The 57,671-nt window shown below is 37.9% G+C and carries 50 protein-coding genes; 9 read left to right on the top strand and 41 right to left on the bottom strand.

Annotation, left to right across the window (positions count from 1 at the left end; genetic code table 11):
• Positions 1–16: 16 nt before the first annotated feature.
• Positions 17–1,123 carry a tyrosine-type recombinase/integrase gene (locus tag FH508_RS03890; RefSeq protein WP_173478027.1) on the top strand — a complete coding sequence of 369 codons (1,107 nt, stop codon included), beginning with the start codon at positions 17–19 and terminating at the stop codon, positions 1,121–1,123.
• A 75-nt stretch (positions 1,124–1,198) separates the two neighbouring features.
• Here FH508_RS03890 and FH508_RS03885 read toward each other — a convergent pair whose 3' ends face one another.
• From FH508_RS03885 to FH508_RS03860, 6 genes are all read right to left on the bottom strand, one after another.
• Entirely contained in the window at positions 1,199–2,554 is a 1,356-nt protein-coding gene (locus FH508_RS03885; protein ID WP_305068706.1) for a TrkH family potassium uptake protein, read from the bottom strand.
• Between the two features lie 260 nt (positions 2,555–2,814).
• Positions 2,815–3,579 carry a TerC family protein gene (locus FH508_RS03880; RefSeq protein WP_173478029.1) on the bottom strand — a complete coding sequence of 255 codons (765 nt, stop codon included), beginning with the start codon at positions 3,577–3,579 and terminating at the stop codon, positions 2,815–2,817.
• A gap of 333 nt (positions 3,580–3,912) precedes the next feature.
• Positions 3,913–4,998 (bottom strand): SDR family oxidoreductase, encoded by a 1,086-nt coding sequence (locus FH508_RS03875; RefSeq protein WP_173478030.1) that lies wholly within the window; start codon positions 4,996–4,998, stop codon positions 3,913–3,915.
• A gap of 20 nt (positions 4,999–5,018) precedes the next feature.
• Positions 5,019–8,072: an efflux RND transporter permease subunit gene (locus FH508_RS03870; RefSeq protein WP_173478031.1), complete on the bottom strand. Its 3,054-nt coding sequence runs from the start codon at positions 8,070–8,072 to the stop codon at positions 5,019–5,021.
• A gap of 369 nt (positions 8,073–8,441) precedes the next feature.
• Positions 8,442–10,019: a peptide chain release factor 3 gene (locus FH508_RS03865; protein WP_173478032.1), complete on the bottom strand. Its 1,578-nt coding sequence runs from the start codon at positions 10,017–10,019 to the stop codon at positions 8,442–8,444.
• A 216-nt stretch (positions 10,020–10,235) separates the two neighbouring features.
• On the bottom strand, positions 10,236–11,702 hold the full coding sequence (locus FH508_RS03860; protein WP_173478033.1) for a UDP-N-acetylmuramoyl-L-alanyl-D-glutamate--2,6-diaminopimelate ligase: 1,467 nt from the start codon (positions 11,700–11,702) through the stop codon (positions 10,236–10,238).
• A gap of 271 nt (positions 11,703–11,973) precedes the next feature.
• Here FH508_RS03860 and FH508_RS03855 point away from each other — a divergent pair, with 271 nt between their 5' ends.
• Complete coding sequence (locus FH508_RS03855; protein ID WP_173478034.1) at positions 11,974–13,578, top strand: two-component system sensor histidine kinase NtrB; 1,605 nt, start codon at positions 11,974–11,976, stop codon at positions 13,576–13,578.
• A 22-nt stretch (positions 13,579–13,600) separates the two neighbouring features.
• On the opposite strand, the gene FH508_RS03850 is transcribed toward FH508_RS03855, so the two are convergent.
• Positions 13,601–14,989 (bottom strand): aldehyde dehydrogenase, encoded by a 1,389-nt coding sequence (locus FH508_RS03850; RefSeq protein ID WP_173478035.1) that lies wholly within the window; start codon positions 14,987–14,989, stop codon positions 13,601–13,603.
• Positions 14,990–15,208: 219 nt separating this feature from the next.
• On the opposite strand from FH508_RS03850, the gene FH508_RS03845 reads away from it, so the two are divergent.
• Complete coding sequence (locus FH508_RS03845) at positions 15,209–15,373, top strand: hypothetical protein (protein ID WP_173478036.1); 165 nt, start codon at positions 15,209–15,211, stop codon at positions 15,371–15,373.
• 50 nt (positions 15,374–15,423) lie between these two features.
• Here FH508_RS03845 and ssuE read toward each other — a convergent pair whose 3' ends face one another.
• The 6 genes from ssuE to FH508_RS03815 all read right to left on the bottom strand — a co-directional run bounded on the left by ssuE (position 15,424) and on the right by FH508_RS03815 (position 23,253).
• Positions 15,424–15,957: an NADPH-dependent FMN reductase gene (ssuE, locus tag FH508_RS03840; RefSeq protein WP_173478037.1), complete on the bottom strand. Its 534-nt coding sequence runs from the start codon at positions 15,955–15,957 to the stop codon at positions 15,424–15,426.
• 322 nt (positions 15,958–16,279) lie between these two features.
• The gene (gene lpdA, locus FH508_RS03835) at positions 16,280–17,617 is read right to left on the bottom strand and encodes a dihydrolipoyl dehydrogenase (RefSeq protein ID WP_173478038.1); all 1,338 of its coding nucleotides are present in this window, start codon (positions 17,615–17,617) and stop codon (positions 16,280–16,282) included.
• A gap of 313 nt (positions 17,618–17,930) precedes the next feature.
• A complete protein-coding gene (locus FH508_RS03830; protein ID WP_173478039.1) occupies positions 17,931–19,127 on the bottom strand; it encodes a polysaccharide deacetylase family protein in 1,197 nt (398 codons plus the stop codon).
• A 333-nt stretch (positions 19,128–19,460) separates the two neighbouring features.
• Positions 19,461–21,527, bottom strand: a complete 2,067-nt coding sequence (locus tag FH508_RS03825; protein ID WP_173478040.1) for a catalase — start codon at positions 21,525–21,527, stop codon at positions 19,461–19,463.
• A gap of 133 nt (positions 21,528–21,660) precedes the next feature.
• Positions 21,661–22,716, bottom strand: coding sequence for an acyl-CoA dehydrogenase family protein (locus FH508_RS03820; protein WP_173478041.1), 1,056 nt, complete (start codon positions 22,714–22,716; stop codon positions 21,661–21,663).
• Between the two features lie 18 nt (positions 22,717–22,734).
• Positions 22,735–23,253, bottom strand: coding sequence for a DUF4242 domain-containing protein (locus FH508_RS03815; RefSeq protein WP_173478042.1), 519 nt, complete (start codon positions 23,251–23,253; stop codon positions 22,735–22,737).
• 125 nt (positions 23,254–23,378) lie between these two features.
• Between FH508_RS03815 and FH508_RS03810 the strand changes: the two genes are divergently transcribed.
• Positions 23,379–23,819, top strand: coding sequence for a winged helix-turn-helix transcriptional regulator (locus FH508_RS03810; RefSeq protein WP_173478043.1), 441 nt, complete (start codon positions 23,379–23,381; stop codon positions 23,817–23,819).
• Positions 23,820–23,848: 29 nt separating this feature from the next.
• Here the strand turns inward: FH508_RS03810 and FH508_RS03805 are convergent, their stop codons facing one another.
• From FH508_RS03805 to FH508_RS03725, 17 genes are all read right to left on the bottom strand, one after another.
• On the bottom strand, positions 23,849–24,604 hold the full coding sequence (locus FH508_RS03805) for an ABC transporter permease (RefSeq protein ID WP_173478044.1): 756 nt from the start codon (positions 24,602–24,604) through the stop codon (positions 23,849–23,851).
• 14 nt (positions 24,605–24,618) lie between these two features.
• A complete protein-coding gene (locus tag FH508_RS03800; RefSeq protein WP_173478045.1) occupies positions 24,619–25,572 on the bottom strand; it encodes an ABC transporter substrate-binding protein in 954 nt (317 codons plus the stop codon).
• A 15-nt stretch (positions 25,573–25,587) separates the two neighbouring features.
• The gene (locus tag FH508_RS03795) at positions 25,588–26,358 is read right to left on the bottom strand and encodes an ABC transporter ATP-binding protein (protein ID WP_173478128.1); all 771 of its coding nucleotides are present in this window, start codon (positions 26,356–26,358) and stop codon (positions 25,588–25,590) included.
• 245 nt (positions 26,359–26,603) lie between these two features.
• Positions 26,604–27,179, bottom strand: coding sequence for an RloB family protein (locus FH508_RS03790; RefSeq protein ID WP_173478046.1), 576 nt, complete (start codon positions 27,177–27,179; stop codon positions 26,604–26,606).
• Between the two features lie 275 nt (positions 27,180–27,454).
• Positions 27,455–27,751, bottom strand: coding sequence for a putative quinol monooxygenase (locus FH508_RS03785; RefSeq protein WP_173478047.1), 297 nt, complete (start codon positions 27,749–27,751; stop codon positions 27,455–27,457).
• Positions 27,752–27,828: 77 nt separating this feature from the next.
• Complete coding sequence (locus tag FH508_RS03780) at positions 27,829–28,257, bottom strand: MarR family winged helix-turn-helix transcriptional regulator (protein WP_173478048.1); 429 nt, start codon at positions 28,255–28,257, stop codon at positions 27,829–27,831.
• A gap of 235 nt (positions 28,258–28,492) precedes the next feature.
• Positions 28,493–29,419 (bottom strand): NAD-dependent epimerase/dehydratase family protein, encoded by a 927-nt coding sequence (locus FH508_RS03775; RefSeq protein ID WP_173478049.1) that lies wholly within the window; start codon positions 29,417–29,419, stop codon positions 28,493–28,495.
• 274 nt (positions 29,420–29,693) lie between these two features.
• Positions 29,694–30,221, bottom strand: coding sequence for a YceI family protein (locus tag FH508_RS03770; protein WP_173478050.1), 528 nt, complete (start codon positions 30,219–30,221; stop codon positions 29,694–29,696).
• A 399-nt stretch (positions 30,222–30,620) separates the two neighbouring features.
• Positions 30,621–31,397 carry a class B sortase gene (srtB, locus tag FH508_RS03765; RefSeq protein WP_173478051.1) on the bottom strand — a complete coding sequence of 259 codons (777 nt, stop codon included), beginning with the start codon at positions 31,395–31,397 and terminating at the stop codon, positions 30,621–30,623.
• 12 nt (positions 31,398–31,409) lie between these two features.
• On the bottom strand, positions 31,410–32,180 hold the full coding sequence (locus FH508_RS03760) for an ABC transporter ATP-binding protein (RefSeq protein WP_173478052.1): 771 nt from the start codon (positions 32,178–32,180) through the stop codon (positions 31,410–31,412).
• Positions 32,181–32,185: 5 nt separating this feature from the next.
• Positions 32,186–33,151: a FecCD family ABC transporter permease gene (locus tag FH508_RS03755; RefSeq protein ID WP_173478053.1), complete on the bottom strand. Its 966-nt coding sequence runs from the start codon at positions 33,149–33,151 to the stop codon at positions 32,186–32,188.
• 204 nt (positions 33,152–33,355) lie between these two features.
• Positions 33,356–34,270 carry a heme ABC transporter substrate-binding protein IsdE gene (gene isdE / locus FH508_RS03750; RefSeq protein ID WP_173478054.1) on the bottom strand — a complete coding sequence of 305 codons (915 nt, stop codon included), beginning with the start codon at positions 34,268–34,270 and terminating at the stop codon, positions 33,356–33,358.
• Positions 34,271–34,290: 20 nt separating this feature from the next.
• Positions 34,291–35,541, bottom strand: coding sequence for an NEAT domain-containing protein (locus tag FH508_RS03745; RefSeq protein ID WP_173478055.1), 1,251 nt, complete (start codon positions 35,539–35,541; stop codon positions 34,291–34,293).
• 87 nt (positions 35,542–35,628) lie between these two features.
• Positions 35,629–37,152 (bottom strand): NEAT domain-containing protein, encoded by a 1,524-nt coding sequence (locus tag FH508_RS03740; RefSeq protein WP_173478056.1) that lies wholly within the window; start codon positions 37,150–37,152, stop codon positions 35,629–35,631.
• Positions 37,152–37,751 (bottom strand): heme uptake protein IsdC, encoded by a 600-nt coding sequence (gene isdC, locus FH508_RS03735; RefSeq protein ID WP_217270169.1) that lies wholly within the window; start codon positions 37,749–37,751, stop codon positions 37,152–37,154. Before isdC ends, FH508_RS03740 begins: the two co-directional genes overlap by 1 nt.
• 272 nt (positions 37,752–38,023) lie before the next feature.
• Entirely contained in the window at positions 38,024–38,596 is a 573-nt protein-coding gene (locus FH508_RS03730) for a manganese efflux pump (RefSeq protein WP_173478057.1), read from the bottom strand.
• Between the two features lie 311 nt (positions 38,597–38,907).
• Positions 38,908–39,888, bottom strand: a complete 981-nt coding sequence (locus FH508_RS03725) for an ABC transporter substrate-binding protein (protein WP_173478058.1) — start codon at positions 39,886–39,888, stop codon at positions 38,908–38,910.
• A 154-nt stretch (positions 39,889–40,042) separates the two neighbouring features.
• On the opposite strand from FH508_RS03725, the gene FH508_RS03720 reads away from it, so the two are divergent.
• From FH508_RS03720 to FH508_RS03710, 3 genes are read left to right on the top strand one after another with little or no spacing between them, the layout of a single operon-like run.
• Positions 40,043–41,044, top strand: a complete 1,002-nt coding sequence (locus FH508_RS03720; RefSeq protein WP_173478059.1) for a FecCD family ABC transporter permease — start codon at positions 40,043–40,045, stop codon at positions 41,042–41,044.
• A complete protein-coding gene (locus FH508_RS03715; RefSeq protein ID WP_173478060.1) occupies positions 41,044–42,099 on the top strand; it encodes a FecCD family ABC transporter permease in 1,056 nt (351 codons plus the stop codon). The genes FH508_RS03720 and FH508_RS03715 overlap by 1 nt, the downstream gene beginning before the upstream one ends.
• A 14-nt stretch (positions 42,100–42,113) precedes the next feature.
• Positions 42,114–42,908 carry an ABC transporter ATP-binding protein gene (locus FH508_RS03710; RefSeq protein ID WP_173478061.1) on the top strand — a complete coding sequence of 265 codons (795 nt, stop codon included), beginning with the start codon at positions 42,114–42,116 and terminating at the stop codon, positions 42,906–42,908.
• Positions 42,909–43,165: 257 nt separating this feature from the next.
• Here the strand turns inward: FH508_RS03710 and FH508_RS03705 are convergent, their stop codons facing one another.
• The 10 genes from FH508_RS03705 to kynU form a co-directional block, all read right to left on the bottom strand.
• Positions 43,166–43,954, bottom strand: coding sequence for a 2-keto-4-pentenoate hydratase (locus FH508_RS03705; protein ID WP_173478062.1), 789 nt, complete (start codon positions 43,952–43,954; stop codon positions 43,166–43,168).
• Between the two features lie 2 nt (positions 43,955–43,956).
• Positions 43,957–44,985 carry a 4-hydroxy-2-oxovalerate aldolase gene (dmpG, locus tag FH508_RS03700; protein WP_139860645.1) on the bottom strand — a complete coding sequence of 343 codons (1,029 nt, stop codon included), beginning with the start codon at positions 44,983–44,985 and terminating at the stop codon, positions 43,957–43,959.
• 17 nt (positions 44,986–45,002) lie between these two features.
• Positions 45,003–45,893, bottom strand: coding sequence for an acetaldehyde dehydrogenase (acetylating) (locus tag FH508_RS03695; RefSeq protein ID WP_139860642.1), 891 nt, complete (start codon positions 45,891–45,893; stop codon positions 45,003–45,005).
• Positions 45,894–45,912: 19 nt separating this feature from the next.
• Positions 45,913–46,638 (bottom strand): 2-keto-4-pentenoate hydratase, encoded by a 726-nt coding sequence (locus FH508_RS03690; RefSeq protein WP_139860648.1) that lies wholly within the window; start codon positions 46,636–46,638, stop codon positions 45,913–45,915.
• 124 nt (positions 46,639–46,762) lie between these two features.
• Positions 46,763–48,232 (bottom strand): aldehyde dehydrogenase, encoded by a 1,470-nt coding sequence (locus FH508_RS03685; RefSeq protein ID WP_217270171.1) that lies wholly within the window; start codon positions 48,230–48,232, stop codon positions 46,763–46,765.
• An 11-nt stretch (positions 48,233–48,243) separates the two neighbouring features.
• Positions 48,244–48,690: a RidA family protein gene (locus tag FH508_RS03680; protein WP_139859705.1), complete on the bottom strand. Its 447-nt coding sequence runs from the start codon at positions 48,688–48,690 to the stop codon at positions 48,244–48,246.
• Positions 48,687–49,703, bottom strand: a complete 1,017-nt coding sequence (locus FH508_RS03675; protein ID WP_228134376.1) for an amidohydrolase family protein — start codon at positions 49,701–49,703, stop codon at positions 48,687–48,689. Before FH508_RS03675 ends, FH508_RS03680 begins: the two co-directional genes overlap by 4 nt.
• On the bottom strand, positions 49,688–50,221 hold the full coding sequence (locus tag FH508_RS03670; RefSeq protein ID WP_139859707.1) for a 3-hydroxyanthranilate 3,4-dioxygenase: 534 nt from the start codon (positions 50,219–50,221) through the stop codon (positions 49,688–49,690). The genes FH508_RS03675 and FH508_RS03670 overlap by 16 nt, the downstream gene beginning before the upstream one ends.
• 99 nt (positions 50,222–50,320) lie before the next feature.
• On the bottom strand, positions 50,321–51,754 hold the full coding sequence (locus FH508_RS03665) for an amino acid permease (protein ID WP_139859709.1): 1,434 nt from the start codon (positions 51,752–51,754) through the stop codon (positions 50,321–50,323).
• 26 nt (positions 51,755–51,780) lie between these two features.
• A complete protein-coding gene (kynU, locus tag FH508_RS03660) occupies positions 51,781–53,061 on the bottom strand; it encodes a kynureninase (RefSeq protein WP_173478132.1) in 1,281 nt (426 codons plus the stop codon).
• A 215-nt stretch (positions 53,062–53,276) separates the two neighbouring features.
• On the opposite strand from kynU, the gene FH508_RS03655 reads away from it, so the two are divergent.
• Both FH508_RS03655 and FH508_RS03650 read left to right on the top strand, forming a co-directional pair.
• Positions 53,277–53,894, top strand: coding sequence for a TetR/AcrR family transcriptional regulator (locus FH508_RS03655; RefSeq protein WP_173478063.1), 618 nt, complete (start codon positions 53,277–53,279; stop codon positions 53,892–53,894).
• Between the two features lie 450 nt (positions 53,895–54,344).
• Positions 54,345–56,120, top strand: a complete 1,776-nt coding sequence (locus tag FH508_RS03650) for an LVIVD repeat-containing protein (RefSeq protein ID WP_173478064.1) — start codon at positions 54,345–54,347, stop codon at positions 56,118–56,120.
• Positions 56,121–56,395: 275 nt separating this feature from the next.
• Here the strand turns inward: FH508_RS03650 and FH508_RS03645 are convergent, their stop codons facing one another.
• Positions 56,396–57,214 carry a thermonuclease family protein gene (locus FH508_RS03645; protein WP_139860168.1) on the bottom strand — a complete coding sequence of 273 codons (819 nt, stop codon included), beginning with the start codon at positions 57,212–57,214 and terminating at the stop codon, positions 56,396–56,398.
• Between the last annotated feature and the right edge of the window lie 457 nt (positions 57,215–57,671).

Below are 57,671 nucleotides of genomic sequence, written 5' to 3'. Positions count from 1 at the left end.
TAAAGGAGGTAATATAATGGCTTACTTTCGTAAACGTGGCGACCATTGGGAATACCGAATAAAATACAACGATGCTGGTAAGCAAAAAGAAATATCAAAGGGTGGTTTTAGAACTAAAGCCGAGGCACGCACTGCAGCAGTTTTAATTGAAGAAAAACTTGTTGTAGGTGGAATCGAAAAATTAAGAAAAGGTGAGATGCTTTTTGAGGATTGGTTAGAAATACATAACAAAATGCATAACCAACATCGAAGAGAGTCCAGCAATATATCAGCTAGAAACGGACAACTTAAATTGCTTGATAGATTTAAAGGACATAAATTAAATAAGTTAAAGCGTGCAGACTATCAACTATTTATAAACGAGTTGTTATTTGAACATGATTATGCAAAAAACACTGTAGACCGCATCCACGGTGAAATGATGGGAATTATAAATAGCGCAGTTGAACATGATGAATTAGAGAAAAATTTATTAAGAGGTATACAAATTACTAAAGACGATGAAGAAGAAAAAACAATGTTCTTGAACAAATTTGAAGTAAAAAAACTATTGAATGCAATCGAAACTGAAGATATTTACAAACGTGTTATGGTCATAACTTTACTTCATACAGGGCTGCGTAGTGGTGAGCTCCTAGGGTTATTTTGGTCTGATATAGATTTTGTAAATAAAACACTTACAGTTGATCGGCAACGCACTAGAACTGGTTTAGGACCTCCAAAATCAAAATCTAGCCTTCGTACAATAAGTATTGAAGATGATTTGATTAATGAATTGCAATTATATAAATCGTGGCAAGAAGAGAATGAAAAGATAAAACAAGATTACTTTTTATCTGAATATGTATTTGTTGATGAGAATGGAAAAATCTTTTATCAAACAAAGCCACAAGACATGATGCAAAATTTACTTAGGTATGCCAAATTAGAACCTAGAAAATCTACACACTTACTCCGTCATACACACGCAGTAATGATGTTAGAAGCTGGAGTAGATATCAAAACAGTAAGCACAAGATTAGGACACAAAAATATAGACATTACGGCAAACACTTATTTACACATTACCCCTGAGCACGAAAGAAGTGCACTTAAAAAATTCGAAGAATACCTCAAAAATTGACCTTCAGGGGGCAAAAAGGGGGCAAATCATAATTTCGCCCCCATTAAACCCTTATATCTCTATACTTCCAGAAGTTTACCCGATAATCACTCGTTCTTTCGGGTAATGGTATTTGGATTTTTTACCTCTTCCGCCTCCACCAAGTGAATACAGGAAGGAAATTAAACCTACTCGCCCTATGAACATTAAAATAATAATGATGATTTTACCTACAACCGATAAATCGGAGGTAATTCCTAAAGACATACCGCATGTTCCGAACGCAGATGTAATTTCAAAAATGATTTGTATAAGCGTCGCATGTGGCTCTGTAATAAGTAAAATGATTGTCGCAATTAGCACCATAAAACAAGCTACTAAAATAACGACAAATGCTCGGAAGACATCAATTAAATGGATTTCACGCCCAAATATTTGAATATCCTCTCTTCCACGTGCAAATGTGATTAAAAATAATATCGCGATAGCGAAAGTCGTCGTCCGTATACCGCCTCCAACTGAGCTTGGAGATGAACCAATGAACATTAAAAAACTCATAAAAATATCTGTCGCCTCACTGAAGGATGTTACATCATATGTTGTAAGTCCCGCAGAACGTGTAGATACGGAATGGAACATTGCGGAAAAGATCGCTTCATGCCAAGGCATTCCTTTAAATGAATGGAATGACTCAAGCAGTAAAATAACGAGCGCCCCTACTACAAATAAAATGGCATAAGTCGTTGTCGTTATTTTTGTAAATAAGCTAAATCGGAAATTGGCATGTCGATTAAGTAAAAATGTTTTTATCTCGACGAGCACTGGGAAGCCAATTGCGCCTAACACAATCAATACCATGGTGATTAGTTGGACGAAATAATCATTATGAAATGGCAGTAAACTCATTCCTGTAATATCAAAGCCTCCGTTAGTGGTAGCTGATATAGAAGCAAAGACACCATGAATTAGAGCTTGTTCAAATGTATCGAAATAATTCGTAAAATGTGCAGTTAAAATAATAGCTCCTGCTAATTCTATACCGATTAAGATTTTCAAAATTTCTCGAATCAATTGGACAACGCCTGATAAATTATACTGATTATGATCAATCATAATTAGTTGACGTTCACGCATGCCGATTTTTTTTCCTACAAGCAACCATACAAAGGTTCCCAGCGACATTATACCAATCGCGCCGAGCTGTAAAATAACAAGTACCATGACGAGCCCAAATGTTGTATAGGTCTCTGAAATATTAAACGTTGTTAAGCCAGTAACACTAACAGCACTTACGGCAGTAAATAAGCTATCTAATAATGATACCTTTACACCCGTTTGATGAACGCCAGGCAGTCGTAACAATAGGAAGGATATTGCTATTGCTATGAAATAATAAGAAACTAGTGCCTGAAACGGTGTAATTAATTTATTTGATGATTTTTTCCAAGGCACCTCATCAACTCCTTCCATTCATGATGCCAAGATAGATATTAGTATAGAAAAAAACTATAAAAAAAGAAAGAGGCTGTTCTACACAGTATAAAATGAGCAACCTCGAGCTATTTATTCGATATAAAACAAAAATCCGCATTGAGACTTTCGCAGAAAAAGCAAGCACACAAAATCATGCTAGTGGAAGCAAGTAATGCGGCTCTGCCTTGCCCGCAGAAAGCAACGCGGATTTAAAATATATTTATAAAAAATATAAACGGCTATTTTGTTTGTTTTTTATTACGTACTCCTACTAAATAACCGACAAATGCAATGCCTATTAACACAATCCAAAACGTTAATTCCCAGCCTGTTGAATGAGGGAATTCTGTAGGTAATATGCCCACTTTTTCATGTGCTAATGTTAAAACAACAAGTTTTACCCCAACCCATCCAACAATTAAAAAGGCTGCTGTTTCAAGTGAAGGATAGTCGTTTAAAACTTTCACAAACCATTGTGCAGCAAAACGCATCATGATGACGCCTATAAAGCCACCTAATAGCATAATAATAAATTGTCCACCATTAATGCCACCAATATCAAAATTACCTAAGTGTGGAAGCGTCACAGCAATAGCAACTGCAGCAAGCATTGAGTCAATTGCAAATGCTATATCGGCAAGCTCAACTTTTAAGACAGTCATCCAGAAGCCAGAACCCTTTTTCACAGCCGCCTCATCATTTTCTTCTTCTTCATCTTTACCTTTTCTTAAGTCATAAATATTTTTCGCTGACATAAACAATAGGTAGGCAGCTCCAACCGCCTGAATTTGCCAGTAGTTAACTAATACTGTAATAACAAAGAGCGCAGAGAATCGGAATATTAATGCTCCAAATAATCCGTAAAAAAGTGCCTTTTTTTGTAGGTCATGCGGTAAGTGTTTAACCATAACAGCCATTACAACTGCGTTGTCTGCTGCTAGTAATCCTTCTAATACGACGAGTACAATCAGTACCCAGCCATATTGTAATAATATTGCTTCCATCCTCTGTTCCTCCTTTAAACTCTGTATACCCAAAATTGCGGTCATTTACTAGTCAAATGCAAAAGAAAAAACCCCTGCCTGAAAGAAGGCAAAGGTCTTGCTAAGCAAATTTGGATTTGTTACTTCTCTCATTACAAGTCTCAGCTTTGCACCTATTGCAAAGTAACAACATTTGCTATCACACCCGATGGCAAATACCATGTCTTGACGAATGTGAAATCAGATGCATCGCTCGCATCTGCTAGCTACTCCCCTTTAACAAATTGTCTAAGGATATTTCTTTTGTTCGTTTATTATAGCACTATCATTTAAAGCTGACAAAGAAATCCATCATTATTTAATTTGAATTTGGTAGTTTTTATCGTCTTTATGTGCTAGATAAAAATCCACCATCTTCGGCATTGTTTGTATAAAATCAGGACATGTAATATTTCCTTTTTGTAAAATGGCAACCGCTTCTGTTGTATCAAAGACTGCCTGCCATGTTAAATAATCTAAAGATTCTTGCTCCACGCCCAACATCTTCCGAATGAACGGTACTTTTAGCGATTGTTTTGCTAAAGACAAAGGAAAACGTCCTTTTGGATAATGATCCGTTAATAATTTTACCATTGTGCGATATACCTCTTGTACAGGATGTGGATTCGGATCTGTTAAATGTAAAGTTTTCCCTTCCGCACTTTTCTCATCCATTATATAAGTTACTGCATTGATAATATAATCTATCGGCACAACATTAATTGCCGTACTTGACACGCCTATATACGGTATAATCGGTAAACGTTTTAATTTTTCTACCATATTTAAAAAGAAATATGGCCCATCAAATTTAATCGTTTCCCCAGTCTCTGAATGCCCCCGCACAATGCCTGGACGAATTATCGTTATCGGTATCTCCGACTTTAAATCTTCTACACGATGCTCCGCCTCGTATTTTGTCTCCTCATAATAGTTTTTAAAAGCAGGAGGTCGAATCAATTCATTTTCACGTAAAACCCCTTCACGCAGTCCAGCAACATATGCTGTACTGAAATACATATACCGCTTTAAATTCGGTAGTGTTCGTACAAAATCATTTACCATTGCTGTGCCATGGACGTTAACTTTCCAAGCGATATCTCTCGGCACAGCTAAATCATAAATAGCTGCTAAATGCCAAAACACTTCAATTTGATGCTGAATTTCCTGTACGACTTGATTTGTCAGCCCTAAATTAGGTAGTGTAATGTCTCCTTCGACGATTTGTATCGAACAATGAGGGTAGTCTACTTCTATCTTGCTTTTTTCAACAGCTGCTTTTGGTAATTCCCCCGCTAGCACAATTGCGATAACTTGTTGCGTTTTATTTTTGTGAAATAGCTCACGTATTAATTGACTTGAAATGAACCCTGGAAAACCTGTAAAAAAATGAACGCCCATATCTCATTTCCCCCTTATACTTAAGGCAATCTTCTAGTTTCTTTATCCATTAAGCTATAAACAGCTGGCACTATATATAATGTCAGTAAAGTCGAAGTAATAAGCCCACCAATTACAGCGATACCCATTGGCTGGTTCATCTCCGTACCTTCGCCAATACCAAGTGCAAGTGGTAGCAAACCTAATATAGTTGTTAACGCCGTCATTAATATCGGTCGCAGTCGATCTTGAGTAGCAAGTAATATCGCATCATAGGACTTCATGCCATTCATCTTTTGCTGATTAATATAATCGACTAGCACAATACCGTTGTTCACAACAATGCCCACAAGTACCAAAATCCCAATAACAGATGTCACACCTAGTAATGTCTTTGTAGCAAACATTGCAATCGTAACACCAATAATCATAAGCGGTACCGTAAACATAATGACGAAAGGATATTTAAATGACTCAAACTGCGCTGCCATTACAATATAAACAAGCACTACAGCCAACGCTACAGCTAAAAGCATATCATCAATTGCGCTATCATAAAGCTCACGATCGCCACTAAACACCACTTGTGTTTCAGAAGGTAAATTAGCTTTTTCAAGAGCCTTATCGACCTCTTTTGAAATACCCCCTAGTGACTCCTTCGTTGTATAATCAACGAAAAATGCAACTGCAGCAGCCTGATCGGAACGTCTAATCGATACTGGCCCTTCTTGTATAGATACGTGCGCGATTTCATCGAGCTTAACAAATAGACCTGCTGGAGAACGAAGCTCCATTGCCTTTAAGGACTCAATACTTTCATTAAATGACTGACCAAAGCCTGTATACACCGATAACACAGTTCCATCATCATCAATCATTTGCGTCGTCAGTTGCCCCTTTGTCATTTGATTAACCGTTTGGGCTATTTGAGCAGGTAAAAAGCCATAATCCTTAGCTTTTTCACGATCTACTTCAATTTGAATTTCTTGGACTGTATTATCTAAATCTGTCATTACATTTGTGACAATGTTAATGCGCTTTAGTTCTTGCTGTACTTTATCAACTGACTCTTGTAAACGTTGTTCATTTGAATCAGTTAATCGGAATGTCAATGTATTAGGAGATGAACCCGACGATGTTGATACATTAAATGTGATGTCAGCTTGCTCACCTAGCTCATTGTTTAAATCCTTTTCTACCTCTTCTACAAATTCAAAAATTGAACGTTTACGATCTGCAAGTGGTACTAGCTTCACATAGATTTCCGCTCGATTTGCACTTGTTTGTCCACGTGCTTGCGACTGCTGCGTACCGCCAATTAGGCTAACATAGACATCCACATCTTGCTCTTCTTTTAAGCGCTCCTCTATTGCTGTGACAACCTGTTCCGTTTTTGTTACTGCAGCACCTCTATCAAGATCTACACTGATAGAAGCAAATCCTTCATCTGTTGCTGGTAAAAATTCCGTACCGATTCTCGATAAGCCAAACACGGATAAACCGAAGAGGATAACGGCCGATAAAATAACTAAAAAACGATGTTTTAAAACCCAAACAATAGATGCATTGTAGTGCTTATAAAATGCCGATGCCTTTCGCATTTCATTTATGTTTTGGTCTTTCATTTTTAACAGACGGCTTGCCAACATTGGTACAACGGTTAATGCGACTAATAATGAGGCAATTAAACTGAAGGAAATTGTAAGTGCAAATTCCGTAAAGATTTGCCCTATTAAACCTTCTATAAACATTACGGGAATAAACACAGCAATTGTTGTTAATGTAGATGCTGTTATTGCTAGCGCCACTTCCTTTGTGCCTTGCTTTGCTGCTTCGATTGGGTTTTTCCCAAGCCCTAGATGCCGTTCCACATTTTCAATAACAACGATTGCATTGTCAACAAGCATCCCAATGCCTAATGCCAACGCACCTAATGTCATAATATTGAGAGTGAAATGAGCAAAATACATTAATACAAATGTGACGATGACAGAATAAGGTATGGCAATGCCAATAATAATTGGACTTTTCACGCCTCGTAAAAAAACAAATAATACAAGCATTGCAAATAAGCCACCTAATAGTAATGAAGAACCTATGTTACTGATCGCTAAATTCACATAATTCCCTTGATCTACTAATACATCTGCTACTACACCTTTATATTGCTCCTGTGCTAGTAAGTCATTTAAGGATTGTTGGAACGCTTTTGATACTTCGGCAGTATTTGCCCCTGACTCTTGCAAAACGGACATTAATACAGCTGGATGGTCATTAGCACGCGTTTCGGTTAAGGATTTTTGCTCTGCACGCTCGACGGTCGCTACATCTCCTACCGTTAGTGTTTCCCCGTCTATTGGATTGACGGATACAATTAAATCCGCAATATCTTCTGGTTTTGTTAATGTACTAATAATACGTGTCGACAGCATTTGGCCATCAGCGGTCAATACTGGTTCTCCAGGCAGTGACACATTATTCGTTTGAATGATTTGAATAATATCAGCTTGGGTTAAGCCTTTGGCAATTAATTTCGATTCATCTAATGTTACTTGTACTTCTTCTATAAGCTTGCCAGAGACATTTACACTTGCAACTCCTTCTGTACGACGGAGCTCTTTTTCCAATGAATCTGCTAAAATACGCACGTCCACCTGATCATTGTCTGCGCGTAATGAAAGCTGAATAATTGGAAACTGTGATGGGTCAAATTTTAAAAAACTTGGTTTTTGTGCATCACTCGGTAACGGTGTCATATCAATTCGCTGTAAAATGTCGAGTTGAACTTCTTCTATATCCGTTGTCCAATTAAACTCGAGCACAATTAAATTTGAACCTTCCTGTGAGGTAGATTGAAGTTTTTTTATGCCTGGCAAGGTGGCCAATGTCGCCTCTAAAGGTTTTGTTACCTTCTCATTCACTTCCGTTGAGCTCGCACCAGGATAGGAGGTAACAACAACACCTATTGGTGGATTTAATTCAGGAATTAAAGTGATTGGTATTTTTAACAATGATACGCCACCTAAAATAATGATTAGTAGCATCGACACAAGTGTAAAAACAGGCCTTTTTATCGAAAAGTTGCTAATGTTCATTTGTAAATACTCCTTTTCTTTCTCTTCTTTCCTATGATAGCCGAAAAGGGGGATTTTTTATAAATTAATACATTATGTTGAAACAATTTCATAATTCGCATTTTTATCATTTTTTTTTGAGAAATAAAATATTTCAATGGAGCGGAAGGCGGCGACTCCTGCGGGAAAAGCAAGCAAACCGAGACCCTGAACTGAGCGTAGCGAGGGAAGCGGCTCGGTGCTTGCCCGCGGAAGGCGTCCGCCTGTAGCGCAATGATGCCAGTACTCATAATGATTAAACATTTCCTTATATTGTATACATTCTACACCAATCGCTTATTTTCCTTGTAAAAAAACACGAATCGATGAAATGTCGATTCGTGTTTCTTTTTATAGAAGGCTATATAATTTAATATTTTCGTTTTTATCTGAGAACCAGCGCATAGCAAATTCATTTTCAAATAGGAAAACAAGATTGTCAAAGCGGTCTTTTACAAGCATTGAACGACTTGAAGACATTGATTCTTTTACATCTTCTTCATTTTCAATCCAACGTGCCATTTTTGAACCAATTGGCTCCATTCTTACTTCTACATTGTATTCATTTTTCATGCGGTGTTCAAATACTTCAAATTGTAATTGCCCAACTGCACCTAAAATAACTTCTTCTGTATGAAGTGTTTTGTAGTATTGAATGGCTCCCTCTTGCACCAATTGCAAAATCCCTTTATGGAATTGCTTTGATTTCATTACGTTTTTCGCCGTTACTCGCACAAATAGTTCAGGTGTGAACTGCGGTAATTTTTCAAATTGGAACGTTTTCTTGCCACCTACAACAGTATCACCAATTTGGTATGTGCCTGTATCGTACAAGCCAATTATATCTCCAGCTACCGCTTCGTCAACTGTTTCACGGTCGTCAGCTAAAAACTGTGTAGACTGTGTCACTTTAAACGATTTTCCTGTACGAGATAGCGTCATATTCATACCGCGCTCAAATTTACCAGATACAATTCGTACAAAGGCAATACGGTCACGGTGTGCAGGGTTCATATTCGCTTGAATTTTGAAAATAAAGCCAGAAAACTCTGGATGCTCAACAGGGTCAATGAACTGCTCATCTTCTGTAATACGAGGCTGAGGTGTTGGAGCAAATTGTAAATAAGTTTCAAGGAATGTTTGTACCCCAAAGTTTGTTAAGGCAGAACCGAAGAACACAGGTGTTAATTCACCACGACGAATTTTTTCTTCTGAATAAGCATTACCTGCCTCATTTAGTAGCATAATGTCATCCATCGCTTGTGAGTAATAGGAAGTGACTTTCATCGGATTATCAACTGCTAACTCACCGTTCTCATCGATTGGTAGGAAACGTTCTCCCTCTTCAGTACGGAATTGCTCAATACGTTTGTTATAACGGTCATAAATACCTAGGAATTCTTTCCCCATACCAATTGGCCAGTTCATTGGGTAGGCTTGAATACCAAGCACTTCTTCAAGCTCTTCGATTAGCTCAAGAGGCTCTTTCCCTTGACGGTCCAATTTATTGATAAATGTAAAAATCGGAATACCGCGCATTTTACAAACTTTGAATAGTTTTAATGTTTGTGCCTCAATCCCTTTAGCAGCATCTACAACCATGACAGCACTGTCTACTGCCATTAATGTACGATACGTATCCTCAGAGAAATCTTGGTGTCCTGGTGTATCCAAAATATTAACGCGTGAACCACTATAATCAAACTGCATAACAGAAGATGTTACCGAAATACCACGTTGTTTTTCAATTTCCATCCAGTCTGATGTAGCAAATTTCCCTGATTTCTTACCTTTTACTGTACCTGCATCACGAATCGCTCCGCCAAAAAGTAAAAGCTTTTCTGTAATCGTCGTTTTCCCAGCATCCGGGTGACTAATAATAGCGAACGTACGTCTTGCTAATATATCTTTTTCTAAATTTGAAGTCATCTCTTCATTCTCCTTTTTTCATACCTACTAATAATAAAAGAAGTCTAGCCCTTCGTACAACCTTTTTACATGAATTCCCCAAAAAGAAAACCCTTTAGTCACTACTAAAAGGGTTCAGACTGTCGATACGTTTGAATTATTGTACGCATGGAAGCCATCACTACGTTGGCTGCCTTGCAAGTTGGGCTTGCTACTAAAGTTTTTTTCGCAATTAATTTAGACAAATTTTAAGTGTCCAGCCTCTATCGCAATTTCTGCATCACTATGTGGATATTTTGTATTTTCGATAATTTGGTAATCTTCATGACCTTTACCAGCAAAAATAATCATATCCCCTGGTTCAGCAATTTCTATTGCATGACGTACTGCCTCTGCTCGATCTCCAATACATGCATAATTTTTATGCAGCATACCTTTAGCAAGATCACCTGTAATACTATCGTACTCCTCATAGCGAGGGTCATCTGTCGTTAAAATTACATAATCTGCTGCTGATGCTTTTTCAGCCATTGCAGGACGTTTAGATTTATCACGATTGCCCCCTGTGCCAACTAAGAAAATAAGCTTTCCTTTTTTATAAGGCGTAGCTGCTGCGATAGCCTTTTCTATAGCATCTGGTGTATGCGCGTAATCAACAAAGATTTGCACTGGCAAATCAGAGCATACTTTTTCCATACGACCTTTTACTGGTGGTAATTGCTCTATCTGTTCAATAATCGATTCCATAGAATAGCCTCTGCCATAAAAGGCAACCATTGCAGCAAGTACATTATAAATATTGAACTCACCAAGTAAATGCATTTTCACAGGGAATATCCCTTCAGACATCACTACATCAAATGAAGTCATGTAATCATGGTACTCACAGTTAATAGCACGGAAATCGGCTGTCTCATTGTTTAATCCATAAGTCCATACTGGGAATGGCGTCATCGCTGCATAGCGTTCTGACCAAGCATCGTCCGCATTAAGCACTACGAGTTTATTTTTTTCTAAGTCTTGTCCAAGTTGAGAGAATAATAAGCCTTTTGCATTCCCATATTCCTCCATCGTACCATGGAAATCAAGATGATCATGAGTAAGGTTTGTAAAAATAGCAACATCATAATCAACACCTGCTAAACGGCCAAGTGCTAAACCATGAGAAGAAACCTCCATCGTCATTAAACGGCAGCCTTCCATTTTTGCACGGAAAATCATTTGTTGCGTCGATAATGCATCACTTGTGGTATTCGCAGATTCATATAAAATACCATTTAAATTAAAACCAATTGTTCCCGACAATGCAGATTTCTCGCCCATACCGTGCATGATATTTTGAATAATACCTGTTACAGATGTTTTCCCATTCGTCCCTGTTACACCAATCATTGTCATATCTTTTGAAGGATAGTCAAAAAACTTAGCAGCTAACAAACCAACTGCACGATCTGTATCCTTCACAACAACTTGTGCAATCGCATCAGCTAATGGTAGTTCTCGTTCAGTGACAACAATTGTTGCACCACCATCAACAGCTCTTTGCGCGTAATCATGGCCATCCACTGTGTAACCTTTAATACATACAAACATGCTATTCGGTTGCACACTTCGAGAATCAATCACAATATCCGTCACTTGGTCTGGTAACACGCCAATTATTTTTTTCAAAGGTAATGCACTTAACAATTCCTCTGCATACATTTCATAGTCCTCCAATCAATCTCAACATTCATTTCATCATTTCTTGTTTTTCGACAAAAAAAGACAATCTGAATACCCCCACTTACCTAATGAATTTATTTTACTACTTATTCGCCTAGAAATGAAATGCCTCACAAGACGTTTTTTAAATGAAAACGCTACCATTTATAAAATTAAGTCCGATTTTTCCTATCTTATCAAAAATCGGCATTTATCGACAACTGCGAATCATGTATGATGGAAATATTGATTAAAAATTGAGGTGCTAAATATGCAACAATTGGAATTTTTACGTATGCGTAATGAGATTATCTTGCTATTTTATGTGACAGCTATTTTTGCCTATGGAGTGCTTATTATGTTAAATCTCTATAGTAGCCTCGAAGTACTGATCGGTATATTGCTAATATTATTTTTACCTTTACTAGCAGGCAAAATATTTAAAATTAAACCAGTGCCCATGCAATGGGTATTAATTATATCAGGCAATATAGCCATCGTTTACCTTAATATCTTTAGCTTTTCTTTAACTAGTTTTATTTGCTTTATTTTCTATATATTATTAATAACTATCTATCAATCGATAAAAATGAATACCCTTATTAGTATTGTTTCTTTGTTAGAAATTATAGCTCTATCTTATTATCACCATTTTCCCAGTGAATCCTTTGTGAATGCTCAGTATTTCGATACATTTATTTTTGTTGTCCTTTTACTTACTATTATTGGATGGATTCAATCACGCTATTTACAACATTTTTGGTATCGACTAAACGAAATGAATTTAGAGAAGAAACAAGAGCTGCTTTCGCAAGAAGCCTATTTGCATTTGTTTTTTCAACATGCCAATGATTGTATCGCGGTTTTTAGTTTAGATAATCGCATTATTGATGTAAATCCAGCTTTTGAGGAAGTATATGGCTGGACTAGAGCTGAAATTGTTGGCAAAAGCATCCCACTCGTGCCACCAGAAAATGTCTTGGAAGCAGAACAGCGATATGCCAGTTTATTAGAGGGAAAAAGCTTCAAACTATTAGAAACACAAGATATGCGAAAAAATGGTACAGTTTTCGATGTTGAAATTTCACTCTCGCCTATCTATGATCGCACAAACAAAATGATAGCTATTTCTGCTATTACGCGCGACATATCTTATAAAAAAGAAAATGAACAACTTTTACTACAATCAGAAAAACTAAAAATGGCAGGCGAAATTGCAGCTGGTGTAGCACATGAAATTCGTAATCCTATGGCTGTCATATCAGGTTTTGTACAAATGATGAGTATAGAAAAGGATTCATCCTGTTATGCTTATACTGAAATTATTCAATCCGAAATCGAGCGTATTAATTTAATTATTGGTGAATTTTTAGTGCTGTCTAAGCCTCATGTAGAACAATTAAAAATCGTTTCCATAGACGATATTATTAATAGTATTAGTCACCTATTTCATCTAGAATTTCAAAAGCATAACATTACCTTTTCACTGCATACCGTCAGCGAAGATAATCGAATATTAGCTAATGAAAATCAATTAAAACAAGTATTCATCAATATTATTAAAAATGCCATTGAAGCCATTGAAGCACGTACAGCTGAAGGAGAAATAATTATTTTCATTGCTAAAAATACGGAAGGATTAATTATGGTGACAATTACAGATAATGGTGTTGGAATGTCTGAGGCTATGATTAAGCGTATTTTTGAACCATTTTATACAACCAAGTCTACAGGAACAGGTCTTGGTATGCTCATCACAAACAAGATTATCCAAGAACATGGTGGCACTATTGCAATTGAAAGCAAGTTAAACTATGGCTCAACGATAAAAATAAAACTACCGCCAGTAGAAAATGAAGAGGATGGAGGTGTCTAAAAAATAGACACCTCCATCATTTTTACTTCATAATAGTACGAATAAGTTTAACCTTTTGTTTATACGGTGGAAAAAGAATATTTGTCTCGAGCTTTGAAGATTTTTTTAATATTGATTTTGGATGTGTAAAATTATCAAAGCTTGCCTTTCCATGATACGCATTAACCCCTGAAGGACCAACCCCACCAAATGGCAAATGCTGATTTCCTACATGTGTTACCGTGTCATTTATACAGCCACCACCGAATGGCAATTCCTCTAAAAAGTATTGGATCGCTTTTTCATGTTCTGAGAAAAAATATGCTGCTAAAGGCTTCGGCAATTGTCGAACTTGATGAATAGCAAGGCGTAAATCATCATATACCATAACAGGTAAAATCGGTCCAAATAGCTCATCTTGCATGGAAGGACTTGACCACTTTACATATTCAATAATGGTAGGTTCAATATATAAATCATCCCGATCTGTCCGCCCACCATATGTAATAGTGTCCCGTTCCTCCACTAAAATTTTTTGCAGACGATCAAACTGTCTATCATTCACAATACGACCGTAATCGGGGCTTTTTATCGCATTTTTCCCGTAGAAAGAACGGACAGTGTCCTTTAACAATTTCATAAACCGATCATATATGTCTTTATGGACAAGCAAATAGTCTGGTGCTACACATGTTTGACCTGTATTTGTAAATTTCCCCCAAGCAATTCGTTTGGCAGCAACTTCTAAATTTGCGGTTTGGTCGACTATTGCAGGACTTTTACCACCAAGTTCGAGTGCTAATGGCGTTAACCGTTCAGCTGCTGCTTTCGCCACTATTTTACCGACAGCTACACTGCCAGTAAAAAATATATAATCAAACGAAGCATGGATTAGGGCAGTTACTTCTTCCTTTTCCCCTTCTACAACGCGAATATAGGATGGTTCAAATGTTTCTTCAATAATTTTCTTCACGATATTTGCTGTATGCACAGATGTTTCAGAAGGCTTGACAATAGCTGTATTCCCACCAATAATTGCACCAATTAAAGGTTCCATCACAAGTTGAAATGGGTAATTAAATGGCCCAATAATTAACGTAACGCCATATGGCTCTCGAACAATAAAACTTTTTCCCATTTGAAGGTGAATTGGCGTTTTAGCTATTTCTGGCTTCACCCACTCCTCTAAATTTTTCACCATATAAGAAATACTATCAAGGACAATTCCAATTTCTGTTGCGTATGCCTCAAACTCACTTTTTCTTAGATCTAAAAACAACGCATGTAAAATATCTTTTTCATACTTTAAAATACTTTTCTTTAAGTTCATTAATTGGTTTTTTCGAAACTTTACATCTTTTGTAGCGCGAGAAAAATAAAATTGTCGCTGCTCTGTAATCATATTTTCAACATCTTGTGGCGTAAAATTCATAAATAAACACCCCTTTTTTTTTATTGCAATACATAGTTTGGTCTTTTTTGAAACAAACTATCTTTGTCTATACGATACAACATTGAAGGCGAAAATTCCTCCTTCTGAAACAGGTGGTGTTGTAAAAAAAAAGTAATAGCAACTAATGATGCCATGTTTTTTTTTGTGAATCTCGGGAAATATACAATTACATATTAATTTGAAACGGGGGCGTAGATAATGACAACAACAACAGGAACTTGGTGGGAATCCATTTTTTCAGGAGTATTATCGCACGGGATATGTGAAGAGAAATTATTGTTATTGCAAGATGAGGCATTTTTATATCTTTCTACAATACCGTCGGAGAAAGAAACTTTATTGGATGAATCTGAAGTAAATTAATCGATTAAGCGCATCTTAGGAGTGCATTTCCTGCGATGCGCTTTTATACATTAGTTTACAGCTACAATATGCTGTATTTTTTTTAATTCGACCTCAAGGCGATGAATGGCATCCTCCTCAATAGCAAAACTGCCATCCTCTAGCCGAATAATTTGCTTATCGATAATATAAACAGAATGGGCAATATCTGTTGCACCTAATACAGCCAATACAGGTTTTAGAGCATATTCTAATGCGAGTAAATGCCCAATAGAGCCACCCACTGCTATCGGTAAAATCTTCTTTCCTACTAACGCTTTTTGTGGCAATAAATCTAAGTAGGTTTTTAATATGCCTGTATATGATGCTTTATATATGGGTGTTAAAATAACAACAATATCTGCTTCCTCCACTTTACGATTTTCTGCTTTAATGACATCATTTTCAAAGTCTGCAGTTATTAACGCCACAGCAGGCAATTCATGTACTTGAATTGTGTGTATCTCAGTACTATGAGCTGGGAAAAAACGCTCTACTTTCTCCTGAATCGCCGTTACTCGTGAATACCTCGTATTACTACCGTTAATAATTACTACTTTTGTCATCTTGCTCACTCCCTTTTGTTTTCTAGTCCATTTCAAAGTCACCCTCCCCCTTATTTAGCGGTCAAGAATGACTATCTATTTAAAACCATGTTCCAACCTTTGTTCAAAAAAGAGGCTTCTATATACAGTCAACAAATAAGTCGTCATGTAAAATAGAAGCCTCTAGATGTCTAGCCAGCTAATCCGCTCGAATACCAAGTAATCTTATAAATTTAATTTAACATAATTTTAGTTAAAGTCAATAAACTTTAATGGTGTTTATATTTGAATAACAAAAAGGTTGCCACAACCATTATGTGAACAACCTTCTTCTCAATTTACTTTAGTGATGAATCGCTTTACCGAATACCGCTTTTGCAGCATCCCCAATATGCTCTGATACGGTAGGATGAGGAAAAATCATATTTGCTAATTCGGCTACTGTGCCACCAGCATTTTTCGTAGCTAAAATAGCATTGAGTATTTCTGTAGCACCATCAGCCACAACACATGCTCCTAAAATATCTCCATCCTCTTTCGTTACAATAAGCTTTACAAAACCTTCGACATTTCCTTCCATTAACGCCTTTGGATTTGTGTGAATTGGCATTTTGGTCACCGTATACGCTTGCTCCACTTGCTCTTCTAACAAGCCAAACGTCGCAATTTCAGGATGTGTATAAACACAACGTGGAATAAGTGCTTGGTCAACCAATGCTCGTTTAGCCCCCAAAATATAATCCACAACATAAATACCTTCCGCACTAGCAGCATGTGCTAACTGATAGCCTCCGACTAAATCACCTATTGCATAAATATGTGGATGACTCGTTTCGTAATGCTTATTTACCGCAATTAAACGACCATCAAAATCAAGCGCTAGCTGTTGTGCAATTTCCGTATTTGGCCGACGCCCCGTTGCAAATAATAGGTTTTCGTATGTATAGATTCCTTTAGATGTATGAATTTCATTGCCATTAAAAAGCTCAAATTGAAAGTTTGTGACAAGTTCGATACCGATATCTTTCATCTTCTCGCGAATAATTGGTCGTGCATCTGGTTCTTCCGTCTGTAAAATATCGGCACTATGATTCAGCATCGTTATTTTCGTACCAAGTGGTGCCAAGCTAAATGCCATTTCAACGGCAATTACTCCTCCACCAATAATCGTTAGCTGTTGTGGAAGTTCTTCCATTTCAAAAAAAGTATCCGTCGTATAATAGGCTGCGTTTTCTAGTCCTTTAAACGGCGGCACAAATGGCTTACTTCCAGTTGCTAAAATGATATCTTTCGCTCTAAAAGTTTCTTGACCGACCGTTATCGTTAAATCGGCAGCTACCGATGCTTCTCCTCGGTAAAATGTAATTTGATTGCTCGCAATAAACTGTTCAATATTATCTAAAAGCTCTTGAACGACTGCATTTTTACGTTGCATTAAACGAGGGAAGTTTACATTTACGACTGGTGTTTCAATTCCCCAATCGTTGCCACGCTTTATTTCTTGCACTAATTTACTGTGCTCTAACAAAATTTTAGATGGAATACAGCCAACATTATAGCAAGCGCCTCCCACTTTATCGCGTTCTACTAAAGCTACTTTCATACCACTTTTAGCCGCATGAATTGCTGACACATATCCTCCTGGACCTGCGCCAATAATAGCGATATCAAATTGTTTCACATCTATTCACCTCATTTATCACCTTAACATTTACAAAATTTGAATGCAATGACACATCCTTCTTCTTACCATATATAAAGAACTTCCGACATAACGGGATTCCCGCGGAATAAAACAATATTCCCGCGAAGTGAACTGTTATTTCCGCGGAGCAAATCAGGATTCCCGCGAAGTGAACTGTTATTCCCGCGGGACAAATCAGGATTCCCGCGAGGTGAACTGTTATTTCCGCGGAACAAATCAGGATTCCCGCGAAGTGAACTGTTATTTCCGCGGAACAAATCAGGATTCCCGCGTAGCATAGCGGTTTTTATTATTTATTAAAATTAATCCAAAAAACTTCTTTACTTCCGTCTTGTTTAATCATAATCGCTTTAACGGAATAACCACCCGCTTCATAATTTGCGATATTTTCTTCGGTTGACATCACTCTTGTACTCTTATTTGCTGTCACACAGTAACTGCCAAAATCACGTTGAAGCTGGCGCTCTCCATTCACCATTTTATAAAGCTCGAAACGTGTTTCTTTTGCTTGAAGTGGTCCTTTATTCATATCACTTTTTAACCAAGCTTTGAGTGTCACTTTATTTGAAGTCACTTGAGCCTCGACTTGTATATCTCGTTGTCGATATTGTTGCTCTGCAAGTGAATAATTTTTTTCTAAAATCTTTTTTAACTCATGCGCCGACACTCGATTGCTAGAATCGATACGTTTAATATGAACGGTTCCTTGTCCAAATAAATTATAGCCACCCTGTGTAGAGTAATCGATCGTGTAACCTGCTTTTTTGATTGCCTGCTCAGCAATTCGATCATAAACACCATATGGGTATGCAAACGATTTAGGTGCTATCCCTGTATATTTTTCTATTAGCTGATGTGCCTTTGTAACATCCTCTTGAATGTATCGAAGACGCTCCTCATTTGTAAGTGGCTCTCCATTTTTTTTCTGATTAAGTATCATTGCCTCGTGTTTTGACTTATCATTGTTCCCTCGCCAATGTAAATCATATGTATGGTTGCCAATACGCATAATACCAGAATCGGACATTTCCTTTATTTGTTGCCAATTCAACATAGGTACATTTTTTCTGGCACCTGTCTCTACATCATTTGCGATCACAAACAATGTTGCCTGCATGCCCATTTCTTTTAAAATAGGGTATGCCATTTTATAGACACTTTCATAGCCATCATCTATCGTTAAAAATACTGCTTTCTCAGGAATGCGACCATGCCCTTGTAAATATGCGATTAGCTGCTCCTCCGTAACGGTTGAATAGCCATTGTCCTTTAGCATCTTCAACTGCTCACGAAATAGCTTTTCTGTAATATTTATATTCGCTATTTCTTTATAATCCCCAAATGAATGATAGTTAATGACCGTAATACCTTTAGCATTACTATATTCATAGAATTTTGTTGCTTTTGCTGCCATTGCCTGTTCTGATATTGAGAGAAAGCAGCAAACAAGTACAACAAATAATAATATTTTCCTTATGTATTTCATAATATTGGTCCCTTTCTCAAACTATAGTCCATATAAGTATATACGAAATAATGACATACTGAAAGAGACTGTGCTATATTGAACAGTCTCTTTCTTGTGACAAATCGCTAAATTGTTTGAGTGCCTGACACTTATAAGCTGTTTCCGCACGGACCTCTTGCCAGCGCGTGATTTGATACGTCTAACATTGCATACGTTCTGAGCAGAAATCTAAGTTGGCGAAGAAGCACATGCTAAATTGTTTGAGTGCCTGACACCCTCATACATTTGAGTGCCTGACACCCTCATACATTTGAGTGCCTGACACCCTCATACACCCGTCATGGACGTATATTAGAAAATATTGCGCTGCCAAAAACGTTGCTGAGCAATGGCATCAACAAATTTTTTGGCAAATCCAGCATTTCCAGTTGCTAAAATAATGCCTGGCCCTACGTTAGCATTGGACATATTAAAAAATGTTGTGCCTGTTGAAGCAATGCCAATTGGTTTAAAATGTCTGTACGCTTCATTAATATAATTGACAATATAAGTGTTAAACTTTGCTTGATTGTCAGCTCGAACTCCGACAACATATAAGGAATCAAAAAGCACCGCATCCGTTGTAATAAATGTATCGCTCGCTGTTAACTGCACACCATTAGTACCCGTCACCACACCGAGCCTATCAGAAATGATGCTATAGCGAACACCATTCTTTGTTAAATATTTAAGTACTTCTCCCACCTCATTGGCGTCAAACCCATCCCCTATTAATACTCCCACTTTAAGTGTCTGTGGCAATTTCACAGTATTCGCCTGACTCAATGCAGGTGAGGATATAGTAACGTTTGATTGCTCACCTGTAGGTCGATTAACACCAATATTATTGGCAACTATTGTAGCCATCTCTTTATCGACACGGACAAACATATCTACAACTTGCTGACGAACGTATTTACTTTTAACCTTCCCTACCTCGAAGCTAAAGGCGTCAATAATATGCTGCTTTTCAGGTGGCGACATACTATTCCAAAATAGTCGAGCTTGTGAGAAATGATCATTAAAGGACTTACTTCGAGCTCTTGTAATACGTCCCTCCACCTTTTCTTCATAATGGAAAAATCCCCCTTCTTTTGCAGTGGATGTTGAAGGCGTATTACCTGCAAGCGAGTTTTTATGATAACTAACCTTTCCCGTATTAATCGTTTGTCGACTGAATCCATTTCGTTGGTTATTATGAATCGGGCAAACTGGCCTATTAATAGGAATCTCAGCAAAATTTGGTCCGCCTAAACGAAGAAGCTGTGTATCGATATATGAAAATAAGCGACCTTGAAGCAGTGGATCATTTGTAAAATCAATGCCTGGCACAACATTTCCAGGATGAAAAGCGACTTGCTCCGTTTCAGCAAAAACATTATCTACATTGCGATTCAATGTCATTTTTCCAATTCTTTTAACAGGTACTAGCTCTTCAGGCCATAATTTTGTTGCATCTAAAATATCAAAATCAAATTTAAATTCTTCCTCTGGCTCAATCATCTGGACTCCAAGCTCATACTCTGGAAAATCCCCGATTTCAATTGATTCCCATAAATCTCGTCGTTGAAAATCGGCATCTTTGCCCCCTATAATTTGTGCTTCATCCCAAACAAGTGAATGCACACCTAGCACTGGCTTCCAATGAAACTTTACAAATCTCGACCTACCTTTGTCATTTACAAAACGGAACGTATGCACACCAAAGCCTTCCATCATCCGAAAACTTCTAGGAATCGTTCGATCAGACATATGCCACATAATCATATGCGCTATTTCTTGATTATTTGCGACAAAATCCCAAAATGTATCATGTGCAGAAGCCGCTTGTGGCATATCATTATGAGGCTCAGGTTTTACAGCATGAATTAAATCTGGAAACTTAATAGCATCCTGAATGAAAAACACTGGTATATTGTTACCAACTAAATCATAATTGCCCTCTTCTGTGTAAAATTTTGTTGCAAAGCCGCGTACATCTCGGGCCGTATCCATTGAGCCTAAGCTCCCTACTACGGTCGAAAATCTAACAAAAACAGGCGTCTTCTTTCCAGGCTCCTGCAAAAATTTGGCCCTTGTATACTCTTTCATCGATTCATATAGTTCAAACTCTCCGTGCGCGGCAAATCCTCTAGCATGTACAACACGTTCGGGAATCCGCTCATGGTCAAAATGCGTCATTTTTTCCCGAAAATGAAAATCCTCCATAATGGTTGGTCCACGAACGCCAGCTTTCAATGAATCTTCATCATTGGAAACCTTCAGCCCCTGATTGGTCGTCATCTTTTTCCCATCATTATTGACGCGAAATGCCTCTAGTTGTTGATCCTTCGCATTCTCAGTCAAATCCTTGCCCTGATTTGATTTAGACTTATCCACGCGATCCCCTTTCCTTTTGTACTAATTACGCTCTATATACACTGTATGTTTTTCTGAAATAAACATGAATGGATGAGTCCATTCATAAAAAAGAACCTTGACTCAATAACGCCAGTCAAGGTTTCTTCATTCTCTATTTCGCTTTCGCTGTTGCCGTCATCTTCTCAAGCTGTCTAACTGTCGGTGTTAAATTAGCAAAGAAGTAGGCCTCGCGTAGCTTACGTGATGGTGTACTTCCTGCAATATAACCCGCTGAGCCATTATGGAGCATGTTGGCCTGCACTGCAGCCAATGTATTATAAACGACTTGTAAACGAAGCTGACAAATTGCTTGTAAATTTACTTCACCAGATTGAATTAGTGCTTGAAGTGTTTCTTGTAATGAGTGTAGATTTTCTGTTAGTTCATCCGCTTGCACTTGCAAATATTCATTACAACCATTTTGCTTAGCTTTAACTTTTTCTATCCCTTCAATAGCTGAGTCTACAACACCAAAACCTAGCGGGATTTGATACAGTACAAATATCGGGCGAATAGTATCTACAAATGTGCTTGCATCTTGTGCAATGATATAGTTATCAGCAACAAACACGTTGTCAAACTTACATGTATAGGTCGCACTGCCGTTGACACCTAAAAAGTGGATTTTTTCCTTTAGTGTAATGTTCTCATTGTCTGTATTAACGAATACCATCACTTCCTGCTCACCGTTATGGGCTATCGCCCCGAACCAGTGATTCGCTGCTAAGTTTGAAACAGCGGGTAACACTCCATTTACGACATAGCCACCGTCCACACGCTCAGCTGATAAATGAAGCTTCTCTAGTCCAGCATAAAACTTCATCGGATTCGATAAACCTGTCGCACCAAGTACTTTTCCACGTTCTAGTAATGGTAAAATATTTTCACGTAATTGCATATTATTCGTTTTACGTAAGTAAGTTAAAGCGGCAAGGTGGCACCATAGGCAAAATGCAGTTGTCATACAAACTTTCGCTGTCTCTTGTACAATCGTTAGCTCATCTAATAGCGTTGTTTGTTCATCTTTTTGTGTTGAAGCAAAAAATCCAGCCTTGCCGAGCTCCAATAAAAAATCCTCCGCGTAATAAGCTTCCTCATCAATCTTTTTTACGAACGGTTTTAATTTTTCTTCAATTAACGTTTGTAAAGCTACTGCATCTACTGCCATGGTTTCCACTCCTATCCTTTACTTATCAGCTAATTCAGTTAAAGACGTAATTGGTGTTTGCACTGCCTCACGAGCACGTTTTACAGCTGCTTCGTCTGGTGCGTCATAGAAGCACAGGCACTTTGTCATATCTTCACATACATATGTGCGAGAAAAATGTACTTCTGGTACTTCTTCATAGTGAACGGAGTTTTTCTTTTTACGTGCTAAATATTGATCCATTGTAATTTCTGCTGGAATTTCCCACTCTACTAAATAGTTCACAACTTCTTGATTTGTTTTAACTTCATCCAACTCTTTCCCAACTAGGCGAACTTCTTTTACTAAATCTGTTTGAATGTTTTGAGCTGCTAGTGCTGTTGTTGCTTGAGATTCTTCATTTGCCTCCACGATAAAGTACGCACGACTAAAATCCTTCGCTACTTGTACTTCGATAACAGTTACATCCTGCTCTTGTCCTACACGCTCTACTAATGCTGCAAATTGCTCTTTGTTCGTTACTTCACTAACTGTTGATTCTACCAAAAATAAACTCATAGTAAATACCTCCGAATAGTTTGTTTTTTCTTTATGTGAGTTATTTTATTATACTTACTTAATAAAAACAACTGAATTTACTAAAAATTATGATTTGTGCTACACTACTGCATGGAGGGAACACTATGAAAACACGATACGACTTACCATGCAATATTGCACAAACATTGAACATTATCGGTGATCGTTGGACATTGCTCATCTTACATGAACTATTAATCGGTCAATCGAACTTTAATGACATTAAATTAAATTTACCAGGTCTTTCAGCAAATTTATTGTCTGCACGTTTAAAATCTTTAGAAGAAGCAGGTTTAGTTGCTTCCACTCTTTACTCTGCACATCCACCGCGTTATGCCTATTCATTAACTGAATCAGGAAAGGCATTAGAATCTGTATTTAATGCAATGATTTTATGGGGCAGCGAATATTTGGACCCTTGCTATAAAGAAATTGTTGATGCGCATTCAGGTGACCGAGTAGAAATTGGTTACTATTCAAAAAACACTGGTGAGCGTAGCGATACGATTCAAATACGTGCCATTCAAAACGGAGCTAACCAATAATTTATTGGGCTAGCTCTTTTTTGCCCGCTCTAAGCCCCTTGTCCGCCCCAAATTTTCGAAACCCAGCCTTCAAAATAGCGAATGACCTTGTCGAGCAACAGACCAAGTACGCCAATAACAATAATGGCCGCCATAACTAAATCTAAACTAAGTGAATTTCTAGCATCGACTATTAAAAAGCCTAATCCTGATTGCGCCCCTACCATTTCTCCAGCAACTAAGAATATCCAGGCACTTCCTAATGCCATATGCAACCCGTTTGCAATCATAGGAAAAGCAGCTGGAAAAACAATTTTACGCAATAGGTTAAACTGCGACATTTCAAAATTGGCCGCAATTCGTAAATAAGTAGCATCAACTTTTTTCACTGCAGTCACTGTGGATAATAACACGGGGAAAAAGGCTGCAATAAATATTATGACAATGGCTGGCATATTGCCAATGCCAAACCATAGTACGATAAAAGGTGACCAAGCAATCGGTGATACAGGACGTAAAATTTGTACAATCGGATCTAGCACAGCCCAAACTTTCACCAATCTCCCGACAACTAATCCGACAATTACAGCGACAACAACCGCTAACAAATAACCGCTAAAAAAGCGAAACAAACTAATTTGTATATGCTCGAATATGGAGCCATCTTTGATAGTATCCAGTAATGCCGTAAAAACAGCTAATGGTGGAGGAAATAATGCTGCATCATGATCACCAATAATCGTTACTACTTGCCAAACGCCTATTAATAACACAAATCCAAGCAAAATTGGTCCTATTTTTTTCATACATATGCACCCTACTATTCTTCCAATAATGTCGTATCAACAAATTCCTCATATGATGGTGGGTTCTCTGACAAGCCCATCTCTATTAATGAATCTCTTAAAATAGCATACGCATCCGCTTCAATTTTTAAGTTATGATACGAAATCCAATTCAACGATAAATCTAAAACATCCTTATCAACTTTAATATATTTAGCAACAACATCATGTGCATGGTCTCCCTCTGCATTCATGAGCTCACCAGCAGCGGCATAATCTTTAACGAATTGTTTTGCAATATTTTTATTTTTTTCGATAAAGTCATGACGAAGGACTAGTCCACAGTCAATTGAATCCTGCCAAATTTCCTCTGATTGGAATAACACTTTACCCTTTTCAAGCGCCACAGAAATAGCACCAAATGGTTCTGCTACTACATATCCTGCAATGCGACCTTCTGCAAGGGCAGCTGGCATTTCTGCTGGTGGTAGCTCTACAACATTTACGTCTTCATAATTTAAGCCCGCATTTTGTAACATCCGATATAACAAAATATTGTGTGTAGAATATTTATTTGGAATCGCAAAGCTTTGCCCTTTCAAATCCTCCACATTTTCTATCGTAGGGGCTGCCACTAAAACATTGCCATCTCGATGTCCTAAAGCTACTGCCTTTAAGTCAATTCCTTGTTCTTTTGCCTTCATCGCTAATTGAATAAGCACTGATGCACCATCAATTTTTCCTGTATTTAAAGCATCCATTAGTTCGGGCCATGAACCAAATTTCACAAGCTCAATGGCATAACCTTCGTATTCTCTATCTGTTTGCATGTAAAGTGGTGCAGCATGCGTAATTGGTAAATACCCAATTTTCACTACCTTTTTATTGCCTTCTGTTTGGGATACTGCCTCTTTTTCATCCGTTCCACATGCCGCAAGTGTCAGCAATAGTATTAACGCTAGTAAAAAAATGCCTACCTTCTTGTTCATCGTTTTCCCCCTATTTTAAATGTTGTATTCAATCGTATCTTGCGGATGCGTAAACTGAAATTCATTGAAAATAATCTCACGAAAATGCTGGAATTCCGAATCTGAACGATCGCGTGGTTTCGTACTACGAATATGTAATTCACGATGGACGCGTCCGGGATTTGGACTCATAATAAAAATGCGGTCAGCTAAATAAATAGCCTCGTCTATATCATGTGTCACCAATAAAATAGTTGTTTGCTCCTTTTTTTGAATAGCAAGTAGCTCGTCCTGTAAGTAATAACGTGTAAAGGTATCAAGTGCTGCAAATGGTTCGTCCATTAAAATTACCTCTGGACGAATCGCTAATGCGCGTGCAATGGCAACACGCTGTTGCATACCGCCCGATAATTCACTAGGTAATGCGCTTAATCGATTTTCTAAGCCAACAAGCTTCAAATAATAATGCGCACGTTGCTGTCGTTCACTCTTCGTTAAAGTCTCTCCCTCTAATGCGAGCTCTACATTTTTTTGCACAGAACGCCAAGGAAGTAATCCATAATTTTGCATGAGCATAATACAACGTTTACTTGCTCTAGTAACAACTTGGTTTTCTAACAATACTTGTCCACTAGTTGGCTGCTCAAAACCCCCAACTAAATTTAACAATGTACTTTTGCCACAACCACTCCTTCCTAATATGGCAATAACCTCTCCCTTTTGAATATCCAACGAAATTTCATGAAGTACTGTCTGCTCAGCAAATGTTTTACTAACTTGTTGTATAGAAATTAACGGTGCTGTCATCATGCAATTGTCACCTCACACTTTAATCTTATAATTTTACTAGGTTTAATATGTTTTAAGTTATTTTATTATACTCAGTTTAAAATTTCAACCTAATTTTAAGAAGAATATTTGTATTCCGACAATTCGCATAAAAAAACAGGTTTTCTATTTTTAAATAAAAAACCTGCAAACTATTCATCGCCTGTACTTAAATAATGCTTCACCTTTCTCATTACGTTAGCTGAACAAGACATCCACCAGATTTAGAATATGTATTGAATCATGTCATGTATATTGCAATAAGGATTATCACGATTTTCTGTCGTTCGTAGGGACATCATTTCCGCACAATTTTTAATGGCTACCTCATGTAGTAGTGCAATCGGAGCAATAATAGACTCGTCTGCCTTATGACGAAAATAGCGTGTTACCCCTAAATGCTCCTCCATCTTGTTGTTTAAAACAGCACGTGGATATTTTTCAGATACATCTACTTCTTCAAAATGTAGTAATAGCCACAATTCAAATGCCTCATTTGAATAAGCGATGTGAATATTTTTTTCCTCACAGAACATATTTACTTCGTCTAGCTGTTTATCTGTTAAATCATCCTTATCAAAAACAATCCATACTTCATCAAAATATTGGTAGCTGGAATCACGGAAGGCGTGTTGTGCTAGCTTGATCGCAGAGCGCTTAACGTTTTTTATTTTCACGCTCACTGTTTTCGAGCGCTTTAAAATACGCAATTGCTCAAAGTAAATGCGCTCCGTTTCTCCCTCACAATAAATTAATATTGTTTTACGTATTGTCCGATTACCATGTTGATGTACGCTCACTGGTCAAATACCTCCACTCCACGTAAATATTGATTGGATAAGTATTCATTTATAACTGGTATTGCAATGAGTACACTAGAAAAAATCGCCTTTCTTTTATTGTATGCAGCTACTATGACTCATGCTAAATACAACATTTGTACGTGCCTATAAAATCCATTTGATGAAAATGAACATAAACAAACACCCCATAGAAAAACTGCACCTCCAATTGTTAGATGTGTCTAACAATTGGGGTGCAGTTCACTCCTTGAGGTGTTTGCTTTTTTTACAAATTATGCTTTTAGAGGTTCTCCACTAAATACTCTAAGATCCATTGGTGCAGCCATAAAAGTTAGTGCTTTTTGAGTAAAAGCAGTAAAATGCTCACTCGTATTATGGATTGCAGTAGCTTCTACGTCTTTCCAAATTTCAACCATTGTATAATGGCAATCATGTTCAGTAGACTTCATCAAATCGTAGCTAATGTTACCCTCTTCAGCTCTTGTTGCTGAAAGAAGGATCTTTGCTTCTTCCAAGAATGCTTGCTCTTGCTCTGGTTTTACTTGTAAGTGTGCGTGAATAATAATCATAGTTACCCATCCTTTTAATTAAATTCATTTATTGAACTAAATGCTTCATTTTCAAATCAGTATATTGGTCAAAAAATTCAATAATCGATAATGTTGTTTTGCATGCGATTTAGCATGACAGATAAGGATTCTAATTCTTCTTGATTAAAATCATGAAGCATTTGGTTAACGAAACGAACCTTTTCTTTTTTGTAACCGACAATTTGTTTACGACCTTCATCAGTCAGTCGAACAAATATTACACGATTATCGGTGGGGTTTCGTCGTCTTGTCACCATACCGCTTGCCTCAAGTTGTTTTAAATGACGAGTAATGGCACCACTGTCTATATTAACTGCTTTTTGGAGGGTAGATTGATTAATTTCTTCTGTTTTATAAAGCTGGTGTAGCAATTCATAGCGTGATGCGCTAATGCCTGTACATCGTTCAAATTTAGGGCTAATTTGATTATTCAGCCCTTTAAGAAGCTGTAAAATTTGTTCATGATTTGAAAGTGAACATTGCATCAATAACCCTCCTAATAATTTGTATGGTCAACTTTATAGAAGTGTCAACTAATCATTGGGTGCTCAATCATTGACCCGTCAATTAATATAATACAAAATTATCGATCCAGCAACAAATGACAACTTACCTAAATCAGGAAATCAAAAAGGTCTGTGCTCGAAAAAATCGAACGCAGACCGAATAAACCGATTAGTAAACTTCATTTTCAAAACAGCTCTTCTGTGTTTACCATTATTAAATTTCAACAATTTTCTCTTTCTGTAATGCCTGTATAGTAAGCTCGATGCCTTCTGCAAATGTTTTTTTCGGCTTCCAGCCAATCGCATTAGCAAGCTTTTCATTATTTAAAAATGAATGCTCAATATCGCCTTCTCTTGCAGGGGCATATTGGATTTCTAATGGATGATTTAAATGTTGTAATAATAATATCACTTGATGAAGTGACCACGCTTCGTTTGTTGAAACATTGTAGATACCTTGAAGTCTAGCTTCTACTCCAGCATAAATGGCATCTGCAATATCATCTACGTAGATGAAATCACGCGTCTGTTCACCGTCGCCATAAATAGTAAAAGGTCTACCTTCAAGACTACTTTTCAACATACTAGGGATAACAGCCGCCTCCCCTTGCATACGTTGTCTTGGACCAAAAACATTAGCAAAACGATAGATGAGCGTTGGTAAACGATAATCACGTTGCCACTTTTCACAATATGTTTCACCAATGCTTTTATTTAGCCCATACATTGAAACTGGCTCACTAATATCTGTTTCCTCTAACGGTGGATAGTGACTATTACCATAAACCGCTGCTGAAGATGCGAACACGAAATGTTTCACCTTGTATTTAGAAGAATAAAAGAGCATTTGGCTTAGCCCCACGATATTTGTTAATATGTCCTTCATTGGCTCTTGGATAGAGAGCTGAACGCTCGTTTGCGCCGCACAATGAACGACTACATCAAATGCTACTTCCTTAAAGAAATGCTCACATACTTCATCTTCAACATTTAATAAGTACGATTTATGTTCGAAATCAATATTCCGTAAATGTCCTGTACTTAAATTATCAATTATATAAATATTGGCGCCTTCTTCAAAAAAACGCCTCGCCACGGCACTACCAATAAACCCATAGCCACCTGTCACTAATACATTCATCCCATCGCCCCCAAAAACAATATGATGTTTTATATGCATTAATTGCTAAAAATATGCAAGGAACATACTACTGGATTATTTTAACAGACCTTCGTCCGCAGGTAAAAGATTAATGAGCATTCTATTAAAAGACAAAAATCCACACAGTCTTCCAAGCATGTACACAAGAGAATCGCAAGCGTTAGCTAGCGACCCACCTCATACTATGCTCATGAAAGCCGAGCGGATTTTCACAAACTTATTCTTTATTTTTTTACAACATGGGCTAACATTATTACGCAGGGTTTACTTCTAGTTCAACTGAAATTTTAATATCTTTCCCTACAAGTACTCCACCAGTTTCTAAAGCAGCATTCCAAGTTAAACCGAAGTCTTCACGGTTAATTGTCGTTTCTGCCTCGAAGCCATATACTTCCTGACCCCATGGGTTTGTACCTTTACCATTGAATTCAGTATTGAAAGTAACTGGTTTTGTAACATCCTTAATTGTTAAATCACCAGTTAAGGCATACTCATCACCTGATTTTTTTGTAATGCTTGTTGATTTAAACGTAATATTTGGGTATTTTTCTGTATCAAAGAAATCAGCTGCTTTTAAGTGATTATCGCGATCTTCGCTACGAGTGTTAATGCTTGCTGCATCAATTGTAATGCTAATGTTTGCTGTTGTTAAATCTGCAAGATCTGCTGCTTCAATATCAGCTGAATAAGAATCGAATACACCTTTTACTTTTGATACCATCATGTGTTTTACTTGAAAGTTAATTGCTGAGTGTCCTAAATCGATATTCCATTTTGCCATTTTAAATTCCTCCAATTTGAATTGTTTTATATCTCGAATTCGAGATATATGTTAAAATATGAAGTAACTACTCTAATTATGTTACCCAAAAATAAATGGGTTAAACATATGTAGTTACTTCGCAGTACATCTTAGTTAATTTTCCGTTACTAAAAGTAATCAATTACTTTATGTAACTTACTATATATTAATAATTAATTTACGTCAAGTAATTTATTTAAATTATTTTCGACGTTATTCTTACTCATTTCAAGATGCAAAAGTAATGCTGATATCCGATGCTTTACGAAGGTTTACTGGCGATTTATAGTCTTTTATCGGCGATTTCTCCTGTCCAATCGGCGAAACGCGGACTGTAACCAGCGATTCATAAGTTTCTATCGGCGATTTTCAACTTAGTTAACGTTTCACTAATTTCCCTTGTACAACAAATCGATGGTCATCACTAATTACGGAATCTTTACATGTAGAAAGCGTAATAATTTTATCATCTGGTCCTATATCTACATTCATATCAATTGTAGAACGCTTTTGAACTTCTCCGATAAACTGAAGAAATTCCTCGTCTGTTTTAAATTCTGTTTCAATATAATAAAAATCAATCGTTGTCTCATAAGCAGCGAATACTTCAATATCATACCCTTCATATAATGTATCTAAATAAATTGTACGATGTGCATCGGCATAATCCTGATTCAAGTAATTTTTCAAACTACCAAACATCGTCCCATCTTTCATGGCATGACCATACAAAATGGTATTACGACTAATATCAAGTGCGTCATTTCGATAATCCATAAAAACACTGCCTGCACGACTTTCCCGATCTTTATAATTATGGTTTAAATAGAATTCATTGTTATCCGCATGTAAAATTGGATTGTTGAGCTTTGTATTATCTACTGAAATCCAGCCAACTATGCGCTTATTTACAGCTAATAAATCATGAAATTGAGGTCTAATCGTATATTTGGTTTCTATTTCAGTAGTTGAAATGTCTTCCTCAACTACTTCTTCTTGAATCGTCGCCAATGTTTCAGCGTAAATCGTTTGCACTTCTTTTAAAGATTTTGATGATTCATAGTATGTGTAGACGTACTTTACTAGCACAAAGCCAGAGTATAAAAATATAGACAAGTATAAAACTGTTAAAAGCTTCGATTTCCATTTTTTCATCGTTTCACCAACTTAAATACCAAGAGGCACCATATAAAGACCGAGCTGTTCATCTTCATTGAAGATTGCGTCAACTCCATAGACTTCTTTAATAACTTCCTTTGTGATGACGTCACGCGGTGCGCCCTCAGCTATAATTTGTCCTGCTTTCATCAAAATAATATGATCACTATAACGAATTGCTTGGTTAATATCATGAAGCACCATAACAATTGTTAAACCATGTTCTTCGTTCAATTCTTTTACAAGCTCCAATAACTCCATTTGATAATAAATATCTAAATACGTAGTCGGTTCGTCTAAGCATAAAATTTCAGACTGCTGTGCTAATGCCATCGCGATCCAAACTCGTTGTCGTTCACCGCCTGATAGCGCTTCTAAATCATTTTTTCGCTTTTCTAATAAGTTTGTACATGCTAATGCCCAATCAATCGCTTTTTCATCTTCCTCATGATTACGTTTTAACATTGTATTATGCGGAAGGCGCCCAAAACTCACTAATTTTTCAATGGTTAAATCTTTTGGGACATCATTTTGTTGATAAACAATTGCTAGCTTTTTAGCAAACTCTTTTGGCTTATAATGGACTAAGTCTTTATTTTCCAAAGAAACATGCCCCGATTTCGGCATATTATTTCGTGACATCACACTTAGTAATGTTGATTTCCCACAGCCATTCGGGCCGATTATCGTTGTAATTTTGCCCTTTTGAATGCTCGTTGAGACTCCATCTAAATGATTGCGTGTATTATCATGCGAGACGATAAGGTCGTGCATTTCCATTTTCTTCACTCTTTTCGTAAAAGGAATATTAAGAACGGGCCACCGATAATTGCCATAATAGTTGATGCAGGGATTTCAATTGGTGCAACGATTGTTCGACCAATTGTATCTGCCACTAAAATTAATAAGGCACCTGCTAACGCCGTAAACGGTATTAGGTATCGATGATCATGTCCAACTAAACGTCGGGCAATGTGTGGAACTAATAAGCCGACAAAGGAAATAACACCTGCGACGACTACTGACACGGCTGCTAATAATACAGCAACTGCGGCAATAATTAAACGCGCGCGTGCTACGTTAAAGCCGAGACTTTTTGCCGTTTTATCTTGTAGAACGAGAAGATTACACCAGCTATATAACGCAAATGCTGCGACTAAGCCTATCGTTCCGTATGTTGCAATAGTCGTCACATCTTTCCATGTCCGCATTGTTAAATTTGATCCGACGACACTAGAAGCAGATGTATTCAATGAGCCACCTAGACTTAAAAATGCTTCTGTTAGACCAGTAAACATCGCATTAATCGCAATCCCTACTAATATTAATTTTAAAGGACTCAATCCCGATTTCCATGACAAGGCAAACACTAGCGCACAAGCAAATGCTCCACCTATAAACGCTAATATCGGTGTCATAAAAAAGAGAGCTGGAAAAAATGAAATAATAAATAATTGTACAAATGCTGCTCCTGATGAAATACCTATGACGCCAGCGTCTGCTAGCGGATTACGCATAACTGATTGCAATAATACACCTGAAACAGAAAGCGCAGCACCTGCAAATAAAGCGACTAGAATACGTGGAAAACGCAAATCACGTATTGCCTCCATCTGACTATTTCCTTCTTCAAACAATGCACCTATAAATTCAAAAAAGCCCATTTTAATACTACCTGTCGTGGCTGAGTAAATCATCGAAATTAGTAACAATAATATTACCAATGCAAAACTTATTATTTTTTTCGTCATATCGGATTCCTTTTTCTAATCGAATTCCGCAAAATCACATTGCACAGTGAATGTGCATCTTAGAATTGCGTCGATTTTACTTATTTAAAAGATTCGCTCACTACGACTGCTCAGGAACGAAAAAATACTATGTAATAGAATATAAGAAAAGCGCTCTACGGCAAGAGTTATCTTGCAATACGAGCGACAATTTCAGCTTACTTATTAGCGATAAAAAATTTCCATTAACTGTCCTAAAGCCTGTGGCACCTGTAAGGAAGCTGTCGTTCCAAATAATTCTTCTTCCAAATCATATACTTTACCATTTTTCACTGCGTCAAAATGCTTCCAAATATCGTTTGTTTTAAATTCTTCATCAAACATTTTAACAACTTCATCAGGCATGCCGTGCGATAGACGTAAAATAATATCAGGGTTGCTATTATGCAAGTACTCCGTATTTGATGATAAATACTCTGCTTCTTGCCCCTCCATTACATTAATTCCCCCCGCACGTTTGACAAGGTCGCCAGCATAAGAATTTTCAGTTGCTACTAAGTAACTTCCTGGAATACCAAGTAATATTAAAACACGAGGTCCTTCTTTATTGGCAGCGACAGTTTGTATAGCATCAATGTTCTTTTGTAGTCCCACCACTAATTCTTCTGCTTGAGCTGACCGATCATACCGCTCACCTAATGTTTTTATTTCAGCCATCATCGCATCAACACTTTGGAAATTCAAAAAATTTACAGGTATTTTTAGCTGTTCAAATTTATCTTGTAAATCATATTGTAATGTGGACACTGATAATACATCGGTAGGAGTTAATGATTTTACAATTTCCATATCTGGCTCCATTGCATTACCTATTGTAGGTAAACCTTCAAAGCGTTTTGCTAATACTTTTTCTGTTTCTGGTACTGCAATAGCATCAAGCTCTAGCTTATCTAAAATATCAGCTATAACAACTGTACCTGCAATAATACGATTTTCACTTGGTGTATTTGCTACTGATTCTTCAGCTTTTTTAGTAGATGCTTCATTCTTTGCTTGCTCGCCCCCACCGCTACAACCAGCAATTAAAAATACTGTCATAAGCGCTATCAATGCCAGCCAGTTTTTTTGTTTTTTAGACATATAGTCATCTCCTACTTTGTTCAAGTATTTTTGGAATTTCTTAAGCGACGAATGAGTAACCAGCCCGATAGTAAACAAATGACCACTAACAATAGTAATTTCACTTTATCTAACTGGGCAAGTTGTTGATCTACATTCGTTTTATTTTCAGCCTGCTCAATTTTCGGTTGCTTTTCCTCTTCAGTTACAGTAGGTTCTTCTTCTACCTTGTCCTCAGCACTTGCATCAAGTGTACGGTCAAAAGCTAACTGTTCTTCTGGTAATGCTGTGAAAGGAGGCTGAACTGTTGGCAATGACTGCAAATTAGCATTTGTTATAGGTTCCTCTGTTTTTTCCTCTAATGGCTTCTCTATTTTGTCACTTGTGGCGTCAGGAGGCTTCACACTATCATCTTGCTTAGGAGGCTCCGCTTCGATTGGTTTTTCTAAAATATTCGCCACTTGTTGCGCATCAAATTGTAAATCAACAAAATATTGATGATGATATGCAATTTCTGGAATATCTACTTGTACCCACATACGCAATGGTCTTGTTAAATCAACTACTTCAAATTCGACAATTCTCTCATTTCCCACAATCGATACAAATGTTGGTTCCACCTGTGTCCCTCGTTGATCAACTGTTAACCCCGTTACCCAAGCTGATTTTAAAATGGTCATCTGGGCATAATATTTGCCGTCTTTTTCTATCACCTTTGCCACTGGATTGACATACGTATTCATAATGGATTGCTCTTTTTTTCCATCAGCGTACAAAATATAATCAATGGACCATTGTTTTTTAGGTGTAGTTTCTTCTATTATATTGTCTTGTTCATTGTCTTCGATTGGTGCTTTTAATATGATACGAAGTCGCTGAGCAAATTGAAAACTTTCCTCTACAGATTCTGAAGCTAAAAGACCCTTTATAATAATAGGTTCTTCTAAATCTTTTACATCAAACTGAACTAAATTTTCAGTCCATTTTAAAATTGAAGAAGACTCTTTTTCCGATTGTTCAATATGTATCTCTTGTAAACTATATGAATGATTTATCGCCATAGACAAAGTATATTGGCCATTCACTATGTTAATTGTTGCCTCTTCATTGAAAAATCGATTTGGTTCCACCCCATCAATGGATGAAAAACTTAGTTCAACTTGATAGCTCCCATTTTTTAACGAACTACCTACTTCGGCTTGTGCATGTAACGGCAATTGAGGGATAAACACCAAGATTATTGCACTGATAAAAGACAATAAAAAGATAACTTTTTTATTGTATGTTTTCATAAAATACCCCCAATTTCTATAGAAGCAACAGTAACTTCCTTCCTCATCTAAGTGAGAAAGGAAGTTGCTATTGTTTAATGCTTATTCTTATTCTTCAAATTCATAGAAGAATTTTAAAGAGTTATTTAAAATTTTTGCCATTTGTCCACGAGTTAATGGTTTGTTTGCATTGATATAAGTTTTACCATCTTTCGCAACAGATCCTGTCATAATGCCTTCTTTGTTCAGTAATGAGAAAGCTTCTTTCGCTTCATCATTCGCAATTGTAGCTACATCAGCATATGGTAATGAAATTTGAACATTTAAGTCGCCTTCAGTGACAGCTTGGATAGCACGGTAAATCATTAATGCACCTTGTTGACGTGTTAAAATGCCATTTGGATTGAATTTTTCACGTGATTCTACGATGCCATATTCAGCAAGAGCATTAATTGCATTTTCTGCTTCAATACCTTTAATATCTTGGAAGCCAGCAACTTCAGTAGCTTCTAACTCTAAAGTACGTGCAATCATTAATGCAAATTGAGCACGTGTTAAATTGTTATTTGGATTAAATTTATCTTGCGGCATGATAATCTCATAAGCTAGTAAGTTAAGGATTGCTTCTTTATTTTCGTTGTTATCGATATCTTTAAATGGATTTTCAACTGTTGTTTCTTCAGTATCTGTAACTGGTTTGCTTAAATCTACATTAAAGCTAAATTGTACAGTATGAACAGAATCATATTTTACGCCCGCTGCAGGCTCATCAACGATAATATGAATTTCAGCGTTTGCAAGTGCTTTTAAATCTTTTACTTCAAAAGTATAAATACGTTCATTTGTTTCTTTATCTTCTTCTTCTAAAACAGCGTCTTTACCGTCTACTTTAAATGATTGAACATACTGCCCTTTAGGGAATACCATTCCTACAACGTATGTGCCATCTGCATCTCCAACAACTACAGTAGAACTAATATAGTTTTTCATGATGGATTCTTCTTTCGTTCCATCTTTATAAACTGTTACAGTACCTTCATATAAATCAACATCTTCTTCTTCGTCAGTAACAACTGTTTCCTCTTTTTCAGGTTGTTCTTCTTTTACTTCCTCAGTTGGCTCTGTAACCTCAGTTGTCGCAACTGGTTGGAAATCAAAGTCATACCATTTATCCATGTTTGCTTGAGAAGCAACTACATGTACTTTTGCCCCCGTTTTTACTTTTGGATCTACTGGGAATGACACGATGCTTGAACCATCTTGTTGCTTTTCAATTGTCGCATCTACATATTTATCGCCTTGTTTTATTTGGAAACCAGGAATCATTGCAGCAAATTGAGCTGGAATCGTTAGTTTCACTGTATATGTACCATCTTTCTCAACAAGTAAGCCTGTTCCAGCAAAATACTTATCCATGTATCCTGCTTCATCTGTACCAGGTTTAAACGTTTGGAACTTTACAACTGTCCCTTCTGTTGTTTCAGCCGTAGCTTCCACTTTTACATCTGTAGATATAGTTGTCGTTGTTGTGTCAGCCACCTTTGCTGATGCAAATGTTGGAACTGAAAGTGATGCTGCTAATAATGAAGCGAGTACGATTTTTGTTGCACGAGATTGACGATTTTTAGCCATTATTGACCCTCCATTTTTGTTTTGTATTTAGTTCTATAAAGTAAAAATGCTGATCCTGCAAATGCAACTAGTAATAAATAAGGCATCGCATCGCTTGTTTGTGGATTAGACACTTGACTTTCAGATCCTGTTGACGTTTTCGTATTATTTGTTGCTGTTGTTGTAGCTGCTGAACTTCCTGATACCGCTGCATCAAATACTAGTGAAACGCTATACTCATGGTGATAATTAATATCATCGATATCAATTTTCATAGATGTTACAACTGGCTTTGATAAATCTTTTACTGTGAATTGTACAACACGTGTATCAGCTGTTTTATCTTCGCTAACAACTGCTGCTCCACCTGGTGGTTGAAATTTAGTAATCCAAGCACTATTCTTTAATGTAATTTGTACAGTAGATGTACCATCTTTCACTGTCACCGTAGCTGGCTTTACGAAATAATCATTGGCAATAGATGCTGAGCTACTATCTGGTTTATTCACCTGATATTTTACAGAATATGTGCCATCAGCCATTTGAGCAGATGCATGTGGTAACGCTAAATTAAAAATAACCATACTGACTAGCATGACCAACATCATTATTTTCTTCATGTGTTGCACGCCCCCTCTAATAATTATGGAAAATTTTTATTTAATTTCCATTAAACATTATAATTGATACGAATTATATTCTCAATATTTCCACGAAATCAATATTATGAGAATGAAAACGAAAATAATTCTCAATTACACTATCTATCCAAAGAATAATCTCTGTTACCTTAGTATGTCAACTAGCAATCCAAAAACGTCCTCAATATGTCAAAATTTCCTCATAAAAAAAGAATATCACTGTTAAACATCAGTAATATCCCTTCATTTTATTATTTAGCAAAAACTTCAAACACCCCAATTAAAATTAATAACCATCCTGAAATTGCTGTCGAGTACATGCCAATATATGTTTTTGAAAGAAGGGCGCCAAAATGAATTCCTACGCCGACAGTAATAAAGGAAAAGATTCCAATTGAGATAACCGTCCATATAGCTGAAATACCATTCGCTCCAATGGCAATTCCGCCTGCTAAACAGTTTGCCGATAAAACAAAGCCAAGTGTCATTGCCTCTCTAATTGAAATAATGTAGTTTTTATCTTCATCAAACACTTCAGGATTTTTCGCGATGCCGTTTTTGGAAAGGCGGTTAGAGAATAGCGTATACACCCCAATCGCACAGAGCAAAAGACTTCCCAAAAGATTGGCTGTGTGTGGAGAAATATACTCTACTACTGTACTACCAGCCGTTACTGCTACGTAAGTGACAATCATTGAAATGATGGCAATGACTGCGTTCGATACAATAGGAATCCTCACTCGCTTAACACCATATGCAAGGCCAATCCCTAGATTATCTAAATTGGCAGCTATACCAATCAGAATAATGGTTATCCAATGCATGATTTCCCTCCTGTCCATAACGCTTCGGCATAAATACGTCAAGAAATGCGTTTACCCATTGCTATAATATGAGGAGCAAATTTTGTTCAAGTAGGCGTTCATCTGTGATGCAATGTATTCGTTATGGAAAAAGGCTCTTTTCCACGGTAATACCTCGGGTTTCCGCGTTTGTAGCACCTTTTTCCGCGATAGCACCTCGGGTTTCCGCGTTTGTAGCACCTTTTTCCGCGATAGAACCTCGGGTTTCCGCGAAACAAAAAACCACCTACTGTATGAAATGGCTCTCAACAGTAGGTGGTTTTACAATAATTTTATTTAACAAAAAATTCTTTAACTTGGTCTAACATAATATTCGCAGCTAGAATGCCTCCAGCAGTATTCCAAATGACATCATCCACTTTATGTGCGTTGCCTTTTTGGACAGCAGTTAGGTTTTTCCAAAGTGGATCTTGTGTCCACTCTTGTTCAGTTGCTAATGCAGTATCATCACCCGTTGGCATGTATGTGAAGTAGAATATAACATCCCCATCCATTTGAGGAATTGCTTCTTTTCCTAAATCAATAGCCAATTTCCCTAATTTTGCATTATCTTTAAATAAGTCTGCTTGAGCTGGAACACGTTTAAATCCTAATTCATCAAAAATAACACCAGAGAATGAATCCGTGTAATAGATGCGAGATTTATCTGCCATAAAACGTACAAACGAAATTTCTTTATTCGTTTGATCACCCAGTTCTTCTTTTAATGCTTGTAATTTATCTTCGTAGGCTGTTAATACTTCTTCACCTTTAGCTTCTTGATTTACTGCTTTTGCATATAATTTAAAATTCTCTTTCCAGTCACCACGTAATGTTTCAGAAAAAATTGTTGGTGCAATCTTGCTAAGTTTCGCATAGTCTTTTTCTTGTCTTAGTTTATTACCAATGATTAAATCGGGCTTTAAAGAAGCAATTTTTTCAATATTAACTTCATGTTCAACACCAACTACTTCTACACCGTCCATTTGATCTTTAATATGGTCATACCAAGGATCACCTGACCATGATTGAACTGCACCTACAGGCTTAATACCTAGAGCTAAAAGTGCTTCTGTACCTTCATTTGTAAGTACAACAATACGTTTTGGTGTATCTTTTACATCAGTTGTCCCCATTGCATGTTCGACACTATATGCATTGCCCTCTTTTGAACTTTCTTCCTTCTCGTTATCTTTCGAATTGCCACACGCTGCAAGAACAAAAATAGCCATAACAGCTAGCAATACTAATAACTTTTGAAATGCTTTTTGCATCTTTTTTTCCCCCATTGTATATGATAAAATTGTTTGGTGATAATGATTATCATTTTTAGTAAGAACGAATCAATAATATTGTAAGAATTTATTACTGTCAATATATTTTTAATCAAACGTTAGTGCATTCTATATAAAGAAAGAGTACGAATTTATGATATTAAAAAATAATGCTTCAAAGTCTATAGCGTTAATAGTAGGATTGCTTCTTTTACTTATTTGCATGGGAATAAGTATTGTATATGGCTATGCAAATACCTCCATACAAACGACGATTGAATCTTTTACCCAGTTTAATAATTCTAACGAGCATATTATTATCCAAAATGTTCGTATTCCTAGAGCTTTAATAGCTACATGTGTAGGGGCTTCTTTAGCTATTACAGGGGTACTTATGCAAACATTAACGAAAAATCCACTCGCATCACCAGGGATTTTAGGGATTAATACTGGAGCAGGTTTTGCCGTCGTATTTGCCATGATTTTCTTCCATATTTCGAGTTTACAATCTCTAGCATGGGTTGCATTTTTAGGTGCTACAATTGCTGCTTTAGCAGTTTATGGTATTAGTTCATCTGGACGAGATGCCGTAACTCCAGTCAAAATAACGTTAGCTGGGGCCGCCATCAGTGCCCTCTTCGCTTCTTTTACACAAGGTTTACTGGCAACAAACGAAGCTGAACTTGAGCAAGTACTGTTTTGGTTAGCTGGATCTGTACAAGGGAGAAAGCTAGAGATTCTAATATCTGTGTTACCATATTTAGTTATTGGATGGATTGCTGCTCTCCTAATCTCTTCTAAAATGAATATTCTTGCACTTGGGGATGATATAGCAAGAGGCCTAGGTTTACCACTAGGAATGATGAAATTAGCAGTTGGCATTATTGTCATCTTTTTAGCTGGTGGTTCAGTTGCTATAGCTGGCCCAATTGGGTTTGTAGGAATTGTAGTACCCCATTTTGCGCGAAAGTTTGTTGGCACAGATCATCGCTGGCTTATTCCAATGGCTGCACTATTAGGTGGCATATTATTATTGGTTGCTGATGTTGCAGCACGCTACATCATTATGCCGCAAGAAGTGCCTGTAGGCGTAATGACAGCCATGATTGGTACGCCATTCTTTATTTACCTTGCGCGAAAAGGTGGAAAAAAATAATGAAACAATTAAAAACAGTTCGTTTACTACAAAATAAAATATCCTTTTTATTAGATATAAAAGCTTCTAAAAAACTAACGTTTATTAGCCTCATTGCATTATTGGTTTTTTTCTTTAGTGCATCATTTGGAGATTCATTTATAAATCCGATAAAAGTATTGCAAACGATACTCGGACAAGGTTCGGATTTCGATCAATTAATTATTATTGACTTCCGACTGCCAAGAATTTTTATTGCGGCATTTGCAGGTATGGCGTTAGCCGTTGCGGGTGCTATTTTACAAGGCCTTATTAAAAACCCACTCGCTTCACCAGATATTATCGGTATTTCTGCTGGTGGTGGAGCTGCGGTAGTTGGGTTTTTAGCTATTTTTAGCGACTCTAATCATTCATTAACAGTTAGTATTGAATGGCTACCTCTCGCTGGATTTATCGGAGCTACTGTCGTTGCATTTATTGTGTATATCTTTGCTTGGAAAGATGGTGTGACAGCAACTCGTCTTGTGTTAATTGGTATTGGGGTTTCAGCTTTTATGCAGGCTATTACGACAATGTTAATGGTAATTGGTCCAATTTATCAAGCTAGTGAAGCCAATAAGTGGATTACAGGAAGCGTCAAAAGTGCTGATTGGAATCAAGTTCAAATTATAGTTCCGATTATTATCATCCTCCTGCTTCTAACAGTCTTTATTACTCGACAGTTAAATGTGCAAGAATTGGGTGATGATACAGCTGCTAGTTTAGGTCAAACTGTACAAAAAACTCGTTTTTTCCTATTACTTTTGAGTTCAAGTCTCGTTGCTTGTGCTATTTCATTTGCAGGCGCTATTGGTTTTGTCGGCTTAATGGCACCACACATTGCAAGACGCATTGTAGGTCCAGCATTCGGTGTATTAATTCCTACATCCGCTGCTATTGGTGCTTTATTAGTAATGGTTGCAGATATTATTGGACGAACTGCATTTAGTCCTTTAGAAGTGCCAGCAGGAGTATTTACAGCTGCTATTGGTGCCCCTTATTTCATCTACTTATTATTGCGAAACCCTAGAAAATAAAGGAGTCAAACTTCATGACTAAAACGTTAGAAACTAAATCACTTACATTAAATTATGGTGATTCCAATATTATTGAAGATCTTAATCTATCTATTCCTATGAATGAAATTACTGTGCTAATTGGGGCCAACGGTTGTGGAAAATCGACACTTTTGCGTTCAATTGCTCGATTATTAAAGCCGAAGCAAGGTACAGTATTATTAGATGGTCAAGATGTTTTTAAGTTATCGACGAAACAAGTAGCTAAAAAGCTTTCCATTCTTCCTCAATCACCAGTTGCTCCAGAAGGGTTAACAGTGTTACAACTTGTTAAACAAGGCCGTTATCCTCATCAAAGCTGGCGGAAGCAATGGACTGAAGAAGATGAAGCAATCGTGTTAAACGCCTTAAAAGCGACAGGCGTTGATCAGTTGCAAGATAAACCAGTGGACGAGCTTTCAGGTGGTCAACGTCAACGTGCTTGGATTGCTATGACACTAGCTCAAGATACAGATATTATTTTATTAGATGAACCTACAACTTACTTAGATTTAACACATCAAATTGAAATTTTAGACTTACTCTTTGAGTTAAATAAACAAAATAGAACAATCGTTATGGTTCTACATGATATTAATTTAGCATGTCGATATGCTGATCACATTATTACGGTGCGTGACCGAGGCGTTTACCAACAAGGAAAACCTGAAGAAATTATGACAACCTCTTTAGTCAAACATGTTTTCGATTTAGAATGTCAGATGACAAATGATCCTATTTATGGAACGCCTTTATGTATCCCTTTTGGTAAAGGAAGAGTTATTTCTTAAAGCTTATATCTAATTATTTTGTTAAAAAACTCTAATTAAAATGCCCCGTAAAGGTTAGATTTAATGTCTAACTTTTACGGGGCTATTTACTTGAAGAATACAGTATAAGCAAAATAATTTTCCGCTGGATTTCTTTCACGTTACCCTGGCATGTGGTATATTTTATTCCCTTTAATGTTACAAAACTCTTATTGCTACTTGGATCATTTGAGGTTGCAATCGTCTTTTGACAATTAAGAAGAGCAAAGCACTGACCTTTAATTACAAGATAATGTCACACTACCGAGCACATCGAAATCTGCTACGACTGTATCCCCTGGCTGAAAAGAAATCGCCTCAGACATCGCACCACTTAAAATAATATCGCCTTTTTTAAAGCCTTTTCCTACCTTGGCTAATTCTTTCACTGCCCACACAATGGCAGTAGCAGGATGCCCTAATACAGCCGCGCTTGAGCCTGTTTGCTCCACAGTGCTGTTTTTACTTAGTACCATGCCGATTTGTCCCAAATCAAGCATATGAGGAGAAACCCACTTACTACCAACAATAAATTTCGCCGAGGAACAATTATCTGCAATCACATCTGCTAATGTAAAGCGAAAATCTTTATAACGGCTATCTATTACTTCAAGGGCAGGTGCGACATATTTTGTTGCCTTTACAACATCCGCCTCTGTAACTGCCTCCCCCGCCAAATCCTCACCTAAAAAAAAGGCAATCTCAGGTTCAACTTTTGGATGAATGAGCTGTGAAAATTCAATCGTTTCCCATTCTAGCGCGAGCATATCACTATGTAAATAGCCATAAATCGCTTCGTTGACTCCCATCATCTGCTGCTTTACTTTACTCGTTAACCCTAGCTTTACGCCTACTTGCTTCGTGCCATTCTCCTCTAGCTTGCGCACTAGTAAAGCATCCTGTATCCGATAAGCCTCCTGTATCGTCAACTGTGGGTAGTCATCTGTCAGCTTGATGACTTCCTTTACATCACGCTCTGCCTCATATAAATAATCAACCAATTTTTGCTGATTTATTTGTACCGTCATTTTCACACCTCAATTTCCCTTTTTTTAGCGAGCTCAGCAGCGACATCGATAATCATATCCTCCTGGCCACCTACTACTTTTTGTTTACCTAATTCAATCAGTATATCGCGTGGATCAAGACCAAATTTCTTCCCCGCACGCTCTGCATGAAGCAGGAAGCTTGAATACACCCCTGCATACCCTAATGCTAAGCTCCCCTTTCGAATTTCCTGCGAGCCTGGCAAGAGAGGGCCTACAATATTTTCTGCGACATCCATCATTTTATATAAATCAATACTTACATCTATTCCCATGCGGTCTAGCACAGCTAATAGCACTTCTGTTTGCGTATTTCCTGCACCTGCTCCTAAACAGCGCACACTCCCGTCAATCCGTGTCGCTCCTTCCTCTATAGCAACGACCGTGTTCGCCACTGCCAAAGATAAATTGTTATGAGCGTGGAATCCTACTTCTATTTGCAACGATTGTCGTAAAGCGCGCACACGCTCACGCACCTCATGCGGCAGCAATGCGCCAGCAGAATCTGTTATATAAACCGCTTCAGCACCGTAGCTTTCCATTTTCTTCGCTTGCTCCACTAACTTTTCTACAGGTGCAGAATGAGCCATCATTAAAAAGCCTACTGTCTCCATCCCTAGCTCGCGTGCCTTGCTCATATGTTGTGCTGACACATCCGCTTCTGTTACATGTGTAGCCACACGCACTAAGCGAGCACCTAAATCATTTGCCTGCTTCAATTCGTGTACAGTACCAATGCCTGGTATTAACAGCACAGCAACTTTTGACTTGGTACATGCAGCAACAGCTGCTTCAATGAGCTTCATCTCATTAACGAGCGATTTGCCATACTGAAAAGTGGAGCCTCCAAGGCCATCTCCGTGACTTACTTCTATATAATGCATGCCTGCATCATCTAATCCTCTTACAACATCTCGTACTTGCTGCTCTGTAAATTGATGTGCCACGACATGACTGCCATCTCGGAGGCACACTTCTGTTAATCGAATGGGTTTATTAACTTGCAAATTCATGTATTCTGCCCCCTTTCTTAATGCGTCTCTAATGTCGTTCTTTCTAACATGGCCCGCGCAAAATCTTCCGCAACACGTGTTGCAGCAGCTGTCATAATATCTAAATTCCCTGCATACGGAGGGAAATAATCTCCAGCACCTTCTACTTCTATAAAGATTGTTACACGATTGCCATCAAATAATGGCTCCTGTCTGAGACGATAGCCTGGCACATATGCCTTCACTTTCTCTACCATTGTATAAATAGAATCACGAATTGCCTCTTCTTTCATATTTTTCACTTCACAATAAATCGTGTCTCGCATAAGGATAGGTGGGTCTGCAGGGTTTAAAATAATGAGCGCTTTTCCAGTATTTGCTCCACCTACTTCTTCGATTCCACGGCGCGTCGTAATTGTAAACTCGTCAATATTTTCCCTCGTCCCTGGTCCTGCACTTAAGCTTGAAATAGTCGCCACAATTTCCCCATATAGTACATCTGCAACTTGGTTGACCGCATAGACGATCGGAATCGTCGCCTGGCCACCACACGTAATCATATTGACATTGTGTAAATCGAGTAAGTTTTCCGTAGTCCCCACTGCTGGACAAAAGAACGGTCCTCTTGCTGCTGGTGTTAAATCAATCGCTAAAATTCCTAGCTCCTTCAATACTTTCGCATGGCGTACGTGAGCTTTCGCTGATGTGGCGTCAAACACGATAGCCGCCATGTTAGGATTGGCAACGATAGCTTCGATGCCATTTGAATATGTCGCATACCCTTTCTCTGCTGCACGCTTCAAACCTTCTGATTGTGAATCTATCCCAATCATCGCCACCACTTCAATCACTTCACTGCGCTCTAATTTATAAAGCAAATCAGTGCCTATGTTTCCTGTGCCCAGTATAGCTGCTTTGATTTTGCCCATATCCTTCTCTCCTTTCACATTATTCAAAGTGAACTGTTACTGATCCGATGCCTCCAAATTTCGCTTCAATCCTATCCCCAACATTTACTACAACTGCCGCAGATAAAGCGCCAGGTAAAATAAGCTCGCCTTTTTTAAGTGTAATGCCAAACTCATGTAATTTATTTGCCAACCAAGCAATAGCGTGTGCAGGGTGTCCCAGTGCAGCAGCCCCTGCCCCTGTCGCGAGTAGCTCTCCATTTTTGTAAAGTGCCATGCTTGCTGTCCGTAAATCAACTTCATTTACCTTCGCCTTTTCATGTCCGACGATGACCTTTGCAGACGAGCCATTATCAGCTACTGTATCAATTAATTTAATGCGCCACTCCTCTACTCTGCTATCAATTACTTCAATTGTCGGCACGATATAGTCAGTAGCCATCATGACATCGAGAAAGGTTACATTCGGTCCTACTAAATCCTCTCCAAGTACGAAACCAATTTCCGCCTCAATTTTTGGGGAAAGCATGCTAGACACTTTTATAATAGCTTCATTTCCAAACACCATATCATCTAATATATGACCATAATCTGGCTCGTCCACATGGAGCATTTTTTTCATAGCTACACTTGTTAAACCAACCTTTTTACCAACGACGTGTCGACCTTCATCCAGCTTCATTTTTACTGTTTCAAGCTGTATTTCATAAGCATCCTTTATGCTTAAACTTGCATCCGACTCTGTTAAAGGAACGATGCTTTGCATTGTTTTTTCAGCTGTTAGTAATTGTGTGGCATAATGCTTAATTTTCTCTGACACCACATTCACTCTCCTTAGTAAAACAAACAAAAGCGGTTGCTATACCAACTTTTGTTTGTTTATTCATTCCTTATTTTTTCACGGTAATTGTTTTTGTTTCACTATAGAACTCAAAGCTATGACGACCGCCTTCGCGCCCAATACCACTAGCTTTCGCTCCACCAAATGGAGTCCTTAAATCCCGCACATACCAGCAATTCACCCATAATAAGCCCGCATGAATTTGGGCTGTCACACGCTGTCCTCTCCGTAAATCATTCGTCCATACTACCCCTGCCAATCCATAAATAGAATCGTTCGCTATCTGAATAGCTTCTTCTTCTGTTTTAAATGGAATAATGACAGGGACAGGACCAAATATTTCCTCTTGAGCAACGCGCATATGATTATTGACATCGTACAAAACAGTCGGCTCATAGAAGTTCCCTTCAGGTAATGTAGCGACAGCCTTACCACCGTAAGCTAGTTTCGCCCCTTCAGCTAGACCAATTTTCACATACTCATCTACAAGCTTTAAATGCCCCTTCGAAACTAAAGCACCCATATCTGTTGTCATATCGAGCGGGTTTCCGACTTTAATTTGTTTCACAGCTGCCACGAATTTATCTAAAAATTGATCATAAATACTTACCTGCACTAAAATTCGGGAGCCTGCTAAGCAAATTTCTCCTTGATTGCGATAAATGGCTTCGATTGACCCTGATACTGCTTCTTCTAAATCAGCATCTTCAAACACAATATTAGCTGATTTGCCACCAAGCTCTAACGAAACTGGGATTAAATTTTGAGCAGCATTACGCATAACCGTTTTTCCTGTATTTGATTCACCCACGAAGGAGATTCTCTTCACAGCAGGGTTTGTCGCCATTTCTGTTCCCACAATACCACCTGGACCTGTCAGAATATTTAGCACCCCTGGAGGTAATCCCGCCTCATTCGCTATTTCTCCAAGCATGATGGCACTTAGCGGTGTATAAGATGCAGGCTTGATGACAACGGTATTACCTACAGCAAGAGCAGCAGATGCCTTCCACGTCATTTGCATAAACGGCAAGTTCCACGGAATAATTAAGCTTGTCACACCGACTGGGGCATACTGCACATATGAGTAATGCTTGCTTTGATCATAATGCTCGTGCGTCATATATTTCGCCATCTCCACGAAGAAACGGAAGTTAGCAGCCGCTCGAGGTATATCAAATTCTAGACTCTCCCGTATTGGCTTACCTACGTCTAACGTTTCGACATAGGCAAGTTTTTCAACATTCTTCATTATTAAATCAGCCATTTTGCATAAAATGCGGGAGCGCTCCTCAACAGGCATCTTGCTCCATACACCACTAGCAAATGTTTTATGTGCAACTTCTATTGCGCGCTTTGCATCTTCTTGTCCGCCATTTGCTACTGATGCTAATATTTCATTTGTAGCGGGATTAATCGTATCGAAAGTTTCACCTGATAAGGCTTCTACATAATGGCCACCAATGAATAGTTTGGCATCTTTTAAATATTTTCCTTCGATTACTTTTTCATTAATCAATGCCACTCCTCCTATTCTTCGATTTCAATAATCATCTCTATTTCGATTGCTGTATTATTAGGTAATTGAGCCATACCAACAGCAGAGCGCCCGTGCTTACCCTTCTCTCCGAAAACCTTCCCAATTAAATCTGAGGCTCCATTCATTACTTTAGGCTGCTCAATGAAATCCTCCGTGCAATTTACCATCCCTAATACTTTGACAAATTGCTTCACTTTACTTAATTCGCCTATTTCATGTTTCACTACACTGAGTAGGTTAAGCATCGATTGCTGTGCTGCTAAATAGCCTTCTTCTGTCGTCAAATCTCTCCCTAGCTTACCGTGGTACTGATCCACACCCTGTCCTGCGGTAAATAAAAGATTGCCTGTCCTTACACAACCTACATAGTCTCCCCAAGCAGGACGTAAAGGTGGTAATTCAAGTCCTAACTGTGCAAGTCTTTCCTCTGGTGTCATGATTCGATCTCTTCCTTTATCTCGATATTTAAAAAGGCTAGGGCATTTCTTCCTAAAATATCCCTTCTTTGTTCTTCTGAAAGATGAAGTGTCTCATCCACTATCTTCCCTGGTGGGATTTCCCTTAATAAGAAGGGATAGTCTGAGCCCATCACAATTTTGTCTACTCCAAATCGATCAATTAAATATTGAAGATTTAGCGGATCATAATTTAAAGAATCAAAATAGAAATTTTTCGCATAATAGCTCGGTGGTTTACTCGTTAAGCGTAGATGTGGCCATACTTTCCACCCTTGATCTAAGCGAGGTAAAATATAAGGAAAAGAGCCGCCACCGTGTGCAAAACACACTTTAAGTTTTGGGAATTTTTCGATAACTCCGCCGTTAATAAGACTAGCAGCCGCAAGCGCAGTTTCACTTGGCATTCCTACCGTGTACATAAAATTATGGCGTGGCATTCGGTCCTTCCCAAGCGTTTCCCACGGGTGAATAAATAAAGGAACTTGCCATTTCTCCGCCATTTCGAAAAATGCTGTAAAAGCTGGGTCGTCTAAATTTTTGCCGTTTATATTCGTCCCGATTTCGATGCCTTTAAGCCCTAGCTCATGTATGCAACGATCCATTTCACGAATAGCTACCTCTACATCTTGGAGTGGCACTGTGCCAAGACCGATAAATCGCTTCGGATATTGCTTCACCGTATTCGCAATAAAGTCGTTTTGAATACGAGCCATTTCCTCTGCCGCATGTGGCTCCGCCCAATAGGAAAACGTCACAGGAATCGGGGACAATACTTGTATATCCACCCCTTCAGCATCCATATCCTGTATGCGTTTTTCTGGGCTCCATACTTGGTCTGTCACTTCTCTAAACACTTTTCCTGCCACCATAATATTCGCACCACATGTACATGTTTTTTCTAATGTTGGCCAGCGCTCTCCGCCAAACTTCTCCACAAAGTTAGGAATATCCTCTGGAATAATATGCGTATGGAAATCTACTCGCATTGCCATAAACTCACTTCTTCAGACATTACATGACCGCAATTTTTACATGTGCGCAGCTCTAAACTACCATTGAATTCTTCAATTGCACCTTTCACTTGTGTTTCGATATCTGTTAATTGCACTGTTTTTTTGTGCATTTGTTGATCACAGTTTTCACAGAACCATACGAAGTCCTCTAGCTCTCCCTCTGCTCGCTTCCTTTCTACGACAAGTCCATATGTGTCAGCAATTCGATGAGGAGAGTGCGGCACATTGGCTGGTAGCATGAACACTTCCCCTTCTTTAATTGTAATCACTTCACGCTTTCCTTCATTAATTACCTCAACGAAGCAATCGCCTTTAATTTGATAAAAGAACTCATCAGATGGATCGACATGGAAATCTCGACGGCGATTAGGTCCGCCCAAAATCATACAAATAAACTCCGAATCCTCCCATAGCACTTTATTGTTAACAGGTGGCTTTAAAGAATGCTTATTTTCTTCGATCCATTTTAATAGATTAAATGCTTGTAATGTTGCCATACGAAAACCACTCCTCTAAAATTTTATATTTATGTTTTTTTATGGATTTTAAAACCGTGCTGAAATGGCTTACCGACTGCATACCATGATTGCCTACAGCTAAATAATCCCGCTTCCTGAGCTCTCTGTAGTATCTTCTACAATAACCGAAGATTTCGTGTTCGCCTTCTTCCAGAAGAAGTAACAAACTGTAATAAAGATTAACCAAGGGAACCCTAGTGTTAATGTAGCTTTAAAGTCTGGTGAGAACCATGTTGATAGTACAACAGACGTTAACAGGACTGCTCCGAAAATTGTTAAGTACGGATAACCAATCATTCTTACTGGTAATTTGCGCCCGTTCGTTTCATTCCATTTTTTACGGAAGAACAGATGTGTAATAAAAATCATAAACCAAGCAAACATCGCACCAAAGCTAGAAAGCGAAATCATCGTTGCAAAAGCTGCATCTGGTCTGACAACTGTAAAAATTGTCGCGATGGCGATACCGATAACAGAAGCAAATAATGCAACTGAAGGTACGTTTTTACTATTTAATTTACCTAATACTTTCGGGGCATAGCCACCTCTTGATAAAGAAAACATCATACGTGTAGAAATATATAATTGACTATTCATCGCAGAAAGCGCTGCTACAAGTACGACGAAATTCATAATAGCTGCTGCTCCTGGGATATTCATAATTTCCATTACTTTTACGAATGGACTCTTATCGATTCCTGCCATCCCCCAAGGCACGATCATCAGCATTAAAGAAAGTGTTAATAAGTAAAACAGTACAAGTCGAACAACGGCTGAACGAAGCGCGATCGGCACTGCTTTTTCCGGATCCTTTGCTTCACCAGCACTAACAGCAATCATTTCAATACTTAAATAACTGAACAACGATACAAATATAGCAATCCACATTCCCCATACCCCATTAGGGAAGAATCCACCGTCATTTGTATAATTTTGAGTACCAATAGCTGCGCTACTATCCGCGCCAACAATGACATATACCGCTAGAATAATAAATCCAACAATCGCAGCCACTTTAATGATTGAAAACCAATATTCAACAGCACCAAATAATTTGACCGTTGTTGCGTTGACATACATAAGCACTGCTGCAAACAAGACTATCCAAACGATGGCAGGCACGGTCGGAAACCAATACTTCATATAAACGGCTACAGCTGTAACCTCCGTCCCGATTGCACATACTAAACTAAACCAATACGAATAGCGTACCGTAAAGCCAGCCCACGGATTAATATACTTCTCAGCATAGGCACCAAACGACCCTGTCACTGGATGAGCTACAGTCATTTCTGCTAAGCAGCCCATAAGTAATAATGCAATTAATGCACCGATTGTATAGCTAATAATGACACTTGGCCCTGCCAAGCCAATTGCCAAGCCACTTCCTAAAAATAACCCGGTCCCGATTGCTCCACCAATGGCAATCATCGTCAACTGACGTGTCGTTAAGCTCTGACTTAATCCCTTTTCTCTTTCAACGATATCTTGCAAACGATTGTCTTGTGACATACATTTCCCCCCTTTGATATTGTCGTTTAAGATACTACATTTCTTTCCTTCCCGTACTTTTCATATTGCTTTTCTGTCACGATTGCCTTTAATATTTCGACGGTTTCCCACACCTCCTCGAATGATGTATAAAAGGCGATTGGTGCGAGACGAATAATATTAGGCGGTCTAAAGTCTGGAATGACACCCTTATCAATTAAAGCTTTGCAAATTCGAACCGCCTCATCATGCTCTAAGCAAACATGCCCCCCTCGTCTATCATCTTCATCTGGATTGCCAATTGAAAAGCCAAGCTCAGTTAGCTCTTGCTCGATTAAGTCCATCATATATCGTGTAAGCTTTAATGATTTTTGACGAATATTTTCGATACCAGCCTCCGCAAACATTTCTAATGAGCCGATTATAGGGGCTAAGCTCAGCACGTGCGGTGTACCCATTTGAAATGCCCCTGCAGATTCTTCCACATCTAATGTATGTGCCATATCAAACTGTTTATCTTTTTTGGAGCTGTACCAGCCAGCTAAGCCAGGATGAATTCCGAAATGCTTTTTATTCACATACAAGCCAGCGACTGAACCAGGACCACCGTTGAGATACTTATAGTTACACCATATAGCAAAATCAACATTCCACTCACTGAAGTAATGCGGAATTGCCCCAATGGAATGACAAGCATCAAAGCCAATGCAAATGCCTCTTGCTTGTGCTTCAGCAGTTAAGCGTTTTATATCTAGTAGCTGACCACTTCTGTAAAGGACAGTTGGCAGCAATATGAGCGCTATCTCATCTGTCATTGCCGCGATAATATCCTCTTCTAAAATTAGCTTGCCATCACGACTTTTCACACGTACTAAATGCTCATCTGGATCATAGCCTTTTAACTTTATTTGACTTTGTAGCGCATAAATATCTGATGGAAATGTTAATTCATCCGCTAAAATTTTTGTTCGTCGCCCTTCTGGTTTATAAAATGTTGCGACAGCTTGATGAATATTGGAAGTCGTAGAACCAGCAATAATGACTTCGTTTTTCTCAGCTCCGATTAGCGGTGCACACATTTCTCCGAGCTTCTCTGAAATGAAAAACCATGGATACTTACCAGTTGTCCACCCTTTAATCCCATATGCTTTCCACGATTCCATTAATTCACTGACATTTCTCTCTGCTCTTTTGGACATTAAGCCTAAGGAATTGCCATCCATGTAAATAACACCTGATTGTAAATAAAATTCATCGCGGTATGATCGAAATGAATCATTCGCATCATATTGTTTTGCTTGCTCATTTTTGTAAACGCTTTCTCTAATCCCCAAAATGCTCTCCCCCGTTTTTTAAATTTTCTGAATATGTTCATAGTCTAAAATAAAGTTGACATGGTGTCAATATTATTTCTACCAAATTTTTCAACGTCATTTGTAAAAATATTTCAAATGGTCTATGATTAAATGAAATAAATCAATGGATTATCAAGTAATCGCACGCTTATTATAAATAAAACAAGTCATATCTTGGAGGTCATTTTATGAGTGGAGAAACGAAGCAAATCGACGGAAGAAATATGCGCTCTATCGCAACGAAACAAAAATTATTGGATGCCGCGCGTGACGTTTTCTATGAATGTGGCTTTAAAAAAACTACTATCTCTCAAATTATTAAGAGAGCAGAAACTGGTTATGGAACAGCTTATGTACACTTCAAAGGAAAAGATGAGATTTTAATCGCACTCATGGAAACGGTCATGCAGGAATTTCTTGATATGGCACACACACCTTTCCTCCCTACTAGCAAAGAAGAAGCAAAAGAGCTTGTCTTAAAACAAGTCACTGCTTTTTTAACGATGGCAAAATCCAATAAAGATATTATGAAAGTATTCGCAGAAGCGATTAGCCTTTCCCCTGCCGTGAATGAAAAGTGGGATGACATCCGAAAAACGAACATTCATTTTATTATCCGCGATATTACATATGCGCAAAGTCAAGGCTTAGTTCGATCAGATTTAAAAATCGATATCGTCGCACGCTCATGGTTTTTAATCAATGAAAACCACCAATGGGACCTCGTGCGTGATGATACGTCTGCCTCTATTGAGGATATCGCATGGACGATTACAACGATGTATATCGATGGGTTATACAAATAAAAAAACTAGATCAAGAACTGACCTAGTTATGTGAGACACATATAAAACACCTCATTAGGCTGCTTGCTTCCCAAATTATAGGGGAGTTAAGTAGCCTAATTTTTTTCTAATCGTTTCTCATTATATTCTCTCATATATTTCACGACACGTAATCTCGTCACTTCATTATCCCCACAATTCCCTCTGTGTGACCTACTAGCCTGGCACCAATTTCCGAGCTCTAATTATTGCGTATAGAAGGATTGGAAACTAAAACGAAACAAAGTCTAAATATTCAGAAAATAAAAGTTGACACCGTGTCATATATAATTGTAGTATTTATTTAGTTCCGGAACAACTAAAGTACAATTTTTCAGCTTCAAATTATTTGTCACCTATCCAATCTACATGTCTTTAGTAAAATGCTCTTACGCTTTAAAAAATTCATAGATTTCTAGGGGGATTGCGTTGATGAAAAAATTTAAGTCACATCCTTTTCTGAGTCATTTAGCTTTTACCTTTCTTATGTTGGGCATTATTTTATTCTTGTCTTTAGGTACTGCCGCAGCGAACGATGAAGCTAAAAATGAAGAAAAGCAGGAAGCACCGCGCACAGGTCTGAACAAAAATGCACCTGATGCACCACTGCCAACGAAAAAGGAAGGCACAACAAAGCTTTTACCAGGTGAACCAAAAGAGCCCGCGAAAGACAGTTGGGGCTATGATGCAAAGACAGGCATTTTCACTCACCCAGCCGCAACACCAGATAATGAAGGTCCACAACCATTTGAAGGGAGTTTGCCTTATCTAGATCAAAATCAATATACAAAAAATATGAATGTAGAAGCATTCTATCCATACGTTATTGGTTGGGGACATAGCTGGCAAGCTACTTTCGATCTAGACGGTCGTCGCTATTTATACGATCTTGAAACAGATATGTACAATGTATTCGATATTACAGATCCTAAAAACGCCAAGCGTATTGCCAATAAATTAATTGACACAGATAAGGGAGACAATCGCTTCGGTCCAATGACAGTAAAATACAATAAAAAGTTGGACAAAACAATTGCCGTTCAATGTTACGAAGTACCACGTTATGGTGTTCTATCGAATAAGTATGAATACCCTGAGCAAGTAAAGGCTATTAAAGAAAAAGAAATGCTGCGTGGATTCCGTATTTTTGAAGTGACAAGCCCATTATTTTCAGAATGGGAGCTGCTATCTGAAACACCTTTAGATGCGAAAGCAAATGCAAGTGACCTTGTACAAGAAGGCTCTGGCTGTCAAGACGTACCTGTCTATGATGGTGGAGATTATTTATTTGTTGCAGGTGCACCTGATGATTCCTTCAGCAATACAGAGTATAAAAGCTATTTATACTCAGGTGCACAAATGGCTTTTGATATTTCAGACCCCTCTAATCCGAAACGTCTTTCAACTTGGTGGGTGCCAGGTCAACGTGTAGGTGAAGAAGCAGCCTATAACAAAAACCCCCGCGCTGGCAACAAAACAACATGGATGGGCGCTCGCATGCCGCTATTCATTCCGACACCTGTAGAAAAAGGTGGCAAATACGGCTATGCAGCAATGGGTGGCTTTGGGTTTTATATTGTCGACATATCCGATCCATCAAATATGAAAACGGTTTCACATATTGACATGCCTATGAGTGTTAGCGGTACTGAAGGGGATAATATTGACGTTTCAAAAGTCGAAAGCACAGGCATTGTTTACTATAGCGGCTATCCACTTAGCGAAGATTGCCATGAGCCTTATAAGGATATTTACGCAATCGATGTCAACGATCCGCTTAAGCCTAAAATCATTAGTACGTTAAAACGCCCGACACCACCAGAATCAGCACCTTTCACAGACTTTTGCCAACGTCGCGGCAGCTTTGGACCGAAGCGTAGTGGCTATGCAACTATTAATCCAGGTGTTCCGAGCGAACAATATATCCCTTATGCCTTCTACAATGCAGGTGTCCAAATTTTTGACGTAACTAACCCAACAGAATCAACAATCGAAGCATACTTTGTGCCGAAGATGTCTGGAGAAATTCCAAATGAAGATGGCACAACTACAACAAGCGATCATTCTAATCCAGTACACGGCATTTTCGTCGAATGGGACCGAAATTTAATTTGGGCATTTTCCAACCATGGCATGTACGCCCTATCTACACCTTTACTCGGTGACCCGATCATCGGTTTACCGAAGCCCGTAGAGGAGAAAAAATAAACGCTAAAAAGTAAAAAGCAAACTAAAAAACCGAACGACTATTGAAAAGTCGTTCGGTTTTTTTATGCTCGGAAGTGAATTGTTCCACATCCCTTCAAAGTGAAAAGATTTAGCAAAACAAGGGCTGCCAGAGCATTGGACACGTAAGACACGCAATTGGTCGGCGCATCAACAAGTAATACTAAACCTAATGGGCGCTTATCCATAGATTACATACACGTTTATTACTTTATTTATCGAGGCTTCAAATCTAAAAATATAAAACTTCAAATATTTTATTGCTTTGCTGGAACGAATCCATTTTCCACTGCCTCTTCCTCAGTACAAAACATTTCTTCCGCTACAGTATTGTCATAATCACGTTGACCAGGCATGTGGTATATTTTATTTCCTTTCGCATTAATATTTCCTTTAATTACACAACTATTATTATTAGTCTTCTTAGATTCGCCATTATTTGTTGCAGCATCATCTTTCTGATCTTTTGTTGCAGCATAATAGGCTTCTTTATCATAACCGCGATTTGTTACATAGTCTTCCACTGACCAGATACCAAGGGCTGACTGTTGGGCGGTTTTTTGAATGGATTTAAACCAATCGACATGCTTCGTATTTGGAGCATATATATAAGCTACACGTGCTAAGCCATTTTTTAATAACTGTTCTTGAACACTAATACCATCTTTAGTATAAATATATGCTAGTAATCTTTTATATTTATCTCGATAGGACACATCGAATTCTAAGTAAACCGTATCTTGACCAGCTAATAATTGCTTTGTAAATTCTTTCGCCTCAGGTCCGTACGGTTGGACGCCTAATGTCTCATGATTCGTTTCAGGCGTATCCACAAGTAAAAAACGAACTTTTTCAGAGCTGCCATTATATTTAATTCTTATCGTATCACCGTCAATGACACTTTCTAGCTCAAATTCTTCAAATTTACTGACATCATGCTTTTCAGCAGTGTCCTTTGTGGCAGTGACAATTCCTTGTATATCTTCAGTTTTTATACTTTCTGTGCTAGATTCTTCTTCCGTACATCCACTAATAAGCAATGTTAAAAAGAACAATGCAAAAAATAACTTTTTCAAATTCAAATCCTACTTCCTTCTATTTTCCATAACAAAAATCCTCAGTTCGATACAAAACTGAAGATGTCAAAATTCATCTAAATATTAAATACAACACAACTGCAAATATAATCGTTCCGCTAGTAATTAACGTCTTAATATCTTTGTCACTCATTTTTAGTACCTCTCTTCTTACCTTCATAATATTTAATACTATTATCAATAAAGTCGGCGAATAGCACAATGATTTTGATTTGTTTTCTTCTGCTAAATTTGTTAAGAAAACTTACAGTAATACTCCATTGTTCGACTTTAGTCGACCAATCTACCCGCGGCTTTATGCTAGACAATCGTAAGCTATGCCTTAGCAAAAATCAACTTGCTATGCAAAAAAGACTGTAGATAAACTCGGTTATGTTCGAGTTTATTTACAGTCTAAGCCTGCTTATATTAATGGAGAAATCAATTGCATTGATGT

The organism is Lysinibacillus sp. CD3-6 (assembly GCF_006351725.2).
Classification (GTDB): Bacteria; Bacillota; Bacilli; order Bacillales_A; family Planococcaceae; genus Lysinibacillus.
The sequence above is the reverse complement of the archived record's forward strand: the minus strand, read 5'-3'. Positions and strand labels throughout refer to the sequence as shown.

Bases quoted from the DNA above. Each gene is read 5' to 3' on its own strand.
- FH508_RS03890 (WP_173478027.1), top strand. From the start codon at position 17: ATGGCTTACTTTCGTAAACGTGGCGACCATTGGGAATACCGAATAAAA.
- FH508_RS03880 (WP_173478029.1), bottom strand. From the start codon at position 3,579: ATGGAAGCAATATTATTACAATATGGCTGGGTACTGATTGTACTCGTC.
- FH508_RS03875 (WP_173478030.1), bottom strand. From the start codon at position 4,998: ATGGGCGTTCATTTTTTTACAGGTTTTCCAGGGTTCATTTCAAGTCAA.
- FH508_RS03870 (WP_173478031.1), bottom strand. From the start codon at position 8,072: ATGAACATTAGCAACTTTTCGATAAAAAGGCCTGTTTTTACACTTGTG.
- FH508_RS03865 (WP_173478032.1), bottom strand. From the start codon at position 10,019: ATGACTTCAAATTTAGAAAAAGATATATTAGCAAGACGTACGTTCGCT.
- FH508_RS03860 (WP_173478033.1), bottom strand. From the start codon at position 11,702: ATGTATGCAGAGGAATTGTTAAGTGCATTACCTTTGAAAAAAATAATT.
- FH508_RS03855 (WP_173478034.1), top strand. From the start codon at position 11,974: ATGCAACAATTGGAATTTTTACGTATGCGTAATGAGATTATCTTGCTA.
- FH508_RS03850 (WP_173478035.1), bottom strand. From the start codon at position 14,989: ATGAATTTTACGCCACAAGATGTTGAAAATATGATTACAGAGCAGCGA.
- FH508_RS03845 (WP_173478036.1), top strand. From the start codon at position 15,209: ATGACAACAACAACAGGAACTTGGTGGGAATCCATTTTTTCAGGAGTA.
- ssuE (WP_173478037.1), bottom strand. From the start codon at position 15,957: ATGACAAAAGTAGTAATTATTAACGGTAGTAATACGAGGTATTCACGA.
- FH508_RS03830 (WP_173478039.1), bottom strand. From the start codon at position 19,127: ATGAAATACATAAGGAAAATATTATTATTTGTTGTACTTGTTTGCTGC.
- FH508_RS03820 (WP_173478041.1), bottom strand. From the start codon at position 22,716: ATGGCAGTAGATGCAGTAGCTTTACAAACGTTAATTGAAGAAAAATTA.
- FH508_RS03815 (WP_173478042.1), bottom strand. From the start codon at position 23,253: ATGAGTTTATTTTTGGTAGAATCAACAGTTAGTGAAGTAACGAACAAA.
- FH508_RS03810 (WP_173478043.1), top strand. From the start codon at position 23,379: ATGAAAACACGATACGACTTACCATGCAATATTGCACAAACATTGAAC.
- FH508_RS03805 (WP_173478044.1), bottom strand. From the start codon at position 24,604: ATGAAAAAAATAGGACCAATTTTGCTTGGATTTGTGTTATTAATAGGC.
- FH508_RS03800 (WP_173478045.1), bottom strand. From the start codon at position 25,572: ATGAACAAGAAGGTAGGCATTTTTTTACTAGCGTTAATACTATTGCTG.
- FH508_RS03795 (WP_173478128.1), bottom strand. From the start codon at position 26,358: ATGACAGCACCGTTAATTTCTATACAACAAGTTAGTAAAACATTTGCT.
- FH508_RS03785 (WP_173478047.1), bottom strand. From the start codon at position 27,751: ATGATTATTATTCACGCACACTTACAAGTAAAACCAGAGCAAGAGCAA.
- FH508_RS03780 (WP_173478048.1), bottom strand. From the start codon at position 28,257: ATGCAATGTTCACTTTCAAATCATGAACAAATTTTACAGCTTCTTAAA.
- FH508_RS03775 (WP_173478049.1), bottom strand. From the start codon at position 29,419: ATGAATGTATTAGTGACAGGTGGCTATGGGTTTATTGGTAGTGCCGTG.
- FH508_RS03770 (WP_173478050.1), bottom strand. From the start codon at position 30,221: ATGGCAAAATGGAATATCGATTTAGGACACTCAGCAATTAACTTTCAA.
- srtB (WP_173478051.1), bottom strand. From the start codon at position 31,397: ATGAAAAAATGGAAATCGAAGCTTTTAACAGTTTTATACTTGTCTATA.
- FH508_RS03760 (WP_173478052.1), bottom strand. From the start codon at position 32,180: ATGGAAATGCACGACCTTATCGTCTCGCATGATAATACACGCAATCAT.
- FH508_RS03755 (WP_173478053.1), bottom strand. From the start codon at position 33,151: ATGACGAAAAAAATAATAAGTTTTGCATTGGTAATATTATTGTTACTA.
- isdE (WP_173478054.1), bottom strand. From the start codon at position 34,270: ATGTCTAAAAAACAAAAAAACTGGCTGGCATTGATAGCGCTTATGACA.
- FH508_RS03745 (WP_173478055.1), bottom strand. From the start codon at position 35,541: ATGAAAACATACAATAAAAAAGTTATCTTTTTATTGTCTTTTATCAGT.
- FH508_RS03740 (WP_173478056.1), bottom strand. From the start codon at position 37,152: ATGGCTAAAAATCGTCAATCTCGTGCAACAAAAATCGTACTCGCTTCA.
- isdC (WP_217270169.1), bottom strand. From the start codon at position 37,751: ATGAAGAAAATAATGATGTTGGTCATGCTAGTCAGTATGGTTATTTTT.
- FH508_RS03730 (WP_173478057.1), bottom strand. From the start codon at position 38,596: ATGCATTGGATAACCATTATTCTGATTGGTATAGCTGCCAATTTAGAT.
- FH508_RS03725 (WP_173478058.1), bottom strand. From the start codon at position 39,888: ATGCAAAAAGCATTTCAAAAGTTATTAGTATTGCTAGCTGTTATGGCT.
- FH508_RS03720 (WP_173478059.1), top strand. From the start codon at position 40,043: ATGATATTAAAAAATAATGCTTCAAAGTCTATAGCGTTAATAGTAGGA.
- FH508_RS03715 (WP_173478060.1), top strand. From the start codon at position 41,044: ATGAAACAATTAAAAACAGTTCGTTTACTACAAAATAAAATATCCTTT.
- FH508_RS03710 (WP_173478061.1), top strand. From the start codon at position 42,114: ATGACTAAAACGTTAGAAACTAAATCACTTACATTAAATTATGGTGAT.
- FH508_RS03705 (WP_173478062.1), bottom strand. From the start codon at position 43,954: ATGACGGTACAAATAAATCAGCAAAAATTGGTTGATTATTTATATGAG.
- dmpG (WP_139860645.1), bottom strand. From the start codon at position 44,985: ATGAATTTGCAAGTTAATAAACCCATTCGATTAACAGAAGTGTGCCTC.
- FH508_RS03695 (WP_139860642.1), bottom strand. From the start codon at position 45,893: ATGGGCAAAATCAAAGCAGCTATACTGGGCACAGGAAACATAGGCACT.
- FH508_RS03690 (WP_139860648.1), bottom strand. From the start codon at position 46,638: ATGCAAAGCATCGTTCCTTTAACAGAGTCGGATGCAAGTTTAAGCATA.
- FH508_RS03680 (WP_139859705.1), bottom strand. From the start codon at position 48,690: ATGACACCAGAGGAAAGACTTGCACAGTTAGGACTTGAATTACCACCT.
- FH508_RS03675 (WP_228134376.1), bottom strand. From the start codon at position 49,703: ATGGCAATGCGAGTAGATTTCCATACGCATATTATTCCAGAGGATATT.
- FH508_RS03670 (WP_139859707.1), bottom strand. From the start codon at position 50,221: ATGGCAACATTACAAGCATTTAATCTATTAAAATGGATCGAAGAAAAT.
- FH508_RS03665 (WP_139859709.1), bottom strand. From the start codon at position 51,754: ATGTCACAAGACAATCGTTTGCAAGATATCGTTGAAAGAGAAAAGGGA.
- FH508_RS03655 (WP_173478063.1), top strand. From the start codon at position 53,277: ATGAGTGGAGAAACGAAGCAAATCGACGGAAGAAATATGCGCTCTATC.
- FH508_RS03650 (WP_173478064.1), top strand. From the start codon at position 54,345: ATGAAAAAATTTAAGTCACATCCTTTTCTGAGTCATTTAGCTTTTACC.